Raw genomic sequence first — 57,671 nt, 5'->3', positions numbered from 1 at the left:
TAGCGCTCACCTGGAAGGCGGTACAACCCAAAGTGGTTACTATCATGGATTTGTTCAATTATTGGGTGGGACCTTATCCGTACAAGCAATATAGTGTTATTCAAGGCGGCGATGGTGGTATGGAATATGCCATGTGTACCTTGATTTTAGGCGAAGGCGAATTGAACGGCTTAACGGGTTTAATTGCACACGAAATGGGCCATTCTTGGTTTCAGCATATCTTGGCTACCAACGAAAGTAAACACCCTTGGATGGATGAAGGATTTACGTCGTATATCGAAGACCGTGCAATGAACACGTTATCACCGCAACCTGTGGCCAATCCGTATGCGGGAGCTTACAAAGCCTATATCAATTTGGCCAACAGCGGTAAAGAACAGCCCTTATCAACGCATGCCGACCGCTATGATGAGAACCGCAGTTACAGTATTGCTTCGTACAGCAAAGGAGAAGTGTTTTTGGCACAATTGGAATACCTTTTAGGGCGTGTGAACCTTGATAAAATCTTACGCCGTTATTACCAAGACTTCAAGTTCAAACACCCAACTCCGAACGACATTAAACGCACAGCCGAGCGGGTTTCGGGCGCGGTGTTGGATTGGTATTTGATCGATTTTACCCAAACCACCAACACGATTGACTACAGCATTGCCTCGGTGGAGGAAAAAGAGGGGGCCGCTGTCGTTAATCTAGAGCGTTTGGGCCGCATGCCGATGCCAATTGACTTGCAGGTGACCTACACCGACGGATCGAAAGAGAATTTCTATATTCCGTTGCGGATGTTGCATTATATCAAACCCAATCCCGACCCGGAATTACCGCGTAAAATTTTAACGGACTGGACTTGGGGCAATCCCCGTTATCAGTTCCGCATCGAAAAACCGTTGGCTACGATCAAAAGCATTGTCATTGACCCAATGGGATTGATGGCCGATGTGAAAGGAAATAATAACCAATACGAAAACTAATACATCGAGCGCCGCAAAGCGTTTTTATTGCCTTGCTAAATGTCATGAGACTTTAACTAGAACAATAGAACTATGGGTTATTTTAAAAAAAGAGGATCTTTATTATGGTTTTACTTGCTGTTCGAGTTTTTGTAGCCGAGTAGTTAACAACTGAATCTGTTGTTGTAATAAATCGTTTTGTTGCATTAGCAATTCATTTTTTTCATGAAGTTCTTGAACAGCTTTAACCAAGGGAACCGTAAACTCAGCATAGCGCAAACCCCACAATCCATTGGCGTCTTCGGGCTGGTCAACCCCGCTAAAATCATAACCCACTTCTCGAGCCGAATTTAGAACTTCTTGGGCTAAAAAACCACTAAATCGCATTTTTTCAATATTGTATTTCCCAGCCCAATCATCGGAAGAATTGACTTTTTGAATTTGATTGGATTGTTCAATACTATAATTATAAGTTACCGGTTTTAATTTTAAAATAAAATCCAACACCTTAACATCCTGCTGCACGTTTTGTTTCACCCGCTGATCAGAGATCGTTGTCCAGCTTACTTGACCACCTATTGACGTCATCGCGTTATTACCTATGCGTACACGATTATCTCCTCCAAAATTTAGATTCCCATTTCCCGCCAATGCAATACAATTTCTCCTTACTGAACTATCCGAACTTGCGGTATAACCCACAAGTGTATTAAAACTACCCGTTAGAATTGATGTTCCTGCAACACCTGTTTGAAAACCTATAGCCGTATTTCCAATTGCAGTGGTAGCATTTTGTAAACAAAACGTGCCAATTGCTACATTATTTGAACCTGTAGTCGTTTCGCGTAATGCATTTGATCCAAATGCGGTATTTCGACTCCCTGTAGTGTTTTTTTGTAAACTATACGATCCAAATGCTGAATGCTCGATTCCGGTCGTGTTTGAGAATAATGAATAATATCCATTAGATGTATTATTATTTCCGATGGTGTTGTTATGTAAACTATAACCTCCAGTGGCTGTATTGAAAATTCCAGTACTGTTAACAAACAACGAATAGCTCCCATTGGCTGTATTGCCATATCCGGTTGTGTTAAAATTCAAAGAATAACTTCCGGTTGCAGCATTATCATATCCGGTTGTATTCAAATTCAATGCAAAACTACCGATGGCCGTATTTTGAAAACCCGTGGTGTTGTTTTGTAAGGCAAAACTACCCGTAGCGGAATTTAAAGATCCCGTAGTATTTGAAAACAAAGAACGATAACCCGTAGCAGTGTTCCAATTTCCTGTACTATTTGCAAACAACGATTGATAACCTAATCCTGAATTATAAACTTCTGTATTGGCAAAACCTGCTTGATACCCAAAAAAAGTTTCGCCTGTAGAGGTTAAACGTCCCGATTTTTGGTCATTTATTCTAAAATTTAAAGGGACATTGTCGGTCGTTCCAATAAAATTGATATTATCATTTGTGCCAGAATTTCCAACTAAATCCCATCCAACTATTGCCGAACTTTCAGATAATAATTTTACCCAAAGAGTGCCATTCCAATAATAAAATCCGGGAGAAACTTGATTGGGGGCTATTCCACTAGTAGCCGTATTAAAAACCAGCTCCGATTGTGTAGGCGTTTCTACCACTGGAGTTACAGTATCTACTAAAGCAACTCTCGGTATCAACAAACCATCGGAGGTTGAGGTAACATCCAAGGCGCCTTGCGGTGTTGTTGTACCAATCCCTATTTGTGCATAATTGAATCCTATTCCCAAAAAAAATATTGCAATAAAATAAATTTTAGTCATTTAGTAGGTTTTAACTTTCAAAATTAAACATATCCATAAATTTATGGTTTATGAAATGGTTAATTTTATTCTATTCAGATCAGGTGGTAAACCTTTTTTAAATGTTTTATCTTTTTAAAATTGATAATACCTCGATAGTACGATTTAGGACCCGCTACCAAACGATTCCAATCGCTTAGTCTTCATCATAAAACCCGGTCATGCGCTATTTTTAAGCAGGCTTGATTCATTTTATTGGTTTAAAGTTTAAATTTTGAAGTTAACTCTGCTTCGCTTTATATAGTCACAGCGCGTCCTTTCACAGGGAAATGTAAAACCCCTTTACCATCATAAGTGTTCTTCAATATATTATGCTGAAGCAACAGTCTCCTGACTTTGGGAAAAAAAATAACAAAAACATTAAATATGAGAATTAAGTAACGAATAGAAGCAAAGATTTCTTTTTTTTAGAAACGAATGGTAATAATTATACTTTGAAAAGAGCGTTTTTAGAAAAATAAAACTATGGTCTTATCGTTTTAGTAAAGACATATTTTCTAAATTAGAATTTGTAGTTTTACACCGTATAATTTTTTCAGGATGAAATATTTACGACTTCTCTTGCTTTTAGGGCTTTTGTTGGCGGTAATGCAACCGGTTTCGGCACAGAAATACCGCTTTAAAGCCAGCAGTTTAAGTATTATGGATCGGGATAAAAAAGGGCAGTGGTCGGAATGGTCAGAATTTAAACCCGCCGATGTGGTTATTACCCTCGATGGTGATAAAGACCGGATTGTGGTGCATTCCAAAGACTTGCAATTGTACCGCATCACCGCTTATTATGATAAAATTGCCAACGATAAAGAAGAAACCCTTGGGTTTGAATGTTTAGATAATAATGGGGAAATGTGTGTGGTTTTGTTGGTAACCCGTAAAGACGAAGGGGGACGCATGCAATTTTACATCAATTACCGCGATTTAAAAATGGTGTATAACGTCTATAATTCGAAATAACTTTTGGAAACACAAAAGACGGCTAGTTATCCCAAATCGGAAAAACTCAAGCGGCAAAAACTAATTGAACGGCTTTTTACGGAGGGACAAAGCGTGGGACAATATCCGTTGCGCCTAGTGTTTCTCTCGGTGCCCGAGAATAAAGTGCCGTTGCAAATAGCCGTTTCGGTTTCTAAAAAATATTTCAAAAAAGCCGTCGATCGCAACTATTTCAAACGGGTATTGCGCGAATGTTATCGTAAACACCAACACCAAATCAAAGAACAGCTCGTGGAACCCCAAGTGATGTTGTTTTTTTACCAAACCCGCGACCGTTTGCCGTTTGCAGAAATTGAAGAAAAAACGCAACTTTTATTTGCCAAATGGGAGAAAGTCCAAAGCACCCAAAAAAATGAAAAAGATGTTTAAAAAGTATAAAAAAAGGTATGTCCTGCCCGTTGTTGCTGCCGGTATGTTGTTTGTGGGCAGCAGTTTTAAAGACGATTTTTTTGAAATTGCCAAACAGATTGAAATCTTTACTACACTGTTTAAAACGGTCAACCAAAACTATGTGGATGAGGTCAATCCCGCCGAGTTAATGGACAAAGCCATCAAAAGCATGTTGGCCGATTTGGATCCGTATACCAACTATTTCAACGAACAAGATGTGGTGAAGTTCAAAATCAACAATACCGGAGAATACACGGGTATTGGGGCAATGATTTCGCGCAAAGAAGATAAGTTAATCATCAAGGAGCCCTACAAAGGCTATCCCGCCGATAAAGCGGGACTCAAAGCGGGGGATGCTATTATTCAAATTGGCGATGTGTTGTTGGCCGACTTTAAAGACGATGCTTCGCAGTTGTTGAAAGGCGCCAAAAACACAAAAGTGGCTGTCAAATATCTGCGCCAAGGAAAAACCATGGAGACCACGATTGTATTGGATGAAGTCGAAATCAACGCCGTGCCCTACTTTGGGATGGTCGATGCCAAAACGGGTTATATCGTGTTATCGGCATTTAACCGCAAAACCACAACGGAAACCAAAGAAGCGCTGGAGAAATTGAAAGCCCAAGGCGCTGAGCGAATTATTCTAGACTTGCGCGGCAACCCCGGGGGATTGTTGAATGAAGCGGTCAATATTTGCAGTTTGTTTGTCCCCAAAGGCGAAACCATTGTGACCACCAAATCGAAAAACGAGAAATACAACGCGACCTACAAAACCACGCGGGAACCCGTAGATCTTTCCATTCCCTTGGCGATTATTGTCGATGGAAAAAGTGCCTCGGCTTCTGAAATTGTTTCGGGTGCCCTACAAGATTTGGACCGTGCGGTGGTTATTGGCAGTCGTAGTTTTGGAAAAGGATTGGTGCAACGTCCGTTGGATATGACCTATGGAACCCAAGTGAAAGTGACCATTTCACGCTATTACACGCCTTCGGGACGCTGTATTCAAGCGTTGGATTACGGTCGTAAAGACAAAGATGGGAAAGCACAAAAAGCCGAAAAATACAATGCGTTTAAAACCAAAAAGGGACGTACCGTGTATGATGGCGGGGGTATCCAACCCGATATTGAAATGGAGGAAACCAAAATGAGCACCATTGCCGAGGTTTTACAAAAAAATGATGCCATTTTCAACTATGCCACGGCGTATTATTACCGTAATCCCAACGTGGGAAATGCTATTCCTGCGCTCACAGATGCCGATTATGTCGACTTTAAAGCGTTTTTGAAAAAAGAGAAAATTAGCTTTGATACCGAAACCGAATTGGCCCTAAAAGCGACGTTGGAGAAAGCTAAAAAAGAGAAAATCGACGAATCAATCAAAGCCCAATACGATGTCTTATTTGCCGCTTTGCAAAAAAGTGAAGAAGCCTTGCTCGATAAACACCGAAAAGAAATCAAACGGTTGATTTTAGACGAATTGATTCGCCGTTACCAATACAAAGAAGGGTTGTACCAATACTATGTGAAAAACAACAGTGAAATTGCACGCGCTACCCAATTGCTCGCTAATCCTTCGGAATATCAAAAAATATTACAATGATGACTCGTTATTTAGTCTTATTGCTCTTTTTTTCTTGGGGAAAAGGATTGGCGCAAGAAGAAATTGTGCATTCGGTGTATTTTGATTTTGACAAAGCCGAGGTCAATGATAAGCAAGTAAAGGATATGGTGGCTTTTGTTAAAGGAACCGATTCGACACGCATTGAATCCATCCAAATTTTTGGGTATACCGACGATGTGGGAAAAGAAGATTACAATTTTAAACTCTCTAACAAACGTGCTGGAACGATTCAAACCAAATTGGTCGAAAACGGGATTACCAACAAGATTATTGTGACCATTGAAGGTAAAGGAAAGGTATTGATCGATGATGATATCGTAGCTAATTTACCTGAGAAACGTTCCAAAAACCGACGAGTGGACATCGTAATCAACCTACGAGAGTTGCCCAAACTCGTATTACCAGGGTATTACAATATTTTGCAAAAAAACCATGTGGTAGGCGATCACATCATTTTGGATAATATTTTGTTTGAAAAGGGAAGCAGCCGATTGACTTCGAAAGCCAAACAAGAATTGGATAAAGTGGCTTTGTTGACGTTGCGGTATAGCAATTTACAATTTGAAATTCAAGGCCATGTGTGCTGTACACCGCCCAATCAAAAAGAAGCCATTGACAAAGATACCCGCAAACGAAAACTCTCTGAAAATCGAGCCATGGCGGTATACAAATATTTGGTTTTTCGGCGCGTGCCTAAAAATCGTATGACCTTCAAAGGCTACGGAAACACCAAGCCGTTGGGCAAAGACCCTCAGTATGACCGTAGAGTGGAACTCGTGATTACCAAAATTTAGTTTTTGCGCATACGCACATGGGGAATATCGTCTTCGAGATACGGCTCGCTGATGCTTTCAAATCCGTGCGATTCATAAAATTTCTCGAGATAGCACTGGGCCGAAATCGTAATGGGTTGCGGCCCCATCAAATCATATAGCGCCGCCATAGCTGCTTTCATCAAAGCATGTCCCGCTTGAATACCCCGAAAGTCAGGATGCACCACTACACGACCAATCGAAGATTCGGTAAAATAATCGCCTGGCGCAAACAACCGCGCATAGGCCACCAACGTGTCGCCTTCGTAGCCTAAAACATGCCATGCTTTTTGATCTTTGCTGTCAATATCCAAATAGACGCAATTTTGCTCGACGACAAAGACAATAGAGCGGAGTTTTAGAGATTCATATAGTTCGTCTAAAGAAAGTTTGTTAAATCGCTTTATTTTAAATGCTAATGCCATACTACTTTTTTACAAATCGGGTGGAACGAATAATGGCCTCGAGTTCAAACATCAAGTCGCGTTTCTTTTTGGAGGGGGCATAACAAAATCCTTCGATAAACACCACGCGGTTGTTGGCCTTATCAATAAGTGCATAATTCAAAAACGGACCGCCCATAAATTCGCGCGACAACTCCCAACTTCCTCGGGTTTCAATCGCTTTTACCCCAGCTACTTCGGTTTCAAATTGGTAGGGCGTAAACGCTTTTTCGGTCATCATATACGTTCGCGGCACAGCCCCATGAATATAAATGCGGCCAATGGAATCGCGAATTTTGATGATACGACGGGTGCTGATTTTGGACGATTTGAATTTGGATAAAGGCAATTGGTAGACGATCAAACTTAAATTGCCGCTAGTAATCTCTTTTTTTAACCAAAAAAAACGTTTGCCACTCATCACCATTTTGTAGCGCGCGGGCACGTCCATGGTAATGCCAAAACGTTCTTGCAACGGCGTTAAATTTTGAAGGGTATCGTTTTTTAAGGCTTGTTGGTATACCCGAACTTCGGAGGTTTTGATGCGTTGAATGATTAGGGAATCATTTTTTTGAATGGAATCCAGCAGCTCTTGCACCGTTCGCCCGGAAATATGAACCACCATTTGCGGATTAACGTATTCATTTTCTTCTATCCGAAACTGACTCTTAGGCTCGCGTTTGATGATAATAATATTGCGGCTGTTGGAGGTAAACCCTTCCAATAATTTGACGGGATACTGATTCAACGTGAGTACCGGCTCCTCTTGGGGCAATCCCAAAAACGGAGTCGCGAGTTTGTTGCGTAGGGTGTCGCCCACTTCACCATTCCAAAGTTGGTCGTCAATTAAAACCGAAACTTGATTGGGCTTAGTGACTGTTGCAGCAACATTTTTGGATTGCTTTCCTGTACACGACACGCCTAACAAGGAAACCAAAAAACCAAAAAAAAGGGCTTTATTCATAGTGTGAAATAAAGCCCCAAAGGTAGTAAGATTTTAAATTTATCCGTTGATTTTTAACTTCATTCCGGGGCGTAAACTTTCGCCTTTGATGTTGTTCCAACGTTTGATATCGGCAATGGTTACGCCTGGGAATTTTTGAGAAATGCTGAATAACGAATCCCCTTTGCGTACATGATACAATTTCTCTTTTGATTTTGATTTTGACGATGCCACACGCGATTGCGTCTCTTCATTATTGATTTCTGTTTTCTGGACCACCAATTTCATTCCCACTTGAATACTATTATCCGCGATTCCGTTCCACGCTTTTAGCTGATCAACAGTGGTGCGGTGTTTTTTGGCAATTGCACCCAAATTATCCCCACGTGCTACAACGTACTCTTCTGTACGGAACTCTTTTTTGGGTGTTTCATCCACTGGAACTTCGGCTACTTCACCCGAAATAATGAGTTGGCTTCCCACTTTTACCGCGTTGTCTTTCAAATTATTCCACGCTTTTAAGTTATCGACAGATATATTGTTTTTCTTGGCAATACCAAAAAGATTATCGCCTTTGGCTACCACATAATAGTTCACCAATTGGGTAGAATCTTTGATCCCTGTGGTTCGCATTTTCTCGATTTTTGCCACTTTCTCTTGTACTGCAATATCTTCTGTGCGTTCGGTTACAGGAACTTTAACTTCCTTACGAACGGTAGTAACTACACGTTCATTTTTTACAATTTTCAACTGATCGCCAATGCCAATGTTGGTGCCGCGTAATTTATTCCATTTTTTAAGGTCGGCTACCGAAACGTCGTATTTGGAAGCAATTTCCCCCAAAACATCACCACTCTTCACTTTGTGGTATTTGATAACGTCTTTGTTGACTACCACTTTTTCGGTTTTGTAGGTGAGGGTATACTTAGGCTCAGCGGTGTTGTTTTGAACGGCAACGGCTTTTTGAGTGGAATCTTTCACCGCTTCGTTTTTCACATTCTTCACGATAATCTCCTCCGGCATCTTAATTTTTAAGTTTCGTCCCAAAGGTGCACGATTGCTTTTTAAATGGTTCCATCGTTTGATGTCGGTAACGGTTACGTCATATTTGGCTGCAATTTCGGTGAGATTATCGCCGCGACGCACTTTGTGGTATCGTGTTCGGGCAATAAAATCACGGTTTAAAGCAGCAATGGCGCTTGTGTCTTTGGCCCGCTGTGGTTGTAAACGTTCAAAAGGTTTCTCGCGTTTGCTTTCCTCATATTTCACATAGGCATACACTTTTTCTTCATTGGAAGTAAAGAGCGCTATTTTGTCTTTAGGCAAACGTAAGTAATGCGTTTCTCCAGTAATGGCAGGAACTTCTTTGCGTTTGTAGGAAGGATTGTAAAACGAAATTTCATTGACAGGAATATCCAACAAATCCGAAATTTGCTTAAACGTCATGTGGTGCTTAATCTGGATGGTGTCAGTAGCAAAGTGATTGGCAATTGCTTTACTTGGTGTGATGCCATGTTCTTTGTGGTATTCAAAAATATACATAGTGGCCAAAAATGCAGGAACATAGCCTTGCGTTTCTTTGGGTAAATGTTTACGAATGTTCCAATAATTTTGCTGCCCTCCCGAGCGACGGATTGCTTTAGCAACATTTCCTGGGCCTGAATTGTACGACGCCAGGACCAAATCCCAATCGCCAAAAATTTGATACATGTTTTTCATGTATTGCGATGCGGCTTTACTCGCTTTCATTGAATCACTTCGTTCGTCTACATAAGTAGTAATCGACAAGCCGTATTGCTTTCCGGTTTGGTACATAAACTGCCACAACCCTGTAGCCCCTACACGAGAAACCGCCAACGGATTTAACGCAGATTCTACAATAGCTAAGTATTTAATTTCGAGAGGAATATTGTTTTTCGCCAATTCTTCTTCAAAAATGGGGAAGTAAAATTGAGAAACGCCCATCAACCGTTCAAAGTGCTTTTTTCTGTTTTTCAAAAAAGACTTGATGATATTTTCAAGGCCAGGATTATACTCAATATTGAAGGGTGATTTTTCATCCAAACGACGAAGACGCTCTTTCAGCAACTCCGTTGGCAACTCATAATCCACCGGTTGGTCAATATCAACCGTTTTGATATCTTCCAACATGGTGTTGTATAAATCCAATGACGTTAATTCTTTCATCCACATGCTGTCGATGCAGGAAGCCATTTCGTCATGAACAAAGGTTGCTTTAATCGAATCGAGAAAGGAAACTTTAATTTCTTGTTTTACAACGCTATCTTGTTTGGCTTGAGGCGCCTGTGTTTCTTGCGCAAAAATACTGGCAGAAGCACAAAAGAAAAGCGTTGCTATTCGGTTTTTTAAAGTCATGAAATCAATTTTAATAGTGTATTTATCAACCTCTTAAGGTTTTGCAAAACTAAACCGTATAACGTTAATATTTACTTATTTATTGTTAAAATCAGGTATTTAGTCCAAAATCGCTTGAATTCCTGGAAGGGTTCTGCCCTCCAACATTTCCAACATAGCACCGCCACCAGTGGATACATAGCTCATTTTGGGTTCCAAACCAAACTGCTTCACGGCCGCCACAGAATCTCCGCCTCCCACGAGTGAGAAAGCGCCTTGAGCCGTCGATTCAGCAATAAATTCCCCCAAGGATATCGTTCCTTTTGCAAAGTTTTCCATTTCAAAAACGCCTAGGGGACCGTTCCACAATATTGTTTTGGATTGCATGATGATGGATTTAAAATTCTCCAACGACTTCGGTCCGGCGTCCAAACCTTGCCATCCTTCGGGAATTTGACGAACGTCTACAATTTGAGTTGCAGCATCATTGGCAAATGCATTGGCCGCTACCACATCAACGGGAAGATGAATGTGTACATTTTTGATTTTCGCTTGGTGTAAAATTTCGAGCGCTAAATCGAGTTTGTCCATTTCACAAATAGAATCGCCTACGTTTCCACCAAGCGCTTTGATAAAGGTGAAGGTCATCCCACCGCCTATGATCATGTGGTCGACTTTGTCTAAAATATTTTCAATAACTGTAATTTTAGAGGAAACTTTTGAACCTCCTAAGACGGCAGTTACGGGTTTTACGGATTGTTTTAATACGCGATTTAAACTCTCAATTTCTTTGGCCAACAAGCTACCGAAACATTTGGCCTCAGGAAAAAACTGCGCAATAATGGTTGTAGAAGCGTGGGCGCGGTGAGCCGTTCCGAAAGCGTCATTCACGAAAATATCGCCTAGAGAAGCCAATTCTTGAGCAAAAGCAACGTCGCCTGCTTCTTCTTCTGGGTAAAAACGTAAATTTTCCAACAATAACACTTGTCCGGGTTGAAGTTGAGCGGCCGCTTGTTGCGCAATAGCTCCACGACAATCGGAGGCAAATTGCACAGGAACACCTAATACTTTTGCTGTGGTCGCTACAATGTGTTCTAGAGAATATTTCGCTTCTTTTCCTTTAGGTCGTCCCAAATGCGACATTAAAATCACACTACCGCCATCGGCTAAAATTTTGGCAATGGTGGGTTGCGCCGCCTCGATACGATTGGTATCTGTTACGTTAAATTGTTTGTCCAAAGGAACATTAAAATCTACCCGGATTAAAGCTTTTTTTCCCTGAAAATTGAAGTCGTTAATTGTTTTCATCAGCTTATGCTACACTTAGAAATTTTGTGGCAAATATAACGAAATAAACGTGTTGGGGAAAGGACAAAAAGCATTGGTCGATTTTTTAACGCTTTTCATCGGATAAAAAGAAGGGTTACGATAGACTTAAAACCGTACTTTTTCCCGAACTTTTTTAAACATTTCGGGGAACATGTTACGGCGATTTTTAATCGAAAGCACCGAGCCGAAGAGAATAAAATTAATGATCATTATCGGTAATGGTTTCGTTACTATTATTGACAGAAAGCACCCAAAGCTTATCGTGGTATTGGCCATTCATTTGCGATTGCACCCAAATTTGAGCTTCTTGTTGGGAGGCAACTTTTTTAAGGTATACGTATTGAAACTTGTTTTGCGTATTCACCATTTTTTTGGGGTGGAATCCTTTCTTTTTAAGGGCGTTCATGAAATTATCGGTATTCTCTGAAATGGCAAATACATTGGCAATGATATAATATCCTTGGTCTTCATTGGGAATCTTGGCCCATTGAATCTTTACAGACTCCTCTTCTTGTTGTGTCACTCTCGAGGTTTCCAAGCGTTTGATATTCCAAGCGGCGTCAGCATACAGTTGGTTAATATTTTTGTTCACAGCCACAATTTGAATACACTCTTTATACGTTCCCTCCATTTTGTTGAGTAACTTAATCACTGCCTGTTCTTGACTTTGGGTTTTTAAAATTGCAATGTAACGGTATTGATTGAGCGGATTGGTAAACTCAACCGGTTCAAACTCCTTAGATTTTAAAAAACGATAGTATTCGTTGGCAGCGCCTTCCGTTTTGAAAATACCAGTAACCAAATAATACGCGGCTTCGGCGCCAGATATTTTAAGCATTTGAATGTCGGTTGATTTCTGACTTTCTACCGCTTGATCACGGCAAAAACGGTTAAACGATGAAGTTGTTTTGGCGTTGTTTTCGGATAATAAATCAATATTTGCGGGGATAAATTTTAAGGTCCTTTGCGTTCCTGTGAGTTTGTACTCGTTTTTATTCGGGATTTGCGTGAGTCCTTTTTTCTCGATTGCTTTCGGTTGATTGTCTGAATCGACGACCATTCCGGTAACATAAACAAAACTTTGATCGCCCGAAGACAACAATCGCAACGTAGCCTCTCGAGCATCGTTGGGCACCAATTGATTGTTGGAATTAAAAATGGAAAACAAACAGGTATCATATCCCAGTGTATTTTTACTGTCGGGAAATCGGTTCATCATGTACTGCCCGTCTAGGGTAATACTACTGTTGAAAAAATTATTGGGTTTCCGACGGGAATCGGTAATCGGTAAAAAGCTTCCTGTTTTGGCATTTCCAAGCAAAACTTGGTCACCAATTAAAGTGTTATCGCCTTCTAAATTGGCAAAGGCTAATTTCACCCGAACCTCTCCCGAAGCAGGCGTATGGAATCCCATGTAGGTGAAATCAATCGGTTGTTGATTCAGCGAAAGAAACCCATCATTGAGGGAAATAAACTTTTCAGACAACGAGGCATCTTCATACACCACAAACAATGACCATCCTGCCGCAGAACCTCCTGAAAGCGTTCCCAATGTTGCTCTGATATTGGCCACCGTATATACCCCAAACGGATTGGATAAAGATTGAACCAAACTTGTAACATCGGCAAATACGGCATAAGGAGCCATATCTTGGGTTGCTTTGGAATTGATTCCATCAAACAATAATTGCCCTTGAACCGAAGTATATTGTTTTGAACCAGGCAGTTTCAACAAGACGGATGTAAAAGCATTGCGTTGTGGATTGACGGGAATATACTTTTCTGAACCTTTTTGGGCTCCTTCTTCATATTTGTAGTTGGCTGCCCAATACAATCCCGCAAAAACAATTTTCTTCCCCGAAGGATTTTCTACATACAATTCGGCACTACTGGACGAAAACGTAGCTTCTTCTTTGTCAATATCAATGTAATCCATATAGAACTCATCGTTCAACAACGCTTGGTTGGTGTGGTTGTAGTACGCATCGTTGGCATGGTTGTTAAAATCACTACGGTTTACGATGTTGTTCGCAATGACCACTAAATCGCCCTTTAAATGTTTTTCAAAACGTGATTTAAACGGAACCATCAATTGCGCGTAGCCTAAAGTACCTGAGCACAAAAAGCCAAGTAGCATTATTTTTTTTAGGGATGTTGACAATTGATCCATGGTCACTTTTTTTGGGGTTGCTTTTTTGAACATGAAAAACAACAAGACAAAATTATATACAAATATCGATAAAGTGTATACTTTTGTCGTTATAAATTACTTTTTATTATTATATTACTGTAATTTCTTACACATACAAGGTGTTTTTATGTTTGTATATTGTATTTTTTTAGGCAACAAAAGGGAAGAAAACGAGATTTGAGTTATATTTGCTTATGTTGTTTTCAGAAATTTTAGGGCACGAACACCTTAAAAATCATTTACTTAAAAGTGCCGATTCGGGTCGTATTCCCCATGCGCAACTTTTTACTGGGCCTGAAGGATGTGGTATTTTACCTATGGCGATTGCGTATGCACGACACATTATTTGTCAGGCGCTATCCACTTCAAATGAATCCAGTCGAGCGGCTTGTCAGTTGAAATTTGAACAGTTGGGGCATCCTGATTTGCATTTTATCTACCCTACCGTAACTACCGATGATGTCAAATCAAAACCCAAAAGTTTAGATTTTTTGCGTGAATGGAGGCAGTTTGTAACTGAAAACCCCTACGGCACCTTATTTGATTGGTATGCTGTACTGGATGTAAAAAACAAGCAGGGATTTATTCGCGTAGAAGATGCGCATGAAATTGTTCGTTTATTATCCTTAAAAGCGCATGAAGGGGGCTATAAAGTGATGATTATTTGGAGTGCTGATAAAATGAATATTGAAGCGTCCAACAAACTCTTAAAATTGTTGGAAGAACCCACCGATAAAACGGTTTTTCTTTTAATTGCGGAGCATGAAGAAGATGTTTTACAAACCATTCGATCACGGTGTCAAGTATTACATTTTAACGCGCTGACCGATGCTGTGATTCAAGAAGCATTGATTTCACAGGAATCATGTGATGAATCAACGGCCAAAAAAATTGCCCATCAAGCCCAGGGTAATTATGCCAAAGCATTAAAATTAATGCGAAAAGAGGATGAAGATCTTCCCTTTGAACAATGGTTTGTACAATGGGTGAGAGCCGCTTTTCGAGCCAAAGGAAATGCTACAGCCATCCATGATTTGATTGCTTGGAGTGAAGAAATTGCCGGTTTGGGTCGTGAAACCCAGAAGCGGTTTTTACTATTTTGCCTAGAAATGTTTCGTCAAGCCTTGGTATTCAATTACCAAGCAAACGATTTAGTTTATATGGAACCTGAAGTTCAAGGGTTTGCTTTGGAAAAATTTGCGCCCTTTGTTACAGGCAACAATATTGTTGAAATAGCGCATGAACTTGAACAAGCGACCTATTTAATCGAACGAAATGGAAATGCCAAAATCGTGCTCACCGATTTGTCGATAAAACTTACGCGTCTCATTCACAAACATTCGTAACCATGACCAATCCCGCTTCATTTTTCGTTTTGTTGTTTTTGGCGATTACCTTTTTAATGTCGTCACATGAAAAAGTTTTTCATTGGAAAACCACTTTACAAGGGATGCAAAGTTATTTTGCCAACAGTCCTGTAAAAGATAAAGTAGCGTTATTAATGGGTGTTTTATTAGTCACCGAATTGATTGCGGGTATTCTTGCCGCGATTGGTTGTTTGCAATTGTATATCAATGGCGAACGCAACTTTGGCTTTTGGGGCGCTGTATTTAGTTGCATTGCCTTATTAGAAATGCTTATCGGCCAGCGTTTGGCCAAAGATTATGACGGGGCAAGAAATATTACCCTGTATTTTATTCCCGCGATTATTGGGGTGTATTGGCTTAGCTAACCCATGCCGCTCTGGCCCACTTCAATTCTTCCCAGCCGATTGTTTCGCCCACCAATTCCTTTAATTCAGATAAAGTGCTGTTGGGATGTTGTCGAAACAAGTCAATAATACCAAGAAATCGATCTTTCGGTAAGACTTCTTCTATTTGAATCTCCTTTTGTTCAATTAACTTCGCAATGTGCCCTTGAATGGTATTGAGGGTAAGTTTGCGTTCGGCCGCTATTTGTTCCATAGACAGGGATTGCTTCCAAAGTTCAAAAGTGATAAGATAGGTTGATTTTTTGGCAACTTTAGGCGATTTTTTTCGTGTATAAATCGGTTCATCCTCTTCTAATTCAGCTGGTTGAAAACCAGACGATTTGAAATCCTCCAACACTCTTTTGCGCAAGGTACGTTTAAACTCTTTTTGCCGTTCGGTCACCAAGTTTTCCTTCGTTACAGGTTGGTTTTGAAGGGTTAAAGTGACAAATTGTTGTACTTTGAACGCTTGTAGAATGGTTTGAAGAGAAACCGTTTCTAAATGAAGTAGTTCTTCATGAAATTCTTTGACTTTTTTAAGAGTTCTAACCTCCTCCATTTTCAAAAGAAGCCCATAAACCATGGATTCCCAGGTAGGATAAAAATAGTCAACTGCAGCATCGAGGCGCTCTTTGAGAAACGGATAATCCCATTGGCCATCGAAAATTCGCCGTAATTGAAGTTGGAATTTTTGGGCTTGAACTTTTATGGCCAATAAAGAACGTTCAAATTCTTGAGCCCACATTTTAAAAGCTACTTTGGGGGATTTATCGGTCAATTCTAAATACGATAATTGATGTGCTTTTACCACACGGTGCCATTCCTCCCAATCAAAGGCTTGCAGCACATAATTTTTGAGGTAAGATTGGCTTTCAAGGGATAAAGTAACTTCAAGTTGATCGGGTTCCGACTTTTGACTTACATAATCAAGCACATCAGGGTCATTATGAATGCCTTGCAACTGGATGGGCGCTTTTAAAACTAAACCTTGTAAACTGCGTAAACGCGAAAAAGCAACATAAGCTTGACCGGGTAAAAACACATCGGAGACATCTAAAACGGCTTTATCAAAAGTTAATCCTTGGCTTTTGTGTACGGTAATAGCCCAAGCTAATTTTAGGGGATAATGGGTAAATGTTCCCAATACTTCTTCTTCAATATCTTTGGTACTTTCATTGAGCGTGTAGCGGATGTTTTGCCATTCGTATTTTTCGACTTCAATGGTTCGTTTTTCCTCAGGAAATTCAACGATAATCTCATGAGTTGATAATGCTTTTACGACGCCCATTTTACCATTGAAAAAACGTTTCTCTTGAGACAAATCATTTTTGACAAACATTACTTGTGCGCCGACCTTTAAGATCAAGTTGGGGTCTAATGGATAGGCTTTTTCAGGAAAATCACCAATTATTTCGGCATGATACACGTTGGGTTCGATGGTAATTTTTGACAAAGCTTGGGTATTTATTCGATCGGCTTTGGCATTATGGGTGGTTAAGGTAATGTATCCTAAGTGGTTTTCAGGTTGAAAATTAGGTTGAATATATGGGGCTAAAACCGACAGATCGTCTTTAGTTATTGTGTTGTTCCTCAGTTGATTAAGCAAATTAATAAAGGTTGTATCGGTTTGTCTAAATATTTTAGGGAGTTCAATATACAGCGGTGGAAAATGCTTTAACACTTGGGCGTGAAAAAAGTATTTTCCGTGGTAATACTTTTTTAAATAGGTCCATTCTACTTCCTTAACTATAGGTGGTAGCTGCATTAAATCACCAATAAAGAGTACTTGAACACCACCAAATGGTTTATTGTTACGTCGAACCGATTGCAATACAAAATCGATAGCATCTAAAATATCGGGACGAAGCATACTAACTTCATCTATAATCAACAATTCGAGGTTACGAAGAAGTGCTATGCGTGTTCCATTCCATTTAAAATGACGCTTTAAGCTTGTTCGAGACTCTAATTTTAAAAAAGGCTGGGTCGTTGGGATCGAATAATCCGGAATAAAAGCGGAAAAAGGCAATTGAAAAAAAGAATGAATCGTAACACCTCCTGCGTTTAAAGCAGCAATTCCTGTAGGGGCAACGACGACGGTGTTTTTGTAGGTTTTGGTAATTATTTCACGCAACAACGTGGTCTTTCCTGTCCCTGCTTTTCCTGTTAAAAATACAGATCGATTGGTTTGGTTGATGAATTGGAGCGCGTAGTGTGCTTCGGTAGATAATGATTCCATGGCTTATAAACTAAAAGACAAAGATAGAAATCTTCTGAGGACAAACAAAAAAAGCCCTGAAAAATAGGGCTTTATCTTTAAAGTATTCATGGATTACTTTTTATCTGTTTTTTCTTTAGTCGCTGCTTTTTTATCTGACTTTGCTCCTGATTTATATTTATCATTGACAAGTTTTACTACTTCTTTGGTGATATCATAGGCGTCTTTGGCATATAAAACAGTAGCTGATTCGCCTGTTCCATAAATATAGTCGTACCCTTTTTCTTTACCGTAATCTTTGATGGATTTACGATAGGTGTTGACTAAAGAATCCATTTCAATCCCCATTTCTCCTTGCAACTGACGCGTCAACATTTGCTCGGCATATTGAATTTCTTGACCGCGTTGCTGAAGTTCACCATATTTTTGTTGTGCCCAAGCTTGTCCATTTTTTTGTGCATTGATAGAAAAGCTTTTTTGTTCGGCTTCTAAACGATCGATTTCGACTTTAATGCGCGAACCTTTTTCTTTGGCTATTCCTTCATATTTAGCTTTGATATCATTCGCTTCTGTTGATTCGTCTAATAATTTACTGGTATCAATGTACGCTGTTTTAAATTCTTTCGCTTCGGTTGCTTTTTCGCAAGAAATCATGGCGAATACCAAAATAACTCCTACAAACAATTTTTTCATAATCATGGTTTTTTTCATTTGGCCTCAAAAGTAAATATTTCGTTCGATATATTTAACATTATTCCCTTGAGATTGAAATATAAGTAATATTTATAGCTGCCGGCGTATTTATACGGTTACTTGATTAAAAACGGCCTCGTTTTAGCCGTTTTAAGCGCGTTTTAAAAATCGCGTGCCTTGTGCTTTGGAAACGATAATAAAAGTTGAAAATACGTTTTTATTTGACGTTTTTCATGTTTTTTAGGACATAAATGTGTGATGAATACTCTTTAGTTTGTTTCGCTCTCACATTCGAGCGCCATCCGATCCATACAGCCTTCACATAATTCATTTTTCCTGTTTTATACTTTTCAGAAAGTAAACTCACATAATAGGAATCAAATTTCATGGGGAGTACCTTTACGAGTTGCATCGTCTGTTGCGCAAATAATTTTTCGATAGCTGTTTTTGAAAAATGCCACAAATGGATGGGCACATCGTATGCAGCCCAATACGATTGGTAATGTTGGGCGTCGTAGGATTTAAAATTGGGCACTGCAACAATCACCGTGCCTTCGGGTTTGAGCAAACGCTTTAACGATTGTAGTTGTGCTTCCAAATCAGGTACATGTTCCAACACATGCCACATAGTAATCACATCAAAGGAACGATCGGGCAAATCGTTTTGTGATGCGGTCATGGTAATTCCTTTGGACTCTGCAATCGATTTTGCTTTAGCACTAGGTTCAATTCCAGTTGCCTGCCAACCGTCATTTTTACATGTTAATAAAAAATCACCGGTACCCGCACCAATGTCTAAAATGGTCCCTTTCGGGCTCATCGAATTAATCAATTGCAACTTGTTAGCCAAAGCAATGCCTTTGACGAATTGATATGCCTTTTCAAAAAGCGTTCGTTTCCCATCGGTATGAGAAATATAATCGGCACTTTCATAATAGGCAGGCAGTTGTTCTGGAGTGGGTTGAGGATGGGTCACTAAAAGCTCCCATTGCCTATCCATCCACAATTCAAATTCCTCTCCAGAAACAGAATGATCTTTAACTTTAAAAACAAATTTATCTTTAGAAAAACTCATGCAATACCAGTATTGATAAGGGTTAAAGCCTTTTGTTTCACGTGAAACATTAGCGCCCCATGTAAATTAATAAGATTGAAATATCAGCCGGTGAAACACCACTAATTCGCGAAGCTTGAGAAATTGTTACTGGACGAATGGCCGTTAATTTCTGTTTGGCTTCTATAGACAAGGAATGAACTTTATAAAAATCAAAATCGTCTGGGATTTTCATTTCTTCCAAACGGGTAAGTTTTTCAGCATTATTTCGTTCCTTTTCAATATAGCCCGAATATTTCAATTGTATTTCGGCTTGTTCTACAATTTCAGCATCCAACTGATGGGTTTCAATATACGTTTTCACTTTTTCAAAACGAACAATGTCACTCAAATCAATTTGAGGTCGTGAGAAAACTTTAAACATCCGGTCGGTTTGAATCATCGGCGAGCTTCCTTTTTCAATCAAAATTGGGTTAGCTTCTTCGGGTGTAACACTTGTTTCTTTAAAATAGTCTAATAACGCGTCACTCTTTGAATACTTTTCTTGCATTCGAACATAACGGCTCTCGTCGGCCAAACCGATAGCATAGGCTTTAGGGGTAAGACGGAAATCGGCATTGTCTTGACGAAGCAACGTACGATATTCAGCTCTCGAAGTAAACATACGATAGGGTTCCTCAGTTCCTTTGGTAATCAAATCATCAATTAACACCCCAATATACGCTTCATCGCGCTTGAGAATTAAGGGGTCTTGTTCATGAATTTTCAAATGGGCATTAATCCCAGCCATTATGCCTTGGGAGGCCGCTTCTTCGTAACCTGTGGTTCCATTGATTTGTCCCGCAAAATATAAATTCTCTACCAATTTGGTTTCTAAGGTGTGTTTTAATTGCGTTGGGGGGAAATAATCGTATTCAATCGCATAGCCTGGACGGAAGAATTTTACGTTTTCAAAACCTTCAACGGTTCGCAAAGCTTTAAATTGCACGTCTTCGGGTAGCGATGTAGAGAATCCATTCACATACACTTCAACGGTATTCCATCCCTCGGGTTCCACAAACAATTGATGTCGATCCTTATCAGCAAAACGGTTAATTTTATCTTCGATAGAAGGACAATAACGAGGTCCGATACTTTGAATACGTCCGTTGAACATCGGAGAACGGTCAAACCCTTCTCGTAAAATACTATGTACTTCAGGAGAAGTATAGGTCACATGACAGAGTTTTTGATGTGTTAACGGTCGTGTTATAGCGGCATATGAGAATTTATCTGGATGATCGTCTCCGGGTTCCTCACGCATTTTAGAATAATCCAACGAACGTCCGTCTACTCTTGGTGGCGTTCCTGTTTTCATGCGTCCCGCTTCAAACCCGAGTTGAACCAACTCTTCCGTAATTCCTGTAGCGGCGCTCTCCCCTGCTCTACCTCCACCGTATTGTTTTTCTCCAATATGAATCAATCCATTTAAAAAGGTTCCGTTGGTCAGTACAACCGCTTTGGCATGTATTTCTATACCTAAGGCTGTTCGTACGCCCATAACTTTACCATTCTTTACGATAAGTCCACGAATCATTTCTTGATAGAAGTCCAAATTAGGGGTGTTTTCAAGCATTAAGCGCCATTCTTCCGAAAAACGCATACGGTCAGATTGCACACGCGGAGACCACATGGCGGGACCTTTCGACTTATTCAACATTTTGAATTGAATTGCTGTTTTGTCTGAAACTATGCCCGAATACCCACCGAGCGCGTCTATTTCACGAACAATCTGTCCTTTAGCAATACCGCCCATCGCAGGATTGCAAGACATTTGCGCAATATTCTGAAGGCTCATGGTCACAAGGAGCGTCTTTGACCCGAGATTGGCTGCAGCCGCAGCTGCCTCACAGCCCGCATGACCCGCACCCACCACAATTACATCATACGTTGAAAACATAATTCACAATGTTCCACGTGGAACGTTATTTATTTTTTACTGTTCTTTAAATTCAATGTTCCACGTGGAACAAAGCTATTTTTTCATCCTCTTTATTGCGCATTAACTGCGATTCTACATCGGATTTGTCTTTATACCCACAATAATGAAGGATGCCATGCGCCATAACACGTAGCAATTCATGCTGAAAAGTAACGTTGTATGTTAAGGCATTTTCAGCTACTCTATCCGTAGAAATAAATATATCGCCGTGTAGTTCATTTGCTACAGAATAATCAAAGCTAATTATATCGGTATAATAGTCGTGATCAAGATATTTTTGGTTGATTCCCAACAAATATTCGTCATCACAGAAAATATAATTTATCTCACCTTCTGATTTTTGCTCAGAAAGAATTATTTGTTGAATCCAAGCCTCAAATTGCGACTCGTTTTCGAGAGAGAAGTCAGATTCATAATTGAAACTAATCATTGCTTTTCAAATATTCTTGCACCTTACGACTATAATTAGCGCGCAAAGGTAAGGTTTGACGATTTAAAACTTCTATACTATTTAAATATTCTTGAAGGCGCTTTGGCAAAGGAGTTGAAGGATTAGTATACTCCTTAGAATTAGTTTCAGATTGCCGTTTCTTTTCTTCACCTTGTTGTTGAATCGCTTTTTGAAGTTTAAGCATCTCGTATTTCACATTTAAAATGCGTTGCAAAACTTCATTGTCAAAACCTTTATTGAGCAACTGTTTTTCAATTGCTTTCATTTGATTTAAAGTGTTTTGACCTTGTGAACCTAACCCTTGTTTGTTCAGTTCTTTTTCCAGAGCGTCTCGTAACTGCTGTTGCTCCTTGTAGATTTCCATAATAGCACGCGCATTACCCTCACCATCTTCGCCTTCCTCGCCTTCGCCTTGACCGTTTTGACCCGATCCGTTTGGTTTTCCTGAGGAGCCTTGTTTGCCTTGTCCGGGTTTATTGCCTTGTTGACCCGACTTGGGCTGACCCTCTTTTCCGCCTTCTTTTTCTCCTTGACCACCTTCTTTTCCCTCGCCAGGCTTTTGCCCTTTCTTCATCCCTTGCTTCATTTTTTCGCCTAAGCCTTCTTGCTTTTGAATAATATCGGGCAGTTGCATCCCCGAACCTTGGCCTGGTTTGGGTTTTCCTTTTCCAGCACCCGCCATCGACATTGACATTTGCATGCCATTGAGAATACTCGCCAACATATCCGCCAATTTATTGGAAGATGAAACGGCAAATTGTTGATGAGATGCCCCTTTCATGACATTGGCATCTGCAAGTGTTGAGAGTGCTTTCTCTATGTTATATTGTACATTACCCACTTCTTTGGTGATGTCTTCTGCAATTTTTGGATTGCGTAAAGACAAGGCAAACAAGCTGTCGTCAACGTGTTTGAATTGAAGCTTCAAATCTTGTTGTTGTTTTAGGTATTTATTATACGATGGGGAACCACGCTTCATCCCTTTAAATTGCTTCATTACGTCCTCTTGTGAAAAAGAATACGCCACTAAATTATCAATGATTTGACGTAGCATCGCGACATCTTCATCCATTTGCTCCATTTCGCCTGATTCCATAGAAGCGCCCATATCCATACTCATTTGCTTCATTTTTTGAGCTGCACTTTTTTGTTTAGGTTTAGCACCCGCTTTGGAATTCTTGTCTAACTGTTCTTTAGCCTGTTGCAAATCCTTTTCAATATTCTTCTCACCCGCTTCGATGTTAGGCAATTCTAAAGGCGATTTTAGCTCTTTGTTCTCTTTTTGCAATTCGTCTAATTCTTTTTGAACCTCGTCAAATTCTTTGTTGATATCCTCTTGTTTATTCGCTGAATTTTCCTTCTCGTTTTCAGCTAATTTTTCTTGCTTATCACTGAGTTTGTCCAGTTTGTCTGCAATCTGTTCCGCCTTTTTTTCAACGTAATACTTCTTGGTTAATTCAACCAATTGCTGCAGGTTTTTGGATTGGTTTTTGGACTGTTGTTTTAGCTGGTCCATTTTTTCAAACAACTCCTCTTTTTGAATTTTTTCATTCAAACGTTCTAATTCTTCTAACAACTTTTTGTTCTTATCAAATTCCTTATCGGCCTTTTCTAAGCGGTCTTTCAAGAGTTCTTTGGTTTCGTCTTTCTTATCGGTCTTGACTTTTTCCAAATTTTCTTTCATTTTTTCAGCGAACGACTTCATCAACTCATCTTGCTTTTTTTGACGTTGAAGAAAATCATTTACTTTTTGCTGCTCCTTAAACTCTAGGCTCTCTTTTTCTTTGCCTAGTTTTTGCAATTTATCCATTTCGTTAAACTGTTTTTCTTGCGTTTTCAGAGACTTTTCTAACGAATTGATGGTACTGTTTTGCTCTTGCAATAATTGGTCTGCCTTCTCTGATTCAGTACTTTCACGATGACTGAAAACGGAGGATTTGGCTGATTTATAATTGTGTAGCGCATCATTATCGAAAACTTCAAAATAATACTCATAAGGTACACCGGCTTCAATACTTAAATTGCCTGGAAATGAAAAAATAAAGCGGTCATAAACATCCTTCTTCACGGGAAGCATTGCCTTTTTAACTGTTTCAGGTTTGTTTTTGGGGTAATAAACGACTTGTAACTTGGTAAGTCCGTAATCATCACTAACTTGACCTAACAAGAAGTTTTTTTCAACCTTTAAACTATCAGGGGCGTTTCCTACTGAAATTGTGGGATATTGATCGGATACTACTGCTATACGATACGTTAGTCGTTCGTAATTGGGTATTTTCGCATTTGAAGTTAGAATCTGATAATCGGTATTTTGAGTAATTGATTTAGCCCATGTAAAAGCATTATTATCTCGCATAAAATTGGCTTTCTGTTGACCATTGGTCCAAACCACTTGTTGCGTAGCCACCGTTTGCATTTGCCAAACAACGGTGGTTCCTTCAGGAACAATGGCGTTTCCAGTTCCTTTGATTGTGGTTGACGGTTTTTTTAAATACGAAGGAAACTTCAGCACCATTTGAAAATTAGCAATCGTAGGAACGGTGACAATGTCAAGCGTATACGTTTTGGAACGCACGGTATTCGCTTCTAGATGAAATTCGATGTTTTCTTTGGGTTTCGGGATAATAAATTGAAATTTCCCCGGGGCCGTGGCTTCCATAAAATAACTTTCATCATCCCAAAAAATCATCACATTTTCGGGAACGACCTTTCCTTTGGTTTCTACCTGAAGAATAAAATCTTTGTTTTGTTCTGTTTGCAAAGAGCTGTTGGTAATAAAAAATGCAAAGGGAGCAGGTGGTGTAAATTGTTCCTGATAATGCACTACACGGTTGAAGCTTTGTGTCAACACCTCACTTTTCCCACTTAACATAAAAAATAACACCAACAAAACAGGAATGGCGGCCAAAGGAATGTATTTTTTATTGGCCGAAAAATCAATAGCCTTGGAAAAAGGGATTGGCTGAAGATTGGCTGCTTTCTGTTCAATAGACGCCAAAAGTAACTCGGAAGTTTTTGAATCGTTGGCCAGCTGTAAAAAATTGGTTAGTTTATCGCCAACCTCTTGAAAATGGTTGCCAATAATTTGAGAAGCTTGTGTGTAATCGATTCCTTTTTGAAGCTTAAACAATTTAAATAAAGGAAAAAGAATGTAGCGTGAAAGCAGAAAAATTTCTACCCCAACAAACACCCAAAATAAAACAGTTCGAGCACCGGGTTGCAGCCATAAAAAGTACTCCACAAAAAGCGTGAATAAAAAATAAAGCAAACCAAGCCCTGTAAACAGCAACATACCACGTACTAATGCATTGGTGTAATACTTGCGAATAAAATCTTCCAGCTTCTGGTAAATAAGTGCCGATGCGTCGGTCATAGTGAATCTATGGTTAATAACCGCTAAAAATACAAAAAATGGGCTACATCAAAAGTTAAATAATTGCCAAGTCAAGAATTGAAAAACTGCGTTATCTTTGCCAAAAATTTTTACCATGGCTCGACCAGTACGCGTGCGCTTTGCCCCTAGCCCCACCGGACCACTACATATTGGCGGTGTTCGAACGGCTTTATTCAACTATTTATTTGCTAAAAAAAATCAAGGTACGTTTTACCTTCGTATTGAAGATACCGATCAAAATCGTTTCGTTCCTGGAGCGGAAGCTTACATTTTTGAGGCGCTAGAGTGGTTGGGTATTGCCCCTGATGAAACCGTAGGAAAAAATGAAAAATTTGGACCCTACCGTCAAAGTGAACGCAAAGCATTGTACAAGCAATATGCCGATCAATTGATTCTATCGGGATGGGCTTACTATGCCTTTGATACCGCCGAATCCTTGGACCAACATCGTAAAAACCACGAAGCACAAGGAAAAACGTTTATTTACAATTGGCATAATCGCGAAAAATTAGATACCTCCCTTGTGCTCACCCAAGAAGCTACTGAAAAACGCATTGCTTCGGGAGAAGCTTATGTTATTCGTTTTAAAACGCCTGTAGATCAAATTTTGGAATTACATGACATTATTCGGGGTGATTTAAAATTTGATGCCAACCTACTCGATGATAAAGTACTGTTTAAAAGTGACGGGATGCCAACGTACCATTTGGCCAATATCGTGGATGACCATTTGATGGAAACGTCACATGTGATTCGCGGAGAGGAGTGGCTGCCATCACTTCCTTTGCATCATTTATTGTACAAAGCTTTTGGTTGGGAAGCGCCAGAATTTGCTCATTTGCCTTTAATATTAAAACCTATTGGAAACGGTAAATTATCAAAACGCGATGGAGATAAAATGGGCTTCCCTGTTTTTCCATTGAATTGGACCGATCCATCAACGGGAGAAGTTTCTGCTAGCTATCGTGAAAAAGGGTTCTTTCCTGAAGCGGTGGTCAACTTTTTAGCTTTATTGGGTTGGAATGACGGCACGGAACAAGAATTGTTTTCTTTGGACGAATTATGTCAAAAATTTGATTTAAATCGCGTACACAAGTCAGGGGCTAAATTTGATCCTGAAAAAAATAAATGGTTTAACCATCAGTATCTTCAACATCAATCCAATACCGTTTTGGCCGATTTATTTGCAAAAGATTTGGCCTCTAGAAATGTTTCATATTCCTTCGATTTGGAACGAATAGTTGCGCTCATCAAGGAACGCGCACACTTTGTATCGGAGTTTTGGGAATTGGCCGATTATTTCTTTGAGGCACCCACGGCATATGATGAAAAGGCGTCCAAAAACTGGAAAGAAGATACGCCTTCCCTTTTGGAACAAGCGTTTTCGGTAATGAGCGCTGTCGAGCCTTTTGAATCGGTAACTATTGAAAACGCCTTAAAATCGTGGATGACCGCCCAAGAAATTGGTATGGGTAAAATTATGCAGCCTTTACGTTTGGCACTAGTGGGCGCTTTAAAAGGACCACACTTGTTTGATATCATCGAACTCTTGGGCAAAGAAGAAGTTCAAAAACGAATCCAAAAAGCAAACGCTACTTTATAAAAAAAGCCCCGACACATTATCGGGGCTTTATCTTATAAATTAAAGACAATTTGACCGTTGATAGTGCCTAAATTTCCTTTGAAATTTTCATTGGAATTTAAGGCGGTTAGATCAGTATTTTTATTGAGTTTATTGAAAAGATTGGTAAAACCATATTGGTAAAATACTTGGGCACGAACGGTTTTACTCCCGGCTGAAAAACCCAAATAAAAAGCACCGCCTATATTGGATACATCTAATATGTCTTCAGCACGAATCGCTTGTTTAGAAACTTCATCGTATTTGATCACATTCGTTTTGGAGGAAGCATTTACAGCCAATTTTCCATTGACTTGAAGAACGGGACCAAAATCTAGCGAAACATGATCTTGTACAATATTATAACTAAACAACAATCGAATTTGCACCCCTTGTAAACTAAATTCTGTTTCACGTGTATAAAGACTGCTTTTCCCTAATGAAAATTGGCTATTAAAAAACTGCATGCCATAAATCATGCTCCAATCGTTGTAATAATTACCACGAACAGACATTCCGCCTGCAAAACCTATTCCGGATTTGGCATCAAAACTTGAGGTAAAAATGGTACAATGAGAGACTCCAGCCGCAATACCAATGCGATTTCCATCGCGATACCCATACTGAGCAAAAGTTATAAAGCTACACATTACGGCTCCTAACACTATTAATTTTTTCATGAAAAAGGGAATTATGTAACAAACATACACTATTCCCGTATAACAAGTGTCTAATCCAAAAAATTTATTCATGGATCCTATTTTAATTATTGTGCTGGTCTTCGGACTGTTTTTATTCTTGGCTTGTTTTTTTACGGTGAAACAACAAACCTCTGTCGTAATCGAACGTTTTGGAAAATTCCAAAGCATTCGTAACTCGGGACTTCAATTGAAGATTCCGGTCATTGATCGTATTGCAGGTCGCGTAAATCTGCGTATTCAACAATTGGATGTTATTATTGAAACACAAACCAAAGACAATGTGTTTGTGAAAATGAAAGTTTCTGTTCAATTTAAAGTGATTCAGGAAAATGTGTACGAAGCTTTTTACAAACTCGAATATCCGCACGACCAAATTACGGCCTATGTTTTTGACGTTGTTCGTGCCGAAGTACCAAAACTTATTCTGGATGATGTATTTGTGCGAAAAGACGATATTGCCATTGCTGTAAAACGCGAATTAAACGAAGCGATGATGGCCTACGGATACGACATTATCAATACGTTGGTTACTGATATTGATCCCGATATTCAAGTGAAAAATGCGATGAACCGTATCAATGCCGCTGAACGCGAAAAGGTGGCTGCTGAATTTGAAAGTGAAGCACAACGTATTCGTATTGTTGCCAAAGCCAAAGCTGAAGCCGAAAGCAAGCGTTTGCAAGGACAAGGTATCGCCGACCAACGACGAGAAATTGCCAAAGGATTGGTCGAAAGTGTGGAAGTGTTGAACAATGTGGGCATTAACTCACAAGAAGCTTCTTCATTGATCGTGGTCACGCAACATTATGATACGCTGCAAGCCATTGGTGCCGATTCGAATTCTAATTTAATTCTATTACCCAATTCTCCACAAGCGGCAACCGATATGTTGAATAATATGGTAGCGAGTTTTGCCGCCAGCAATCAAATTGGTGAACAAATGAAAAGACAAAACAAACGGTTGAAAAATAGTGATGATAAAACCTCGTTGGACTATAATCCAAACGATACATCGCAACCGGAGTAAAATTTTGAACATAAGAAGAGGCTTTTACAGGCCTCTTTTTTTTGAAATAAAAAATCGCAGCAAAAAAAAGGTGATTTAAGTGAAAACTTTAATTTAAACGATTTAAAACACTTTCTCATCTCTAGTGAATAAAGTAGATTGGCTATTTTTAAAACAAGCGGAAATCGAACGTATTAAAGCTGTTTTTAATAATAATTACTGATATTGTTTCATAATAACATAAGTTTTAACAATAATAAAAAAACCCGATGTTGTATCGGGTTTTGTATTGCTTTTGAATATAAAAATTATTCTTTGCTTTCAATTTTTGCCCATGTGTCTCGAAGGCCCACCGTTTTGTTAAAAATTAATTTTTCAGGGGTTGAATCGGTATCCACACAAAAATACCCTAAGCGTTGAAATTGATACGACGTTCCCGGTTGGGCTTGTTGCAAACTCGGTTCCAAATATCCAGTGATAAATTGCAACGAATTGGGATTGATGTAAGTTTTAAAATCCACTTCCTTATCGCCATCTGGGTTTTCATGGGTAAAAAGACGATCGTAAATGCGAACTTCTGCCTGTAAAGCGTGTTGAATAGACACCCAATGAATGGTTCCTTTTACTTTACGCATACTCGCTTCTGTTCCACTTCCCGATTTACTATCGGCATCATACGTACAGTGAATTTCAGTTATTTCACCATTGGCATCTTTAATTACTTTTTCGCCTTTTATGATGAATGCGTTCTTTAAACGTACTTCTGTTCCTAGGGTAAGACGGAAAAACTTCTTATCGGCTTCCTCTTTAAAGTCCTCTCTTTCAATATATAACTCTCTTGTAAAAGGAACTTTACGATAGGTCATCGGGTCAGCTTCTGGATTGTTTTCAGCATCCAACCATTCTTCTTGACCTTCAGGATAATTGGTAATCACCAACTTTACTGGATTGAGGACAGCCATAACGCGATCGGAAGTTTTATTCAACTCTTCACGAACACAAAATTCTAATAAGGATACATCGATAAGATTGGTACGTTTGGCAATTCCAATGGTTTTGGCAAAGTTTCGAATAGCCATTGGAGGATAACCGCGACGACGCATTCCTGAAATGGTACTCATGCGAGGATCATCCCAGCCTGAAACGTGTTTTTCTTCAACCAATTGGAGTAACTTCCGTTTAGAAACCACAGTATGTGATAGATTTCTTCGGGCAAATTCACGTTGTTTTGGACGTACTTTTGATTCATCATAAATTTGATCCAAAAACCAATCGTATAATTCGCGATGCGGTAAAAATTCTAGGGTGCATAACGAATGGGAAATTTGCTCTAAATAGTCACTTTCCCCATGCGCCCAATCATACATAGGATAAATACACCAATCGTTACCTGTACGGTGGTGATGTTCATGCATAATGCGGTAAATAATCGGATCACGCATCAACATATTGGAGGAAGTCATATCGATTTTGGCACGAAGCACATGCGTTCCTTTCGGAAATACGCCTTGTTTCATTCGTGTAAATAAGTCCAAATTCTCTTCGATCGAACGATTTCGGAAAGGAGAATCTGTACCGGGTTGTGTGGGTGTACCTTTTTGTTTGGCCATTTCTTCCGAAGTTTGGCTATCGACATAGGCTTTCCCATTTTGTATTAAAGCTACCGCCCAATCATACAATTGTTGGAAATAATCAGAGGCGTAACACTCGCGATCCCATTGGAATCCAAGCCATTGCACATCGCGCTTGATGGCATCTACATATTCTTGTTCCTCTTTGGAAGGATTGGTATCATCAAAACGTAAATTAACCGGCGCATTATAGTCCAAACCTAAGCCAAAATTCAAACAAATCGCACTGGCATGCCCCACATGCAAATAGCCATTGGGTTCGGGTGGAAAACGAAAACGAAGTTTATCTTTTGATAAGCCGTTGTTTAAATCGTCTTCAATGATTTGCTCGATAAAATTGAGTGATTTTTCCTCGGTAGACATAGAAATTTCTTAATTTTAGCAAAGATATGTTTAATTCGTCAATTTGAAAATTGGCACCGAAATAAAAATGGGAACAATTAAATTACAAAACATCCGCACATTTTCTTTTCACGGTTGTTTACCGGAAGAAGCAAAAATTGGAAGTGATTATCGGGTAGATTTAGAAGTAAAAACCGATTTACGCAAATCAGCCCAAACCGATGAATTAACCGATACTGTTGATTATGTGTTGCTTAATCGCATCGTTGTTGAAGAAATGGCGATTCGTTCGAAATTATTGGAACATGTAGCGCAACGCATTATTGAGCGCATTTTTAGAGAAATTCCATCGGTTTCGCGTATCATTTTGGAAGTTTCCAAACGTAATCCTCCTATTGGTGGCGATGTTGAAGCAGTTACCATCGTCATGGAAGAGTACCGAAGTTAGTGGTAAATAAGTTTGTTTTTACACTATAAATTGAAGTCGGGAATTTGGATATTGATTTTTTTTTACTTTATCTTTGCTACCCTTACTAAAAAGGCGTCGTGGCCGAGTGGCTAGGCATCGGTCTGCAAAACCGCGTACCCCGGTTCGAATCCGGGCGATGCCTCTTACTTAAAACCTCTCAGAAATGGGAGGTTTTTTTTATTGAAAATAATAACTTCAAAACCGCACACTCGGTTCTCCCGAAGCTTCGGGACGGGCGACTCTTACTTAAAACGGCTCTGAAATGGGAGGTTTTTTTAAAAAATTATAGAATAGTAATTATTACCGGTGTAATTTTACAAATGGAAATTCTATTATTATGAATTCCTACTCTTGTTTTTATATCACAAATTGTGAGTTGATCTCCTTTCCTTGCATATCTATTGATTTGATCAAAAACGGAACTTGTTATGGTATTTCCTTGAACCACAATTGCTTTTTGACCAGGTATCCTTAAGGTAAATTCAAGAACATTGAACTTAAAATCCAAGTTTTTATCTTCAAAAAATATACGAACAACTGCACCTTTCAAATTGTTCTTACTCATCCGTAAAATAGGATCTTTATTATAGTTTAATGAAGTTAATGGAACAGCAATATTCCTAATTTTAAATACAAAAACTTCTTCTTTTTTGGTTTTATTTTTTAAAACTATTTGAACGGAAACATTGAGTTCTGTACCAGCACCTGGGTTAATTTCAAATGTGTTTTTTGAAATTGATTTTACTCCTAATCCAGAAACAGAAAATGACAACGAATTGGGAACTTCGATACTAAATGTATTAGGCATCCCGCGATAAACTACACGAATATCTTGGTTTACTATCCAGTCAGATTTGTGTTTAATAGTAGCTAACGTATCCTTTTGAGCAAGACTAAAAAAGGATATAAAAAGAAAAAAGCTATGGAGAATTCGTGGCATTTTCAAGCGTTTTACCAATTCCTAATTGTTGTTCGATCATCTTTTTTTCGTTGGGGAAAAACCCTTGAACGATTAAAAAACTACCGAATATCATTAGGATAACGCTAATTACCCGCTTTATCTTATAAATATTATTGGGGGTAAGTCTGGATTTCAATTGTTTGGCCACCATTATTTTTAAAATATCGACGGCAAAATAAGTTAGAATAATTACCGTAATAAATAAAATAATTCGATCGGTTTCCATATTTAATTTGGGACCAAATACGATGATAATTCCCATCCAGAAGGCCAAAACCCCAATATTGATAAAATTCAAAAAGAAGCCTTTGAAAAATAAACCTAAGTAATTGTTTTTGGGAATATTATCCTCTTCAACCTGCTCTTCATCTCGTTTTTTTAAGAAATTCTTTTTCTCTTTGATGAATGAAATAATACCATACGTAAGCATAATTACCCCACCAAAAATAAATAAACCAGGATCATCTTTGAGCCGTTCAAGGATTTGATTAGTACTAAAATAAGCGATTAAAATAAAAATAAAATCACCAAAAACCACTCCAGCATCAAACACCATAGCCGCACGAAAACCCTTGGTGATACTCGTTTCTAATAAAACAAAGAAAACAGGCCCAATGGTAAAGGCAAGTAAAAATCCCCAAGGTATGGCCGCTAAAATATCGTTGAGCATGGCATAATTAACTTAAAAAGTAAAGGTATTCTTTTTCCAAGAAAAAGCAAATTCCCCACCTATTTCGCTTGACGAATGCTCCCTCCAGCGATGGTTTTCTCGTTAATTTGCTTCGGATTGCCGTAAATTACAATATTCCCGCCAGCTCGAATTTTGGCATCTACCCACTCGGAAGCATAAATCTCAGCGTCTCCACCTGCATTTCCTGTAATGGTGGTTTGCTCTGTGCGTAAATCTTTAGCTTCGTATTGTCCGCCTGAATTAACAATCACCTCTTGGGTTTTGGCAAAACCTTGTAACTCTACTATCGAACCATTGGCTATGCGCGCAGTTAATTTGGAAACCTCTAACTTTAATTTTACTTGTGAACCTTCTTTGGCAATTACCTCAAAAAAAGTTGTTTTTATGACAGTATCACCGCCGATATGCGAACCCTCATTGGCTTCAACGGCTTCTAAATGGGTATAATAAACGGTCGCTGAGACCGATTCACCTGAGAGCATTTTAGTCAAAGGCATTCGTATTTTTAACTCGCCATTACGATTAACAACTTCCACTGAAGATGCTTCTTTGCCTGTAAGTACCACTTTATCCTCTTTTCCGGGAACTAATAAAACATCAATTTGATCAAAAGCGGTCAACTTGGTAAAATCCCCCACTTTCTTCTCAATTTGCGCACTCGCTAGCGACGTACATACGAAAGCGAAAAAAATCAACTTTTTCATCATAGTAAACATTTATTTAAAAACCAATCTTCGCAAGAATTATTCCTTTTTTCGCAAATACGTAAAATCCAATTGTTTTTTTACCAAATCGGCGTTTTTCACTTTCACAAAAACTTCATCGCCTAACTGCAACATGCCTTTGTATTGCTCGCCGATGTATGCATATTGTTTCTCATCAAATACATAATAATCCTCTTTGATATCGCGAATTCGAACCATTCCTTCACATTTGTTTTCAATAATTTCAACGTAAATTCCCCATTCAGTTACCCCTGAAATAACACCCAAAAACTCTTGATCCATATGGTCTTTCATGTATTTAACCTGCATATATTTCACCGAATCGCGTTCTGCATTGGCAGCTAAAATTTCCATATCGGTGGAATGTTCACATTTTTCTTCAAAAGCTTCTTCATCGGCACTTTTTCCACCGTCTAAATAATGTTGCAATAAACGATGCGCCATCACATCAGGATAGCGTCGAATAGGTGAAGTAAAATGACTGTAATTTTCAAACGCAAGTCCGTAATGACCAATATTTTCTGTAGAATAACGAGCCTTGCTCATCGCACGAATGGCCAAAGTATCGACTAAATTTTGTTCTTTTCTACCGTTGACTTCGGCCAATAAATCATTCAACGACTTGGAAATCGTTTGTTTGCTTTTGAAATTAATCGAATACCCAAACTTTGAAATCACCGATTGAAGTCCAATTAATTTATCTTCATTGGGTTCATCGTGAATCCGATAAATAAAAGTTTTCTTTTGTTTGCCAATAAATTCAGCCACTTTTCGATTGGCCAGTAACATGAATTCTTCAATCAAGAAATTGGCTTCTTTGGAAACTTTAAAATACACGCCTGTCGGTTCGTCATTTTCATCCAAATTAAACTTTACTTCTACTTTATCAAATGAAATCGCTCCAGCTGCCATCCGTTTTTGACGTAAAATTTTAGCCAATTCATGCATAGTTAAAACCGCATCAACAATGGGAGATGGCACTTGATAATCTTTTCCAGTTAACGATGTTTTCGCTGGAATTATATCTGATTTTGTTTCAATAATATGTTGGGCTTCTTCGTAGGCAAATCGCTGATCAGAATAAATCACCGTTCGACCAAACCATTGATGGACCAATTCGGCTTTGTTATTCAATTCAAAAACGGCTGAAAACGTAAATTTTTCTTCATGAGGACGCAACGAACAGGCAAAGTTGGATAAAACTTCGGGCAACATCGGAACCACACGATCGACCAAGTAGACTGAAGTCGCTCGTTTATAGGCTTCTTCATCTAAAATTGTTCCTTCTTTTACATAGTGCGAAACATCGGCGATATGAACACCAATTTCGTAATTTCCATTGTCTAAAACCTGAAACGACAATGCATCATCAAAGTCTTTCGCATCGCGTGGGTCAATAGTAAAGGTAAGTATACCGCGCATATCCCTGCGTTTTGCTATTTCATCAGCTGTAATCGAAGTATCAATTTTATTAGCAAAAGCTTCTACTTCAATCGGAAAATCGTAAGGTAGCCCGTATTCGGCTAAAATGGCATGAATTTCTGTATCGTGTTCTCCAGGTTTACCTAAAACTTTAATCACCGAACCAAAAGGAGAATCGGCTTTTTGAGGCCAATCTTCCAAGCGAACCAACACCACATCACCATGTTGCGCTTCATTTAATTTATTTTTTGGAATAAAAATATCGGTATACATTTTTGGATTGGCCGTCGTTACAAAACCAAAATTCTTTTGTACATCGACGACACCCACAAACTCCAATTTTGCACGCTCAAGAATCTCTACTACTTCTGCTTCCGGTTTTCGTGAAGCACGTTTGTTGTACACATACACTTTTACTCGATCTCCATGCAAAGCGTGATTTAAATTGATAAACGGAATAAAAACATCGTCTTCTAATTCATCACAAATAAAATACGCTGTTTTTCGCGTAGTCATATCGATAGTTCCTTCGTAATATTCCTGATGGTCGGAAGGAATGAGATATTTTCCAGGCTCAATTTCAGTGATAACTTTTTGCGAAGCAAGAATTTTCAAGTCCTTGATGATTTCATTACGGCTTTTGGTATCATCTAGCTCTAAAATAGCGGCAATCTGTTTGTAGTTAAACGGTTTATTCGGACTTTTAGATAGGATTTTAAAGATTTTCTCGGAAAAGGTTTTATTCTTTTTCCCAAGATTTTTTCGGTTTCTTGGCATACTTCATTTTTCTTTTACGGTTGAAAATTACGAAATCCAATTCAGTTGCTAGGAAAAAAGCCAACATTTAATAGGAAAATAACATATTACAGTTGAAAAAAACTACCTTTGAGTACGCAAAATCATTCGCTTATGAAAGATTTTATTACCGTTGCCATCTTTCATTTACCTCAAGAAACCTATATTTTAAAAACCCTCTTGGATCGAGAAAACATTCCTCATTTTTTCGAAAACGAAACGATTGTTTCCGTAGATCCTTTTGCTAGTATTGCCTTAGGCGGCATACGACTCAAAGTACATCCCAACGATCAAGAACGAACCCAACAATTAATTAACGATCTCAACAACCCGCTTCATATCGTTTAAAATTATTTTCAAAAGATTGAAGTTTTCAACACTTTTTAAAAACAACAAATTCATTTTTAAAATTTCTTAAAAATTATGATGGTTATAATAGGGTGTTGATAAAGGGTAAAACTTTTTCGCTTTTTATTTTTTCAAAAACTTATAGAAAATTATACCGTTTTATAAACAGCTTTTTAAAAACCTAATCCTTTTAAAATAAAGAAAATTACAGATTTTATTAACAACTGTCAATAATTAAATTTACTTCTTTTTTTCGCATAACTTTTTATACCAAAAACTGTTGAAAACCTATTTTTTGATGTCAATAATTTTCCAAAAAAAAAGCAAAACTTTCATTGGATTTCTCCTAGAAATTTTTGCTTATAAAAATTAGGTTTCCCTTTAAAAAAACTTCTGATTTTCTTTTCAAAATTATCAACAATAAATGTTAATTTAAAGTTAACTGAAAATCAGGCTATTGTAAAATGATATTAACATCGTTCAAAAAAAATCTTTTAAAATATTGATTATCAATTATTTATTATAAACTCATTTTTTCATTAAACGCTTTAATGTCCTGATTTAGAATTTGATAATCCAACTTCCCTTGCTGCCGTTTAAGATGCTCCAAAATCACAAAACTTCGCTGAATTTTAAGCTGTGAACTTTTAATTTTATTAATCACATGAAGTAGCGATCGTTGTTTTCCTGGCGTCAATTGATGAAACCAATCACTCCCCTCAGGATCGCTCGCTAAAACTTCCTGAAATTCTTCCGAAATAGGCATACCATAAGTTGATTCATCGGGCGCTAAATGGATCATTAATTAATCTCCTATATTCCAATTTTGCTTTTTCACCAAAGGCTGGTTGAGTAATATAAAATATAAGCCCGATTTTTGTAGCAGGGCCGAATGAAGCGTCACAGTATGATTAATTGTACAAATCACGCGTTTGTCTTTGCATTTTTTGAGCATCTTAAAATAAACTTCATTTGGAATTTGAAAGTGTGGTCCGTAGCCAATCGCGTGATCCTTAAACGTTTCCAAAAATGCTTCGAATTCCATGTCGTAAATTTTTTAACAAATATAGCCCGTAGCGCGCATTTATTCCCTAACTTTGTTCAACGATTTATAAGACCAAAATTCAATCCTTACCCAATGCGCATTTCAATAGGAAACGATCACGCCGGACCCGATTACAAAAAAGCTATTGTAAGTTGGTTACAGGCTCAAGGCTATGAAGTTATCAATCACGGAACCGATACCGATTCGAGTGTAGATTATCCCGATTTTGGCCATCCTGTAGCCTTAGATGTCGCTGAAGGGCGTGCTGATTTAGGCATCGTCATTTGTGGTTCAGGTAACGGAATCAATATGACGGTCAACAAACACCAAGCGATTCGCTCAGCCCTTTGTTGGACCAAAGAAATTGCTGCTTTAGCGCGTCAACATAACGATGCGAATATCATTAGTATTCCCGCTCGATTCACCGCTATTCCTCAAGCGATCGAAATGGTGGCTACGTTTCTCGAAACCCCATTTGAAGGCGGTCGACATCAAAACCGCGTTCAAAAAATAGCCTGTTCTTAAACCATGTTCAATTCGCTAAAAACCACTCCCGACATTATTCGAGCTACCCGATTTGTGGTAATACTCACTTTTTTTTTGGGAACCGGTTTGATGGTTTGGTATTATTATAACCCCTGCGGTGAGGTGATTTATCTAAGTTTATTTTACATCATTAGTATGCTGTTTTTAAACAGTTATTTTGGTATTCGATTGTTACAACTTATGTTTACCGAACCCGAATTCCGTCAAGCTGTAGCCGGCGCAATAGTACTTTTACTCACTAATATTCCCGTCGGATATTTTTACATTCAATTGGGATTACATATCTATCAAACGTCTTCTCCAGTATAATTTTTTGGGCGTTTCCCCGCAATGAAAGTTGCCTTACGTTATCATGCTTCCAACTTCGGGGCCGGGTGTTCGGGAGTCGCTTCCCAATAGCTATTTTTGTTTTTCTACAGTAACCCTACCTTTGGGAGAGCTCCAACAATCCCTCACCCCCTAACGCAGTCTACCTAAGATAAAGCTTCTTTTTATCCTTTGGATTTTCGTTTTTATACCTCGCTTTTTTATGTACATTTAGCCAATCAATTTGTATTTTTTTTCAAATGCAGAAAGGCGTTTATTCGTATTCATATGAACAGTATTTCTTTTATTCAAAGTCAATTACAACTTCCTGAAGTCGCGGCCAAAAACATTGAAGCAGCACTCCAATTGCTCTCAGAAGATTGTACAATTCCTTTTATTGCCCGCTATCGAAAAGACAAAACAGGCAACCTCGATGAGGTCGTGCTTGAAAAAATTGCCAAATTCAAAAAGCAGTTTGACGAACTTCTCAAACGCAAGGAAAGTATTTTGGCCAGTATAGCCGAACAAGGGCAATTGCATCCCGAACTTCAAGCAAAAATTGAAAAGAGTTTTGACGCAAGTGAAATCGAAGATTTGTATTTGCCGTATAAAAAGAAGAAGAAAACCAAAGCAGATATCGCACGAGAAAACGGTTTGGAGCCCTTGGCCAAAATAATCATGGCGCAAAACTCCGACGACATTGACTATTTGGCTTCCAAATATTTGAATAAAAATGTGGTCAACGAAGACGATGCTCTACAAGGCGCGCGCGATATTATCGCCGAATGGATCAACGAAAACCTGTTTGTTCGAAAACAACTTCGGCGTCAATTTCAACGACAATCGGTAATTACAACAAAAGTCGTTAAAGGAAAAGATACCGACGAGAACGCCCAAAAGTTTGCCCAGTATTTTGATTGGTCTGAACCCTTATTAAAAGCACCTTCCCATCGGTTATTGGCCATGTTGCGTGCTGAAGCCGAAGGGTGTATCAAGTTTTCAGTCACCCTCGACAAAGACGAAGCTATCGCCATGGTAGAAGAAGCCATTATCAAACGTAATAACGATACGACACCCCACTTAAAATTAGCCATAAAAGACAGTTACAAGCGCTTGTTGGAACCCGCCATTTCCAACGAAACTTTACAAGAAGCCAAGCAAAAAGCCGATGCTAAAGCGATTGCCGTTTTCTCCGAAAATTTACGGCAGTTGTTACTCGCTTCTCCCTTGGGAGAAAAACGCGTTTTGGCGATCGATCCAGGTTTCCGAACGGGTTGTAAAGTCGTTTGTTTGGATGAAAAAGGCGACTTGTTATACAACGAAACGATTTATCCGCATGCGCCCCAACATGAAACCGCCATGGCCATGAAAAAAATAAAATCCATGGTCAATGCGTACAACATTGAAGCGATTTCCATCGGTAACGGAACGGCGAGTCGGGAAACGGAGTTTTTTATCAAGAAAATTGCCTTCGATAAGTCTGTTCAGGTTTTTGTGGTTTCCGAAGCGGGGGCATCGGTGTATTCAGCGAGTAAAATAGCCCGCGAAGAGTTTCCAAATTACGACGTCACCGTGCGGGGTTCGGTTTCCATCGGGCGCCGTTTGTGCGATCCCTTGGCCGAGTTGGTTAAGATCGACCCTAAGTCCATTGGCGTGGGGCAATACCAACACGATGTAGATCAAATGAAGTTAAAGGAAGAACTCGACAACACCGTCATGCGATGTGTTAATGCGGTAGGAATCAATATTAATACGGCGAGCAAATCGTTGCTGAGTTATGTGAGCGGTATCGGTGAAAAAATGGCCGAAAATATTGTCAAATTCCGCTCCGAAAACGGACCCTTTCAAGATCGTAATCAATTAAAAAAAGTCCCTCGTTTGGGCGACAAAGCGTTTCAACAAGCCGCAGCCTTTATTCGCATCAAAGACGGGAAAAATCCCTTGGATAATTCGGCGGTGCATCCCGAATCGTATAAAGTGGTCGAGAAAATGGCTAAAGATTTAGGGATTCAAGTAGGCGAGTTGATTGCAAACAAAACCAAAATTGCCCAGATTAAGCCTGAGAATTACGTCAACGATACTGTTGGAATTCTTGGGGTTAAAGATATTTTAAAAGAATTAGAAAAACCCGGATTGGATCCGCGAAAAGCCGCAAAGGTTTTTGAATTTGATCCCCATGTTAAAACGCTACACGATTTGCGTTCTGGAATGATTTTACCCGGAATTGTAAACAACATTACTGCCTTTGGTTGTTTTGTCGATATTGGTATTAAAGAGAGTGGTTTAGTGCATATTTCCCAATTGAAAGACGGCTTTGTCTCCGATGTCAATGAAGTCGTCAAAATGCACCAACATGTTCAGGTAAAAGTCTTGGAGGTTGATGAGGTTCGAAAACGTATTCAACTGACCATGGTGTTATAAAAAAACCACTCTACAGTGGTTTTATATTTTATTTTTCTTATTTCTTCTCAGAAAAAGTATCGTCAGGATTACAATTACCGGTATTGCGACTATTAAAAATAATATTATTATTTCAGGAATACCTAATCTACCCATAACTAATAATTATTTTTTATCTTCTTCTTTTTTAGAATTTGCTGGTTGCTCTTCTCCTTTTGATGCTTTCTTAAATTCATTTATTCCCGAGCCCAATCCTTTCATTAATTCCGGAATTTTACGACCTCCGAATAATAACAAAACAATCACAAGGATGACAATAATTTCGGGCATTCCTAATCTTCCCATAACGTATTTAATTAATGCTTTCGCAGTTATTCATATTTGTTTACGGTACAAAGGTACGTAAAAAATAAAACGATGAATATTTTCTAACAAAGATTTCACGTTAAAGTATCCCCATTTCACCGCTGAATTTGGTTATATTTGTTGCATCAAACGCTCCGTATGTCAGCCAAAAAATTAAAAAAAGAACGGCTTAAAAAGCACCTGTTTACCAAAAACAGGCTCGTGATATTAAATGACGATACGTTTGAGGAGATTTTTTCACTTCGGCTTACGTTGATGAATGTGTTTGTGGTCGCTGGGGTGGGTGCTATTTTGATCATTTTTGTCACCACTTTTATCATTGCTTTTACCCCGCTTCGCGAGTATATTCCAGGGTATCCCTCCACCGAGTTAAAGCGCAATGCTACCGAATTGGCCTTGAAATCCGACTCGTTGGAATTTGCCATCAAAAAAAACGAAGCCTACTTACAGTCAATTCAGAAGGTGCTGAACGGGAATTTAGAATATGCCAAAGTCAATAAAGATTCGATTTTAGCTATCGCCGTTGATACCCTTCCTGATTTGGAATTGACGCCTTCTGAAAAGGAAATGGAGCTGCGCCGTGAAATTGAAAAGGAAGAACAAAAATCGCCGGCTAAACCGTTTCTAAAAGGAAAAAGATAATGTCGTTAAAATCATTTGCCGCCCGACTTTTGGCCTACAAAGTGCATCACGACACCCAAAAATGGGCCCAAAATCCGATAGAAACCCAGCAAAACGTTTTCCGTCAATTGATTGCTCAAGCACAACACACGGCTTTTGGAAAAGACCACCATTTTGACGCCATTCACTCCCATGCCGATTTTGTCAAGTACGTTCCCATTCGCGACTATGAACAATTAAAACCTTATGTTGATCGCGTTGTGCAAGGGGAGGAGCACGTCCTTTGGAAGGGGAAACCCCTTTATTTTGCCAAAACCTCTGGGACAACTTCGGGTGCCAAATATATTCCTTTAACCAAGGAATCTATGCCGTTTCATATTCAAGCGGCTCGAAATGCTATTTTGAGTTATATCCACGAAACGGGTATAGCCGATTTTGTCGATGGAAAAATGATTTTTCTGCAAGGAAGTCCAGAATTGGAGTCCAAAAACGGCATTCAATTGGGCCGACTTTCAGGGATTGTTGCCCATTATGTGCCCCAATATTTGCAACGTAACCGTTTGCCCAGCTGGGAAACCAACTGTATTGACGATTGGGAAACCAAAGTAGATGCGATTGTTCAGGAAACGATTACGCAAAACATGACCGTAATTTCGGGGATTCCGAGTTGGGTACAAATGTATTTTGAAAAACTGGTTCAAGTCTCAGGAAAGCCTGTCGGAACCCTGTTTCCCCATTTTAATTTGTTTATTTATGGTGGTGTCAATTATGAACCGTACCGGGCTAAATTTGAACAATTAATGGGGAGAAAAGTGGACTCCATCGAACTTTTTCCCGCTTCGGAAGGATTTTTTGCTTACCAAGATTCGCAAACCGAAAAAGGGATGTTGTTGCTTTTGAATTCAGGCATCTTTTATGAGTTTGTGAAGGCCGATGAATTTTTTACCCCAAATCCTAAGCGCTACACCATTGGTGAGGTCGAATTGGGTATAAATTATGTGCTTTTACTCTCCACCAATGCAGGGTTATGGGCTTACAATATTGGCGACACGGTTCAATTTACCTGTTTACAACCCTATCGCGTTATCGTCTCGGGTCGTTTGAAACATTTCATTTCAGCTTTTGGGGAACACGTTATTGGGAAAGAAGTAGAGGAGGCCCTGCGTCAAGCGGTGGAAGGCACTTCGATTCGTATCAATGAATTTACCGTAGCACCGCAAATAACACCTCAAGAAGGATTGCCGTATCACGAATGGTTGATAGAATTTGAACAAGCTCCCGACAATTTAACCGAATTTGCGTTAAAAATCGACAATGCCATGCGCCAACAAAATGTATATTATGACGATTTAATCGCTGGGAATGTTTTGCGAACGGTGGTTATCACGCTAGTAGCGCCCAACGGTTTTCAAGCCTATATGAAGTCGATTGGGAAATTGGGAGGTCAAAACAAACTTCCGCGTCTAAGTAACGATCGCACTATTGCCGATCAATTGCCTTTGTTATGAAAAAAATACTTTTATTACTCGTCATTCCAGTAGTTGCCATTGCCCAAATCAAAGGCGTGGTCAAAGACAGCCTTTCGGGGCAGCCTATTCCGTATGTAACCATTTGGGTTGAAGGGGAGCAAATGGCAGCGACCACTGAATTTGAAGGAACGTATGAATTACCGGCTCTCGATTCGGGAAAAACCATTGTGTTTTCTTCGGTCGGTTATACCAAAAAAAGAGTGACTGCCGATCAAGCCAAAACGGTTCTTTTGTCGCCCGAGGAATATATTTTGGAGGAAGTCGTTATTGCGGGCCAAAAAAACACGAAGCTTCTTGAAATAGGCATTCGAAAAAATTCTATTTATCAAGCTTTTGATAACGGACCCAAAATTGAAACCAAGTTTTTTCCGTATTTGCAAGCCTATACAAAAACAAAATATATTAAAAAAGTTCGCATCCAAACCGATTGCCGTTTGGAAGATGCGTTAGTTAAACTTCATTTTTTTGCCGTAGATGAAAAAGGAGCACCAGGCGCTGAGCTGCTCAAGAAAGACATCCTTGTTACAGTAAAAAAAGGGGTCATGCACACTACGGTCGATTTATCCGATTGGAATTTGGTGATGCCCAAAAACGGACTCTTTGTCGGGTTTGAAAAATTGTTGATCGAACGAAATAAAGAGGAAAAAACCATTGCCGATCCCAATTCAGGCACGACTCGAGTACAGCGAAAATATTATCCTTTTTTGTTGTATGCTTATGTTGAAGCCAATTTTCAATGGACCTACCAAGAAGGTGAGTGGCAGAAGAAGGCTTCCGCCGACACGAATGATCCGACAGCGACCCTTATGATTCTTGAACCATCCATTTCCCTAATTCTGTCCAACTAAATCCAAAATTATTACCTTTGCGGGTTAGTAAAACCTATTGAATGAATGAAATTAAAAACATTTCGCGCTCTAGAGCGCAAGAGTCCTCGGCAGCTATCGAGCGACTGTACATTACCATGCGTCACCTTTTTAACCGGGGTTTCTACAAACCGATGGGCGTATCGGGTGACACCTTACGCGAAGCATTGCTTCAACTTCGCCCCGAAATTTATGGCAGTATTGCCGAAGAAAAAGTAGAATTAAACGGATTATTGTATGTTATTGAGCGCTTGCCGATTGGAATTGAAGAGTGCCGGTACATCAATTTAACCTCCGATGAAGGGTATTCCAAATCGCATTTTAAAGTCATCATTCCTCCAAAAAGGCGTCGCAATTGTTACCGCATTGACGCCGAACAAATGAATGTGGAAATCACCCGAGGACGTTCTGATATTTATGATATTCTCACCCATTTGACCTTTATTTTTATCGAATCGCATAAAATCAAAGACCGCGTCTTGTTGGACGAGTTTGAAGTAGAGGTTACCCGCGATTGGAAGAAATTAGAACAAGCAGTACTTCAGGGAAAGAAATTAACTCAAATTGAAAAAGAAGTCGCCATTTCCCATGCGGCCAATATTTTAGGTCGCAGTTTTTCGGAGGTATTGGCCATTTATGATTCTTTTGCCATTCCCGAAAAACCCGATCGGTTTCTACATGTGATTTATTGGTTGGGAAAGTTAGCCATCGAAGAATCGGTAGACAATAACAAGCGTACGATTACGTTTAGTCCTATTTTGCGGGAACGTTTGGGGCACCACATTCACGGAGAGATTTGGGCCAATACCATCAAACAAACGTTGGATGACAACGGATTGATTCAGCGGCCTATCCATATTATCAGTGCCAACATGCACAGTGTAATGAATTCGATTTATGCACAAACGGTTATCGGAAGTAAGTACAAAGAGCAATCGGAATATGCTATTTATGAAGATTTGAGTGCTTCCGAAAACAAGGAACTGCGAAAAAAAGTAGAAGAATATGCCCTGAAAAACGGAATGATTTCGCTGCCCGATTCGTCAGGAACCAACATTGATGTGCAGGTATTTGATACGGCAAAAATAGACTGGAAAAAATCCAATTTCCCGAACGTGAATATTAAAGGCGAAGCGCCCGTGATTGTTGTTATGGATTATGCTTTTGGCGAGCAAGCTTTTGAAACCATTGACGAGTTGTTGAAGCCCTATAAATCCGCAAAAGAGAAGCTTTTTTTAAATGTAGAATCGGTTTCAATTATGGGAAAAGCCGGAATATTGGAAGGCGGCAAAGGCGACATTATGATTCCGAATGCCCACATCAACGAAGGTACGGCGGATAACTATCCTTTTGACAATGAATTGACTAAGGAATTGTTTGAAGGACACGGTATACCGGTGTATGCAGGTCCGATGATCACCGTTTTGGGAACTTCCTTGCAGAATAAAGATTTATTGAAGTTTTTCCACGAATCTACGTGGGGCGCTATCGGTTTAGAAATGGAGGGCGCCTATTACCAAAAAGCCGTTCAGTCGGCATCGCGCATTCGCAAAAGCATTAATCCCAATGTAAGAGTTCGATACGCGTATTACGCCTCCGATAATCCCTTAGAAACGGGAAGCACACTAGCTTCGGGCGGATTGGGGACCACAGGGGTGAAACCCACGTATTTGATTACCATTAAAATTTTAGAACAACTTTTTAATCAATAACCGCATGAGTACAACACCACAATTTACAGATGGACAAGAAATAGACCTAGGGAGTATTTCTAATTTTTTTAAGAAAATTGGACAAAGTTTTTTCAATGCAATTTTTAAAATGATTTCATTTATTAGACGTAAAATAGTAGTCTTTGTAATATTAACTCTAGTTGGTGTAGTGTTAGGATATTTTTATGAAAAGGAGAAAATATACCGTCATGATATTATTGTAATTCCAAATTTTACATCTGTTGATTATTTATATTCTAAAATTGAATTAATTAATTCTAGAATAAAAGATAATGATACTGCTTTCTTAAAAAACACTGTTGGAATCCAATCACCTAAAAAGATAGGCAAGATAACTATAAAACCAATTTCAGACGTTTACAAATTTATCGTTAGTAACCCACAGAATTTTGAGTTAATTAAATTGTTTTCTGAAGACAGTGATGCAAAAAAAATAGTGGAAGATGAGATAACAAGTAAAAACTACCCATTTCACGTAATTTCATTTAACACAAAAGGACTTACAGAAGATAAAAAAACAATTACACCGATATTGAATTATTTGAACAATTCTGATTTTTATAAGAAAATACAAGAGGAGAACCTCAAAAATGTTTACTTAAAAATGGCTCAAAATGATTCAATAATAAATCAAATAAATGGTATTTTGAATGGTTTTAAGAACACATCAAATGGGAATCAAAGAAATAGTAGTCTGGTTTATTACAATGAAAATACACAATTGAATGACATCATAAAGACAAAAGAAGCTTTAATAAAGGAAAATGGAAATTTTAAAGTAGAGCTGGTAAGTCTTGATAAAGTAATTAAAGAAAATTCTATAGTATCTAATATTAAAGATGATTCACTGATTTCTGCAAAAATAGCATTTCCCTTATTTTTTTATTTTTGTTTTATTTTATTTTACAGATATACAAGAATAAAAAAAGCAAAAAAACTGATTTAAAATGAAAGGTATAATTCTCGCCGGGGGATCTGGTACAAGACTACACCCTTTAACGTTGGCCGTTTCCAAACAGCTCATGCCCATTTATGATAAGCCGATGATTTATTATCCGCTTTCTACTTTGATGTGGTCGGGGATTCGCGAAATTTTAATCATTTCAACGCCACATGATTTACCATTATTTCGACAATTGTTAGGCGATGGATCGCGTTTGGGTTGTCGTTTTGAATATGCCGTTCAAGAACACCCTAATGGATTAGCAGAAGCGTTCATTATTGGTAAAGAATTTGTCGGAGATGATAAAGTAGCTTTGATATTGGGCGACAATATTTTTTACGGCACTGGATTAGCTGAATTATTGCAAGCCAATAACAATCCTGATGGCGGAATTATTTATGCCTATCATGTGCAAGATCCTGAGCGTTATGGTGTTGTTGATTTTGACAAAGAAGGGAACGTACTTTCAATTGAAGAAAAACCGGTACAACCCAAATCCAACTATGCTGTTCCGGGAATTTATTTTTATGACAATTCAGTCATAGAAATTGCCGCTAACATACAACCCAGTCTAAGGGGAGAATTAGAAATTACGGATATAAATAAAGAATACCTTAAACAAGGAAAATTAAAAGTCAGTATTTTAGACCGAGGAACTGCTTGGTTGGATACAGGGACATTTCCATCATTAATGCAGGCAGGACAGTTCGTTCAAGTAATTGAAGAACGCCAAGGATTAAAAATTGGTTCGATTGAAGAAGCGGCGCTCAAAATGGGTTATATCGATGCTAACCAATTGGAAACAATTGCACAACCGCTGTTAAAAAGCGGATATGGTGTGCATTTAATGTCTTTATTAGAGCGGTAGTATGAAGTGTTTTGAAACGGAGTTGAGCGGAGCTTTGGTAATCGAACCTAAAATCATACAAGATGAACGGGGCTATTTCATGGAGAGTTTCAACGCAAATGAGTTTAAAGAAAAAACAGGTCTTTCAGTTCAATTTGTACAAGACAATCAATCCTATTCATCTAAAGGAGTTTTACGCGGCTTACACTACCAATGCGGCGAACAGTCTCAAGCTAAATTAGTACGGGTTTTATATGGTGAAGTTTGGGATGTTGCGGTAGATATTCGTCCTAATTCTCCCACCTTTGGAAAACATGTGGGCGTATATTTAAGCGGTGAAAATCAAAGACAGTTTTTTATTCCTCGCGGATTTGCTCATGGTTTTTTAGTATTGAGTGATACTGCCACCTTTTTTTATAAATGCGACAATTTTTATCATAGAGAAAGCGAAGGCGGAATCGCCTATAACGATCCCGAATTAGGAATCGATTGGCCAATGGATAAAGAATCGTTACTTATTTCAGATAAAGACAAAACACTACCCAATTTAATTAATGCTCGAAAAGTATGGTAGTTTTAGTTACTGGAGCAGGAGGGCAGTTGGGGCAATCGTTGCAACATAGTGTACCTAAAAACACCTCAATTAAATGGATATTTTGCGACTCAACGCAACTTGATATTACCTCATTAGCGTCGATTACAGCGCTTTTTTCTAAAGTTAGACCCCATTATTGTATCAATGCTGCGGCTTATACGGCAGTAGATAAAGCTGAATCCGAACCAGAAAAAGCCTATTTAATTAATGCTACGGGCCCGGAGTATTTGGCTAACGTATGTTCCGAATTTGGGACCACTTTAGTCCACATATCCACGGATTTCGTTTTCGATGGCACCCAAAACACGCCCTATACGGAAACCGACACTACGGCTCCACTCGGCGTTTACGGTGCGAGCAAGTTGGCTGGAGAACAAGCCATTCAAAATTATTCGAGTGCATATTATATTATCCGAACGTCTTGGGTTTATTCTCCTTTCGGCAATAACTTTATGAAGACAATGTTGCGATTAGCGCATGAACGAGACCGATTGTCTGTAGTCAATGATCAAATTGGATCGCCAACCAATGCGTTGGATTTGTCGGTTTTATTGGTCGATTTGATCCAAAAAGACTGCGTAATGGATGTCCATCCCTATGGAATTTATCATTATAGCAATGAAGGACAATGCAGCTGGTATGAATTTGCAAAAGCCATTTTTAGAAAAAATTCAATTGCTATTCCTGTTCAACCGATTTCAACGGATCAATTTCCCACACCTGCACGCCGACCAGCCTATAGTGTTTTATCGAAAGGCAAAATAAAACAAGCATTTAATATTCAAATTTCAGATTGGAAAACAGCATTATTGAAAATTACAGAATAGGATTTTCAATTTTGTTATTTTTTGCTCCAAAGCGTAATAATATCAAATACCATAAAAGAAAAAAGAAAGCACCATTTTGACGGTAGAAATAATCTTCTATCAAACACATTGCAATTGTATTTACAGCAAATGCTTGAAAGGTTATGCTATGAAAACGAAATAGAAAAAAGGTTGTTTTGAAGATAAAAAATAGGAATAGAATAAGTCCAACTATTCCTGAACCTAAGAGCGTATAGATAAAAAAGTTATGACTCATATAATTGGCTCCTTCGAAAAAACTTGAATCATACTTTGATTGAAAACAGCGTTGTATATCGTTTACAATATTTGAATATCCAATCCCACTTAAATAGTTACTTTGAATTAATTCAAAATCACACGTGTAAATTGCCCTTCTTATGTTCGTAGAATCAAAGGCCAGACCGCTTGGGACAGTATTAAAACTTTTATAAATTTCTTCAATTCGCTTGAACATTCCTGGGGTAAATACTACAAAAAGGGACATTAAAATTCCAAATACAAATCCAGAAATTAACTTTGATTTTTTAGTTATTGTTTTAGTAGAATATAAGGCATAAATTAATAAAATATGCATTAAAAGTATGTTCAATTTTGACAATAGTAGAAAAGTAAATACATAAAAAACAACAATAAAACTAAGGTATTTTAATGAAAATGTGTGTTTTATTTTTTCAACACAAAATGCCATACCTAGAAATAAAACACTGCTAAAGTAGGCTGGGTGTATAGAGAATATTATTGTTTTTTCATAAACAAAGTCTCTAAATAATGAACTGTTATACTTTGTTCCGAAAAAATCATTTACAGGATTATGATAAAAAAATAAAAGTAAATAAGCGAGTATTAAAATAAGTGAAGAATATAGTAAGAAATTCAAATAACCCGAAATCTTTTTTTTATCAAAAAGATAATCTGGAGCCATTATGAAGGACAAAGGTAATGCGACGAATAAACCTGCATGATTTAGAGCATCTTTGTTTTCGTGAATTTCATTTCTTAAAAAACTAGAAAAAAGGACAATTAGAAAAGGGATAAATAGCACCCAGCCTTCAACTTTATGGATCCCAGTCACTTTTTTTGTTATGATAAATGACCGGATATTAAAAACGGAAAACAAAACAAAAAATAACATAGTAATGTTTTCTTTCCATAATGGAAATGCCAATAATGGATAAATTAAATACGAATGAATAGCATCTATTCTAATTTTATGCATTGCTAATTTCATTTATTTTTTCTTTAAATCGCGCTAATACCTTTGAATCTGAAAATTGATTAATTATTTTTTCTCGAGCTTTAATTCCCAATTTTGAACTATCAATTTCGTTTTGTGAAATACGGTTGATGATTTCATAGATGGTTTCGGTTGATGGATTCGCGATGTAGTATCCACAATCTTCAGTTAATACTTTTGCGACTTCAGATTTAGGGTTTCCAGTTACAAGGCAAGGGCGAGTACTGGCCATCATACCTAGTAATTTTGAAGGCATGAGGGTGTCTAGCACTTCGTTTTTTTGAAATAAAAAATGTAAAGAAGCACTACAAAGCAAATTATTTAATTCTTCGTAGGGAACTAAATCATGAAAAGTCACATTGTTTAACATTTTACAACGTTCCTTTAATGTGTTTAAATACCCTCCATTACCCACGATGATGATTTCAATGTTTGTATTGTTTTGTAATCGTTCAGCTACGGATAAAAACAAATTCCAATCTTGTTTTTCTCCAATATTACCGGAATACAAAAGAGAGAACTTGTTATCTTTAAAAAAAGCGTGCTTTTGCGCAACTTCAGGATTAATTTTTTCTTTAGAAATCCAATTAGGAAAGTAAAATACATCTTTATTATTCGATTTTTCAGAAACTTTCAGCATCATTTGATTACTGATAGTACTGATAACATTGGCTTTATTCAACAAAAATCTTTCAATGGTATAGACCGTTTTTTGAGTCATAAAACTAATGAGACTGCTTTTTTTAAAAATCCCGGATTCAAAGGCTAAATCAAATTCAAAGTCTTGAATGTGAATCCAAAGTTTAGCATTGGTCTGTTTAGCGAGTTTATAAGCTGTAAATATTGAAAATGTAAAAGGAACCAGGCAAATGACAACATCACATTCTTTTACTTTGTTTTTATTTTTCGAAATTCCCAAAACAAAAGAAAATATCATCTTCAATCGTTTGATAAGAGTTACTTTTGATGGGACATATTGTTTAGATCGAATAATTTTTATACCGTTGAGGTATTCAATTACAATATTCTCTTTTTGTTGATATTCCGTGTAAATTTTCCATTGGGGATAATAAGGGAATCCTGTTAAAACAGTAACTTGATTATCAACTGCTAAATATTCTGCGAATTGAGTAGTATATAAGCCAATTGCAGTATCTTCTGGATAAAAATTTGCAGTAATAATGGTAATATTTTTTTTCATTATGACTATTTGAGCAAATATAGGATTTACTATTCAAAAATTTTTTATCATTAAATAGCAATCCTAATTTATTTTGTAGATTTGTCTTCAAAAGAATCAAAAGATGAAAAAAATTTGCCTTATATTTATTGGATTAACATTATTTAGTTCTTGCGGAAAAGATAAGTCAGCAACTAGCGATGACACCTCTGGAGATTCAAATTCAAAACCAGTTGATCAATATTCATTGGTATTAGAAGGTGTTTACGAGAAAAATGACAGTATCAATGTAGTTTATCAAGAAAAAGGATTTTACCAATATGATAAATCTATAGGACAAAAGGTTCAAGGAAATCCTGTTAGTCAGCGAATAGAAGTAATTATTCCCTCTGGTGTAGCCTTGGAGAATATTAAATTAATTAGCAGTACAAACCCAGATCAACAGACATTGGTTTTAAATACAATTTCAGTAATTAAAAATAATAAAGTGGTTTTGGACGGAAGTTCAGGCAAACATTCACAATATTTTTTAACTGATGATGGTTTTAGTTGGGATGCTGTTAAATCAAGATATAATTTAGACCACACAAAAAAATACCCACCAACATTTGTAGGTAACGAAAAAGCTTTAGAACTATTAACTAAATAAGAACCAAAAAAAGAAGTTTATATAAACTTCTTTTTTTTTGAAATCATGAAGTTAATTCTTGATAATATCATTTTTGGAAAAAGTAATAATGGAGGTATCTCAAATTATTGGGGTGAAATTATTGCTTATTTTATCAATCATTCTGAATTTAACCTCACCATGATTGACTGTGAAAATGAGTATAATTATCATAGAAATAACTTATTAAAAAAAGAATATACGTCAAAAGTCATATCCTCTGTTAAACCGGGAATAATACAGCGCGTAAAACCAATTTTTTATTCTTCAACAGAACCATTTATTTATCATTCCAGTTTTTACAGAAATTTATTGGGTGCAAAGAATAAAATTGAAGTGACCACAATACATGATTTTACGCACGACTTTTTCTTTCCATATCATAAAAAAAAACTACATAATTATTTCAAATATTCTTCTATTCAACGATCTAAAGGAATTATTTGTGTATCCAAGAATACCTATAAAGATTTAAAAGAGAAATGCGGAACTAATTTTGCAAAAAAAATTGAAGTGATATACAATGGCGTAAATCCAGAATTTAGAAATGTAAATTTGGAGTTATCATCAGGGTATCAATTTATTGTCGAAAATAATTTAGAAACGCCATTTCTTTTGTTTGTAGGGAGTAGAGCTGGATATAAAAACTTTAATTTTGTTTTAGAGTTACTTAAAACTTTACCCAATTATAACCTATGTGTCGTTGGCTCTACATTAAGTAAACAAGAGAAGACGAACATTCCACAGGAAATTTTAAATCGAATAATTGAATTGAATAATGTTGATGATATTCAATTGAATTGGATTTATAATAAAGCAGTAGCCTTGTTATATCCTTCAAGTTACGAAGGGTTTGGCATACCTATCATTGAAGCTATGCGAGCGGGTTGTCCCGTAATTAGCATGAATAATTCTTCAATAGCTGAAATAGCTCCCTCAGGCGCAGTTTTATTGGAGAATTTGGACATTTCTGAATTTAATAAAGCTATTGAAAAGATAGAGAATACAGATTTTCGTCAAGAACTTATTTCCGAAGGGTTTTTACAATCTCAAAAATACAGTTGGGAGAAATGTTGCTCGGAAACAGAATTATTCTATAAAGAAGTTTTTAACACCTTTTCTTGATCTGGTTTTTGGGGATTCGACAAAATAAAAAGCCATACGAAAAAATACAATTCGGGAGGAAAATATGTGCCGTCTCTAAATAGTTTTAATAAAAAGTAAATAAATATTCCTTGCAGTAAAAAATCATTAGTTTTAAAAGATTTTTTATAAGCTTTTATCAATAAAAATACTACTAGTAAAATACCCAGAATTCCGAATTCAGAGACCATTCTATTCATGAGTGAATTAGCGTCATATGAGTTATCTTTATCATGATTAAGGAATTTTAAATATTCAGGAGCTCTCATGTTTTTATAATAATGGTTGATATACATATGGTGATGACTCCCCAATCCAGACCCTAGTGGGTGTTCAGAAAAATTTTGTTTTGTAATGTATAGATTGGATAAAAACACATAGGAACTTAAGTTGGTATATTCATCAAATTTCCCATTATTTACAGCATTTAAATTCTCCATTGTCTCATCAACACGAAGTTTAAAGGTGTCTACATTTTTATAAGTGTAATAAAAAATAATACCTAAAATAGGAGATATTGCAACTAGATAAAGTAGTTTACGAAAATTAATGTAAGGCAGTAAAAACATTAGTGCACACCCAATATAACCAAGACTTGATTCAGAAAGTACAATCGAAATGAAAACCACAAAAAAACGAAGATAGTTTTTTGTTTTAAAATAATAATAACATGCGGGTATTACGACAACGACATAATGGGCAGGCTCTTTAAAGATACTCATCAAACGAAATTCATTCTTAAAATGAGCAAGGGTGTCAATTTTTAAAAAGTAGAAAATATAACCAATTATTGCAGAATAGAAACATAAGTTTACATATACTTTTCTTATGTGTTCCATTGGAATCAAGGGAATGACATTATAAAAGTAAAGAGACGTAATTGTTATCCCTAAAATTTGCGATAAAAAGTAGTTAGGAGGTATTAATAAAGTGGTACAACAAATTATCGCATGCATCGAAATGGCACCTAATAGTAGAAAGAATCGTTTGGAATATCGCAATCCAAAATGTTTTGCGATTAATATGAAATTGGTGAGAATAATTAAGTAAAAGAGTTTCCAATCAATAATAAAATTGAAGAAAAATGCTTCCGTAAATATTGCAAATACAGAGCTGTAAAGTAAATATCTTTTTAAATTAACTTTCAACTATTTTTGTTTTAGATAGCACCAAATATACTTATTCTTTAACGTCAAATTGAAGATTATTTTATAATGTTAAATCCTTTATTTAGTTTAAAATTAGATGAATTGTTCTTTCTTAATTATAAGCTGGAATAATTATTGAAAGTTTTTGCATAGAAATTATTTAATATTTCTGACTAAATTTAAACTATAAAAAGGCAAAATTATACACCAAACCAGAACAAGTATTAATGAAGAAAATAACACACTATTGATCCCAGCTCCTAATTGGATAAACCAATACGATAAAGGGATTTTTACCAGAACACTTCCAACTAAAAGTACAAGATATATATTTAATTTACCTACGCCATTTAAGAAAAAAGTATAAAAGCTTACAAATATTTTTAATAAAGTCACCAAAACCGTTAATTCTATTAAATAGTTTGGGATATGGATTTGTTCTTTAATCCAAATTGAAATAACAAAGGGTGTAATTATATAAAGAAGGAGTAAACTCAAAACAATGCCTAAAAAATACCAATTAAATTTTTGAAAATCTTTATGGAGTTTGATTTTGTTTTTTTCCAAATAATCTTTTGCAAACATTGACCAAAGCGGGGAAAGCGCAGCAAATAATATCATATAAGGAAACTGATATAGTTTACTTACAATTTCATAAGCCACAACTTCTTTTGGATTAAAAGCATTAGAAATAATGTAGCCATCAGCGGAGAAAACAAATAAGAATCCTAACTGGATAATCATAAATTTTAGGCCCATTGGTAAAACATCTTTTATGTAACCGATGAATTTTGTCTGAAAAAAATTAAAACGTTGGGGTAAGCCTCTAAAAAAACAAATGGTGTATATTAAGTTGACAATGAGGGTAACACATCCATTTCCAATTGAGATAAAAAGCAACTTTTCAAATAAAGAAAGGTTATTTGACGGAAAATAGTAAAATAAAAGCACGAATGTCAAAAATAATATTTGATTTACGGCAATTGATTGTTCAGAATATTTACCTTTCAAAAAGGCAACATATAGTGATTTATGAATATTTGCTATAAAAGAGACACAAAAAAATCCAATATTTAATAAAAAGAGTATTTGTGTTTCAGATTTGTTTAGTCCATTTATGTTAAAAGCTGATTTTAAATCAACAATATAATTTATTACGAAGAAAATTATAAAAATAATTAAGGCAAGTAACCCCGTTGACTTATAAGTATTATTAATAAACTGTCCTATTTTTTCACTTTCATTATGATGAATAAAAACAGGAATTTTAGTTTTCAATGTACTTTGAATACCAAAATCCATTAGTAAAACCATTTGAAAAACAGTGAAAATTAAAACCCAAATTCCATATCCTTCATTGTTTAATAATAACATTAACAATCGAATTGAAACAAATAAAGACATTCCAGAAATGCCTTTATAAAGTCCACTCATTATGATATGGTTGTTGAAAAGTCTAGTCATTAAGTAAACATTTCAAAATTGTTTTCTTCAATCCAAGCAATGGTTTTTTTTATTCCCTCATTTAAACTGACTTGATGTCTCCAGCCCATTGCATTTAATTTTGATACATCCAATAATTTTCTAGGTGTACCATCAGGTTTTGTAGTATCAAAAATAATTTCACCAGAATATCCAACAGTTTCTTTGATTAGGTTAGCTAAACTGAGTATACTTATTTCTTCTCCAGTCCCAACATTCACCGTTTCATTTCCACTATAGTTTATCATCAAGAAAACGCAAGCTTCGGCTAAATCATCAACAAATAAGAACTCTCTTAAAGGGGAACCAGTACCCCAAATTTCTACTTTGCTTACATTATTTTGTTTTGCTTCAATAAACTTCCTAATAAGAGCTGGTAAAACATGAGAATTTTTTAAATTAAAATTATCATTTATACCATATAAATTAGTGGGCATTGCTGATATAAAATTTGTTTGGTGCTGTCTGTTAAAATACTCACACATTTTCAAACCGGCAATTTTAGCAATGGCATATGCTTCATTTGTAGGTTCAAGGGAACCCGTTAAAAGATATTCTTCTTTTAAAGGTTGAGACGCATGTTTTGGATAAATACAGGAACTGCCCAAAAACAGTAATTTTTCAACATTGTTTTCATATGCCGCTTGAATAACATTTGTTTGTATCATAATGTTATCAAAAATGAAATCAGCGGGATATGTATTATTTGCTAGAATACCGCCAACTTTTGCAGCTGCTAAAAAAACATAATTTGGTTTATTCTCATTGAAATAAGAGTTAACTGCATTCTGGTTTCGTAAATCTAAATCCTTAGAGCTTGGCGTAAGCAAATTGGTGTATCCATGACTCATTAAATTCCTAACTATAGCCGAACCAACCATTCCTCTTGAGCCTGCCACAAAAATTCTAGCATCTTTTAGCATAGCCTGGGATATTTAACATATTCTAAATCATGTTGAACCATTATTTTTACTAACGTTTCTATGGATGTTTTTCCAGGATCCCACCCCAATTCTGTTCGAGCTTTTGTAGGATCACCCAATAAAGTTTCAACCTCAGCCGGTCTGTAATAATTTGGATCTACTTCAATTAAAATTTTTCCTGTCTCTTTACAATACCCTTTTTTTTTTTTTTTTTTCCCTTTCCATTCAAGTTGTATCCCAATTTCTCGGAATGCTAATTCACAAAAATAACGAACGGAGTATTGTTTTCCAGTAGCAATGACATAGTCATTAGGCAAATCCTGTTGCAGCATTAACCACATACATTCTACATAATCTTTTGCATATCCCCAATCTCGTAGTGCATCCAAATTGCCTAAATATAGTTTTTCTTGAATACCATGCTTAATTCTGGCAGTAGCTAAAGTTATTTTTCGAGTCACAAAAGTTTCTCCTCTACGTTCAGATTCATGATTAAAAAGTATGCCATTAACTGCAAATATGTTGTAGGATTCACGGTAGTTTTTTGTTATCCAAAAAGCATATAACTTAGCTACGCCATAGGGTGACCTAGGATAAAATGGCGTTGTTTCTGATTGAGGTATCTCTACAACTTTTCCAAACAGTTCTGAGGTGGATGCTTGGTAAATTTTAGTCTTTTTTTCTAGGCCACAAATTCGAACCGCTTCAAGTAAACGTAGCGTACCTACTGCATCGGTTTCAGCAGTATATTCAGGCATGTCAAAAGAAACTTTTACATGGGATTGTGCGGCTAAATTGTAAATTTCCTCAGGTTGAATTTGTTGAACAAGACGGATCAAATTGGTTGAGTCCGTCATGTCACCATAATGTAATTTGATTTTTTTTTCTTTGTGTAAATCTTGTAATAAAGTCTCAATGTATAGATGTTCAATACGTTCAGTATTAAATGTTGAACTTCGCCGAATTATACCATGAACTTCATAACCTTTTTCTATTAAGAATTCTGCTAAATAGGATCCGTCTTGCCCATTAATTCCTGTAATTAATGCTTTTTTCATTATTGAATTGATTATTCTGCAAATATACTTAAGTTAATTATTCATCAGTTTTTTTTAAGCAATGTTTCT

The 57,671-nt window shown here is 37.4% G+C and carries 51 protein-coding genes and 1 tRNA gene (1 of these 52 only partly in view); 25 read left to right on the top strand and 27 right to left on the bottom strand.

The annotated features are described in order from the left end of the window. A protein-coding gene (locus Q0037_RS10530) for a M1 family metallopeptidase (protein WP_297518044.1) crosses the window boundary here: on the top strand, window positions 1-968 show its 3' portion. Its footprint begins 898 nt before the window's first position; only the last 968 of its 1,866 coding nucleotides appear in the window; its start codon lies beyond the left edge, outside the window; its stop codon occupies window positions 966-968. A gap of 102 nt (window positions 969-1,070) precedes the next feature. On the opposite strand, the gene Q0037_RS10525 is transcribed toward Q0037_RS10530, so the two are convergent. Beyond that, entirely contained in the window at window positions 1,071-2,753 is a 1,683-nt protein-coding gene (locus tag Q0037_RS10525) for a tail fiber domain-containing protein (RefSeq protein ID WP_297518041.1), read from the bottom strand. A gap of 579 nt (window positions 2,754-3,332) precedes the next feature. On the opposite strand from Q0037_RS10525, the gene Q0037_RS10520 reads away from it, so the two are divergent. The 4 genes from Q0037_RS10520 to Q0037_RS10505 are packed head-to-tail and all read left to right on the top strand — an operon-like array spanning window position 3,333 to window position 6,590. Next, window positions 3,333-3,746 (top strand): hypothetical protein, encoded by a 414-nt coding sequence (locus Q0037_RS10520; protein WP_297518038.1) that lies wholly within the window; start codon window positions 3,333-3,335, stop codon window positions 3,744-3,746. Window positions 3,747-3,749: 3 nt separating this feature from the next. Further along, window positions 3,750-4,154: a ribonuclease P protein component gene (gene rnpA, locus Q0037_RS10515; protein WP_297518035.1), complete on the top strand. Its 405-nt coding sequence runs from the start codon at window positions 3,750-3,752 to the stop codon at window positions 4,152-4,154. Further along, the gene (locus Q0037_RS10510) at window positions 4,147-5,775 is read left to right on the top strand and encodes a S41 family peptidase (protein WP_297518093.1); all 1,629 of its coding nucleotides are present in this window, start codon (window positions 4,147-4,149) and stop codon (window positions 5,773-5,775) included. The genes rnpA and Q0037_RS10510 overlap by 8 nt, the downstream gene beginning before the upstream one ends. Further along, window positions 5,772-6,590: an OmpA family protein gene (locus tag Q0037_RS10505; RefSeq protein ID WP_367274092.1), complete on the top strand. Its 819-nt coding sequence runs from the start codon at window positions 5,772-5,774 to the stop codon at window positions 6,588-6,590. Before Q0037_RS10510 ends, Q0037_RS10505 begins: the two co-directional genes overlap by 4 nt. On the opposite strand, the gene Q0037_RS10500 is transcribed toward Q0037_RS10505, so the two are convergent. The 5 genes from Q0037_RS10500 to Q0037_RS10480 all read right to left on the bottom strand — a co-directional run bounded on the left by Q0037_RS10500 (window position 6,587) and on the right by Q0037_RS10480 (window position 13,848). Continuing rightward, window positions 6,587-7,033 carry a GNAT family N-acetyltransferase gene (locus tag Q0037_RS10500; protein ID WP_297518033.1) on the bottom strand — a complete coding sequence of 149 codons (447 nt, stop codon included), beginning with the start codon at window positions 7,031-7,033 and terminating at the stop codon, window positions 6,587-6,589. The genes Q0037_RS10505 and Q0037_RS10500 overlap by 4 nt on opposite strands. Window position 7,034: 1 nt before the next feature. Further along, entirely contained in the window at window positions 7,035-8,015 is a 981-nt protein-coding gene (locus Q0037_RS10495) for a DUF4837 family protein (RefSeq protein WP_297518030.1), read from the bottom strand. A 39-nt stretch (window positions 8,016-8,054) separates the two neighbouring features. Next, window positions 8,055-10,370, bottom strand: a complete 2,316-nt coding sequence (locus Q0037_RS10490) for a LysM peptidoglycan-binding domain-containing protein (RefSeq protein ID WP_297518028.1) — start codon at window positions 10,368-10,370, stop codon at window positions 8,055-8,057. A gap of 99 nt (window positions 10,371-10,469) precedes the next feature. After that, window positions 10,470-11,657: a phosphoglycerate kinase gene (gene pgk / locus Q0037_RS10485; RefSeq protein ID WP_297518025.1), complete on the bottom strand. Its 1,188-nt coding sequence runs from the start codon at window positions 11,655-11,657 to the stop codon at window positions 10,470-10,472. A gap of 220 nt (window positions 11,658-11,877) precedes the next feature. Next, window positions 11,878-13,848: a hypothetical protein gene (locus Q0037_RS10480; protein WP_297518022.1), complete on the bottom strand. Its 1,971-nt coding sequence runs from the start codon at window positions 13,846-13,848 to the stop codon at window positions 11,878-11,880. A 215-nt stretch (window positions 13,849-14,063) separates the two neighbouring features. Here Q0037_RS10480 and Q0037_RS10475 point away from each other — a divergent pair, with 215 nt between their 5' ends. Together Q0037_RS10475 and Q0037_RS10470 are read left to right on the top strand one after the other, a co-directional pair. Next, entirely contained in the window at window positions 14,064-15,215 is a 1,152-nt protein-coding gene (locus Q0037_RS10475; RefSeq protein ID WP_297518020.1) for a DNA polymerase III subunit delta', read from the top strand. 2 nt (window positions 15,216-15,217) lie between these two features. After that, the gene (locus tag Q0037_RS10470) at window positions 15,218-15,601 is read left to right on the top strand and encodes a DoxX family protein (RefSeq protein ID WP_297518017.1); all 384 of its coding nucleotides are present in this window, start codon (window positions 15,218-15,220) and stop codon (window positions 15,599-15,601) included. On the opposite strand, the gene Q0037_RS10465 is transcribed toward Q0037_RS10470, so the two are convergent. The 6 genes from Q0037_RS10465 to Q0037_RS10440 form a co-directional block, all read right to left on the bottom strand. Next, entirely contained in the window at window positions 15,594-17,858 is a 2,265-nt protein-coding gene (locus Q0037_RS10465) for a helix-turn-helix domain-containing protein (protein ID WP_297518015.1), read from the bottom strand. The two genes, Q0037_RS10470 and Q0037_RS10465, sit on opposite strands and share 8 nt — an antisense overlap. A gap of 93 nt (window positions 17,859-17,951) precedes the next feature. Continuing rightward, window positions 17,952-18,530: an OmpH family outer membrane protein gene (locus tag Q0037_RS10460; protein WP_297518012.1), complete on the bottom strand. Its 579-nt coding sequence runs from the start codon at window positions 18,528-18,530 to the stop codon at window positions 17,952-17,954. A 217-nt stretch (window positions 18,531-18,747) separates the two neighbouring features. Beyond that, entirely contained in the window at window positions 18,748-19,605 is an 858-nt protein-coding gene (locus tag Q0037_RS10455; RefSeq protein ID WP_297518010.1) for a class I SAM-dependent methyltransferase, read from the bottom strand. Between the two features lie 49 nt (window positions 19,606-19,654). Beyond that, window positions 19,655-21,523, bottom strand: coding sequence for a tRNA uridine-5-carboxymethylaminomethyl(34) synthesis enzyme MnmG (gene mnmG, locus Q0037_RS10450; RefSeq protein WP_297518007.1), 1,869 nt, complete (start codon window positions 21,521-21,523; stop codon window positions 19,655-19,657). 52 nt (window positions 21,524-21,575) lie between these two features. Further along, on the bottom strand, window positions 21,576-21,995 hold the full coding sequence (gene ybeY / locus Q0037_RS10445) for an rRNA maturation RNase YbeY (RefSeq protein ID WP_297518004.1): 420 nt from the start codon (window positions 21,993-21,995) through the stop codon (window positions 21,576-21,578). Further along, entirely contained in the window at window positions 21,988-25,389 is a 3,402-nt protein-coding gene (locus Q0037_RS10440; RefSeq protein WP_297518001.1) for a DUF4175 family protein, read from the bottom strand. Before Q0037_RS10440 ends, ybeY begins: the two co-directional genes overlap by 8 nt. A 115-nt stretch (window positions 25,390-25,504) precedes the next feature. Between Q0037_RS10440 and gltX the strand changes: the two genes are divergently transcribed. Beyond that, window positions 25,505-27,013, top strand: a complete 1,509-nt coding sequence (gltX, locus tag Q0037_RS10435) for a glutamate--tRNA ligase (RefSeq protein ID WP_297517998.1) — start codon at window positions 25,505-25,507, stop codon at window positions 27,011-27,013. 32 nt (window positions 27,014-27,045) lie between these two features. Here gltX and Q0037_RS10430 read toward each other — a convergent pair whose 3' ends face one another. Next, on the bottom strand, window positions 27,046-27,711 hold the full coding sequence (locus tag Q0037_RS10430; RefSeq protein ID WP_297517996.1) for a hypothetical protein: 666 nt from the start codon (window positions 27,709-27,711) through the stop codon (window positions 27,046-27,048). A 70-nt stretch (window positions 27,712-27,781) separates the two neighbouring features. On the opposite strand from Q0037_RS10430, the gene Q0037_RS10425 reads away from it, so the two are divergent. Next, window positions 27,782-28,759, top strand: coding sequence for an SPFH domain-containing protein (locus Q0037_RS10425; RefSeq protein WP_297517993.1), 978 nt, complete (start codon window positions 27,782-27,784; stop codon window positions 28,757-28,759). 287 nt (window positions 28,760-29,046) lie between these two features. Here the strand turns inward: Q0037_RS10425 and Q0037_RS10420 are convergent, their stop codons facing one another. Next, on the bottom strand, window positions 29,047-30,732 hold the full coding sequence (locus Q0037_RS10420) for a glutamine--tRNA ligase/YqeY domain fusion protein (protein WP_297517990.1): 1,686 nt from the start codon (window positions 30,730-30,732) through the stop codon (window positions 29,047-29,049). A 67-nt stretch (window positions 30,733-30,799) separates the two neighbouring features. Here Q0037_RS10420 and folB point away from each other — a divergent pair, with 67 nt between their 5' ends. Both folB and Q0037_RS10410 read left to right on the top strand, forming a co-directional pair. Continuing rightward, window positions 30,800-31,159 (top strand): dihydroneopterin aldolase, encoded by a 360-nt coding sequence (gene folB, locus Q0037_RS10415; protein WP_297517987.1) that lies wholly within the window; start codon window positions 30,800-30,802, stop codon window positions 31,157-31,159. Window positions 31,160-31,251: 92 nt separating this feature from the next. Beyond that, a tRNA-Cys gene (locus Q0037_RS10410) sits at window positions 31,252-31,322 on the top strand. 141 nt (window positions 31,323-31,463) lie between these two features. Here the strand turns inward: Q0037_RS10410 and Q0037_RS10405 are convergent. Genes Q0037_RS10405 through rnr form a run of 4 tightly spaced genes read right to left on the bottom strand, consistent with a single transcriptional unit; the run spans window position 31,464 to window position 35,756 of the window. Then, the gene (locus tag Q0037_RS10405) at window positions 31,464-32,120 is read right to left on the bottom strand and encodes a GldM family protein (RefSeq protein ID WP_297517984.1); all 657 of its coding nucleotides are present in this window, start codon (window positions 32,118-32,120) and stop codon (window positions 31,464-31,466) included. Continuing rightward, window positions 32,101-32,811: a LysE family transporter gene (locus Q0037_RS10400; RefSeq protein WP_297517982.1), complete on the bottom strand. Its 711-nt coding sequence runs from the start codon at window positions 32,809-32,811 to the stop codon at window positions 32,101-32,103. The genes Q0037_RS10405 and Q0037_RS10400 overlap by 20 nt, the downstream gene beginning before the upstream one ends. 59 nt (window positions 32,812-32,870) lie before the next feature. Further along, the gene (locus tag Q0037_RS10395) at window positions 32,871-33,539 is read right to left on the bottom strand and encodes a head GIN domain-containing protein (protein WP_297517981.1); all 669 of its coding nucleotides are present in this window, start codon (window positions 33,537-33,539) and stop codon (window positions 32,871-32,873) included. 36 nt (window positions 33,540-33,575) lie between these two features. Next, on the bottom strand, window positions 33,576-35,756 hold the full coding sequence (gene rnr / locus Q0037_RS10390) for a ribonuclease R (RefSeq protein ID WP_297517978.1): 2,181 nt from the start codon (window positions 35,754-35,756) through the stop codon (window positions 33,576-33,578). Between the two features lie 132 nt (window positions 35,757-35,888). On the opposite strand from rnr, the gene Q0037_RS10385 reads away from it, so the two are divergent. Next, on the top strand, window positions 35,889-36,122 hold the full coding sequence (locus tag Q0037_RS10385; protein WP_297517976.1) for a DUF2007 domain-containing protein: 234 nt from the start codon (window positions 35,889-35,891) through the stop codon (window positions 36,120-36,122). Window positions 36,123-36,642: 520 nt separating this feature from the next. Here Q0037_RS10385 and Q0037_RS10380 read toward each other — a convergent pair. Both Q0037_RS10380 and Q0037_RS10375 read right to left on the bottom strand, forming a co-directional pair. Continuing rightward, a complete protein-coding gene (locus tag Q0037_RS10380) occupies window positions 36,643-36,924 on the bottom strand; it encodes a YdeI/OmpD-associated family protein (RefSeq protein ID WP_297517973.1) in 282 nt (93 codons plus the stop codon). A 3-nt stretch (window positions 36,925-36,927) separates the two neighbouring features. Beyond that, entirely contained in the window at window positions 36,928-37,167 is a 240-nt protein-coding gene (locus Q0037_RS10375) for a hypothetical protein (RefSeq protein ID WP_297517970.1), read from the bottom strand. A 93-nt stretch (window positions 37,168-37,260) separates the two neighbouring features. Between Q0037_RS10375 and rpiB the strand changes: the two genes are divergently transcribed. From rpiB to Q0037_RS10360, 3 genes are all read left to right on the top strand, one after another. Then, complete coding sequence (rpiB, locus tag Q0037_RS10370) at window positions 37,261-37,692, top strand: ribose 5-phosphate isomerase B (RefSeq protein ID WP_297517966.1); 432 nt, start codon at window positions 37,261-37,263, stop codon at window positions 37,690-37,692. A 3-nt stretch (window positions 37,693-37,695) separates the two neighbouring features. Continuing rightward, window positions 37,696-38,022 (top strand): hypothetical protein, encoded by a 327-nt coding sequence (locus Q0037_RS10365; RefSeq protein WP_297517963.1) that lies wholly within the window; start codon window positions 37,696-37,698, stop codon window positions 38,020-38,022. 285 nt (window positions 38,023-38,307) lie between these two features. Then, window positions 38,308-40,440, top strand: coding sequence for a Tex family protein (locus tag Q0037_RS10360; protein ID WP_297517960.1), 2,133 nt, complete (start codon window positions 38,308-38,310; stop codon window positions 40,438-40,440). Between the two features lie 144 nt (window positions 40,441-40,584). Here Q0037_RS10360 and tatA read toward each other — a convergent pair whose 3' ends face one another. After that, window positions 40,585-40,764, bottom strand: a complete 180-nt coding sequence (gene tatA, locus Q0037_RS10355) for a twin-arginine translocase TatA/TatE family subunit (RefSeq protein ID WP_297517958.1) — start codon at window positions 40,762-40,764, stop codon at window positions 40,585-40,587. A 159-nt stretch (window positions 40,765-40,923) separates the two neighbouring features. Between tatA and Q0037_RS10350 the strand changes: the two genes are divergently transcribed. From Q0037_RS10350 to rfbD, 8 genes are read left to right on the top strand one after another with little or no spacing between them, the layout of a single operon-like run. After that, window positions 40,924-41,427 carry a peptidase gene (locus Q0037_RS10350; protein WP_297517955.1) on the top strand — a complete coding sequence of 168 codons (504 nt, stop codon included), beginning with the start codon at window positions 40,924-40,926 and terminating at the stop codon, window positions 41,425-41,427. Then, window positions 41,427-42,914, top strand: a complete 1,488-nt coding sequence (locus tag Q0037_RS10345) for a GH3 auxin-responsive promoter family protein (RefSeq protein WP_297517952.1) — start codon at window positions 41,427-41,429, stop codon at window positions 42,912-42,914. The genes Q0037_RS10350 and Q0037_RS10345 overlap by 1 nt, the downstream gene beginning before the upstream one ends. Beyond that, the gene (locus Q0037_RS10340; RefSeq protein WP_297517949.1) at window positions 42,911-43,783 is read left to right on the top strand and encodes a carboxypeptidase-like regulatory domain-containing protein; all 873 of its coding nucleotides are present in this window, start codon (window positions 42,911-42,913) and stop codon (window positions 43,781-43,783) included. The genes Q0037_RS10345 and Q0037_RS10340 overlap by 4 nt, the downstream gene beginning before the upstream one ends. A gap of 41 nt (window positions 43,784-43,824) precedes the next feature. Further along, a complete protein-coding gene (locus tag Q0037_RS10335) occupies window positions 43,825-45,513 on the top strand; it encodes a hypothetical protein (RefSeq protein ID WP_297517946.1) in 1,689 nt (562 codons plus the stop codon). 4 nt (window positions 45,514-45,517) lie between these two features. Continuing rightward, a complete protein-coding gene (locus Q0037_RS10330; protein ID WP_297517944.1) occupies window positions 45,518-46,480 on the top strand; it encodes a hypothetical protein in 963 nt (320 codons plus the stop codon). A 1-nt stretch (window position 46,481) separates the two neighbouring features. Then, a complete protein-coding gene (gene rfbA, locus Q0037_RS10325; protein WP_297517942.1) occupies window positions 46,482-47,345 on the top strand; it encodes a glucose-1-phosphate thymidylyltransferase RfbA in 864 nt (287 codons plus the stop codon). A gap of 1 nt (window position 47,346) precedes the next feature. Beyond that, the gene (gene rfbC, locus Q0037_RS10320) at window positions 47,347-47,898 is read left to right on the top strand and encodes a dTDP-4-dehydrorhamnose 3,5-epimerase (RefSeq protein ID WP_297517939.1); all 552 of its coding nucleotides are present in this window, start codon (window positions 47,347-47,349) and stop codon (window positions 47,896-47,898) included. After that, a complete protein-coding gene (rfbD, locus tag Q0037_RS10315; protein WP_297517936.1) occupies window positions 47,892-48,746 on the top strand; it encodes a dTDP-4-dehydrorhamnose reductase in 855 nt (284 codons plus the stop codon). The genes rfbC and rfbD overlap by 7 nt, the downstream gene beginning before the upstream one ends. Here the strand turns inward: rfbD and Q0037_RS10310 are convergent. Continuing rightward, window positions 48,736-49,995 carry an O-antigen ligase gene (locus Q0037_RS10310; RefSeq protein WP_297517933.1) on the bottom strand — a complete coding sequence of 420 codons (1,260 nt, stop codon included), beginning with the start codon at window positions 49,993-49,995 and terminating at the stop codon, window positions 48,736-48,738. The genes rfbD and Q0037_RS10310 overlap by 11 nt on opposite strands. Beyond that, entirely contained in the window at window positions 49,976-51,202 is a 1,227-nt protein-coding gene (locus tag Q0037_RS10305; RefSeq protein ID WP_297517930.1) for a WcaI family glycosyltransferase, read from the bottom strand. The genes Q0037_RS10310 and Q0037_RS10305 overlap by 20 nt, the downstream gene beginning before the upstream one ends. Before the next feature lie 103 nt (window positions 51,203-51,305). Between Q0037_RS10305 and Q0037_RS10300 the strand changes: the two genes are divergently transcribed. Together Q0037_RS10300 and Q0037_RS10295 are read left to right on the top strand one after the other, a co-directional pair. Further along, window positions 51,306-51,830 (top strand): hypothetical protein, encoded by a 525-nt coding sequence (locus Q0037_RS10300; protein WP_297517928.1) that lies wholly within the window; start codon window positions 51,306-51,308, stop codon window positions 51,828-51,830. A gap of 45 nt (window positions 51,831-51,875) precedes the next feature. After that, window positions 51,876-52,973 (top strand): glycosyltransferase family 1 protein, encoded by a 1,098-nt coding sequence (locus Q0037_RS10295; protein ID WP_297517926.1) that lies wholly within the window; start codon window positions 51,876-51,878, stop codon window positions 52,971-52,973. Here the strand turns inward: Q0037_RS10295 and Q0037_RS10290 are convergent. From Q0037_RS10290 to gmd, 4 genes are all read right to left on the bottom strand, one after another. Next, window positions 52,943-54,139, bottom strand: coding sequence for a hypothetical protein (locus Q0037_RS10290; protein ID WP_297517924.1), 1,197 nt, complete (start codon window positions 54,137-54,139; stop codon window positions 52,943-52,945). The genes Q0037_RS10295 and Q0037_RS10290 overlap by 31 nt on opposite strands. 156 nt (window positions 54,140-54,295) lie before the next feature. After that, window positions 54,296-55,573, bottom strand: coding sequence for an oligosaccharide flippase family protein (locus Q0037_RS10285; protein ID WP_297517920.1), 1,278 nt, complete (start codon window positions 55,571-55,573; stop codon window positions 54,296-54,298). A 29-nt stretch (window positions 55,574-55,602) separates the two neighbouring features. Further along, entirely contained in the window at window positions 55,603-56,544 is a 942-nt protein-coding gene (locus tag Q0037_RS10280; protein ID WP_297517915.1) for a GDP-L-fucose synthase, read from the bottom strand. Next, window positions 56,538-57,602, bottom strand: a complete 1,065-nt coding sequence (gene gmd / locus Q0037_RS10275; protein WP_297517912.1) for a GDP-mannose 4,6-dehydratase — start codon at window positions 57,600-57,602, stop codon at window positions 56,538-56,540. The genes Q0037_RS10280 and gmd overlap by 7 nt, the downstream gene beginning before the upstream one ends. Window positions 57,603-57,671 lie beyond the last annotated feature (69 nt).

Origin of the sequence: Flavobacterium sp. (genome assembly GCF_027482425.1) — a bacterium.
In the GTDB taxonomy this organism is placed as follows: domain Bacteria; phylum Bacteroidota; class Bacteroidia; order Flavobacteriales; family Flavobacteriaceae; genus Flavobacterium.
This window is presented reverse-complemented; position numbering and strand designations above follow the sequence as displayed.

What these genes read in the sequence shown, in the direction of transcription:
- Q0037_RS10525 (WP_297518041.1), bottom strand. Translation starts at nt 2,753, where the DNA reads ATGACTAAAATTTATTTTATTGCAATATTTTTTTTGGGAATAGGATTC.
- Q0037_RS10520 (WP_297518038.1), top strand. Translation starts at nt 3,333, where the DNA reads ATGAAATATTTACGACTTCTCTTGCTTTTAGGGCTTTTGTTGGCGGTA.
- Q0037_RS10510 (WP_297518093.1), top strand. Translation starts at nt 4,147, where the DNA reads ATGTTTAAAAAGTATAAAAAAAGGTATGTCCTGCCCGTTGTTGCTGCC.
- Q0037_RS10505 (WP_367274092.1), top strand. Translation starts at nt 5,772, where the DNA reads ATGATGACTCGTTATTTAGTCTTATTGCTCTTTTTTTCTTGGGGAAAA.
- Q0037_RS10500 (WP_297518033.1), bottom strand. Translation starts at nt 7,033, where the DNA reads ATGGCATTAGCATTTAAAATAAAGCGATTTAACAAACTTTCTTTAGAC.
- Q0037_RS10495 (WP_297518030.1), bottom strand. Translation starts at nt 8,015, where the DNA reads ATGAATAAAGCCCTTTTTTTTGGTTTTTTGGTTTCCTTGTTAGGCGTG.
- Q0037_RS10490 (WP_297518028.1), bottom strand. Translation starts at nt 10,370, where the DNA reads ATGACTTTAAAAAACCGAATAGCAACGCTTTTCTTTTGTGCTTCTGCC.
- pgk (WP_297518025.1), bottom strand. Translation starts at nt 11,657, where the DNA reads ATGAAAACAATTAACGACTTCAATTTTCAGGGAAAAAAAGCTTTAATC.
- Q0037_RS10480 (WP_297518022.1), bottom strand. Translation starts at nt 13,848, where the DNA reads ATGGATCAATTGTCAACATCCCTAAAAAAAATAATGCTACTTGGCTTT.
- Q0037_RS10475 (WP_297518020.1), top strand. Translation starts at nt 14,064, where the DNA reads ATGTTGTTTTCAGAAATTTTAGGGCACGAACACCTTAAAAATCATTTA.
- Q0037_RS10470 (WP_297518017.1), top strand. Translation starts at nt 15,218, where the DNA reads ATGACCAATCCCGCTTCATTTTTCGTTTTGTTGTTTTTGGCGATTACC.
- Q0037_RS10465 (WP_297518015.1), bottom strand. Translation starts at nt 17,858, where the DNA reads ATGGAATCATTATCTACCGAAGCACACTACGCGCTCCAATTCATCAAC.
- Q0037_RS10460 (WP_297518012.1), bottom strand. Translation starts at nt 18,530, where the DNA reads ATGAAAAAATTGTTTGTAGGAGTTATTTTGGTATTCGCCATGATTTCT.
- Q0037_RS10455 (WP_297518010.1), bottom strand. Translation starts at nt 19,605, where the DNA reads ATGAGTTTTTCTAAAGATAAATTTGTTTTTAAAGTTAAAGATCATTCT.
- mnmG (WP_297518007.1), bottom strand. Translation starts at nt 21,523, where the DNA reads ATGTTTTCAACGTATGATGTAATTGTGGTGGGTGCGGGTCATGCGGGC.
- ybeY (WP_297518004.1), bottom strand. Translation starts at nt 21,995, where the DNA reads ATGATTAGTTTCAATTATGAATCTGACTTCTCTCTCGAAAACGAGTCG.
- Q0037_RS10440 (WP_297518001.1), bottom strand. Translation starts at nt 25,389, where the DNA reads ATGACCGACGCATCGGCACTTATTTACCAGAAGCTGGAAGATTTTATT.
- gltX (WP_297517998.1), top strand. Translation starts at nt 25,505, where the DNA reads ATGGCTCGACCAGTACGCGTGCGCTTTGCCCCTAGCCCCACCGGACCA.
- Q0037_RS10430 (WP_297517996.1), bottom strand. Translation starts at nt 27,711, where the DNA reads ATGAAAAAATTAATAGTGTTAGGAGCCGTAATGTGTAGCTTTATAACT.
- Q0037_RS10425 (WP_297517993.1), top strand. Translation starts at nt 27,782, where the DNA reads ATGGATCCTATTTTAATTATTGTGCTGGTCTTCGGACTGTTTTTATTC.
- Q0037_RS10420 (WP_297517990.1), bottom strand. Translation starts at nt 30,732, where the DNA reads ATGTCTACCGAGGAAAAATCACTCAATTTTATCGAGCAAATCATTGAA.
- folB (WP_297517987.1), top strand. Translation starts at nt 30,800, where the DNA reads ATGGGAACAATTAAATTACAAAACATCCGCACATTTTCTTTTCACGGT.
- Q0037_RS10405 (WP_297517984.1), bottom strand. Translation starts at nt 32,120, where the DNA reads ATGCCACGAATTCTCCATAGCTTTTTTCTTTTTATATCCTTTTTTAGT.
- Q0037_RS10400 (WP_297517982.1), bottom strand. Translation starts at nt 32,811, where the DNA reads ATGCTCAACGATATTTTAGCGGCCATACCTTGGGGATTTTTACTTGCC.
- Q0037_RS10395 (WP_297517981.1), bottom strand. Translation starts at nt 33,539, where the DNA reads ATGATGAAAAAGTTGATTTTTTTCGCTTTCGTATGTACGTCGCTAGCG.
- rnr (WP_297517978.1), bottom strand. Translation starts at nt 35,756, where the DNA reads ATGCCAAGAAACCGAAAAAATCTTGGGAAAAAGAATAAAACCTTTTCC.
- Q0037_RS10385 (WP_297517976.1), top strand. Translation starts at nt 35,889, where the DNA reads ATGAAAGATTTTATTACCGTTGCCATCTTTCATTTACCTCAAGAAACC.
- Q0037_RS10380 (WP_297517973.1), bottom strand. Translation starts at nt 36,924, where the DNA reads ATGATCCATTTAGCGCCCGATGAATCAACTTATGGTATGCCTATTTCG.
- Q0037_RS10375 (WP_297517970.1), bottom strand. Translation starts at nt 37,167, where the DNA reads ATGGAATTCGAAGCATTTTTGGAAACGTTTAAGGATCACGCGATTGGC.
- rpiB (WP_297517966.1), top strand. Translation starts at nt 37,261, where the DNA reads ATGCGCATTTCAATAGGAAACGATCACGCCGGACCCGATTACAAAAAA.
- Q0037_RS10365 (WP_297517963.1), top strand. Translation starts at nt 37,696, where the DNA reads ATGTTCAATTCGCTAAAAACCACTCCCGACATTATTCGAGCTACCCGA.
- Q0037_RS10360 (WP_297517960.1), top strand. Translation starts at nt 38,308, where the DNA reads ATGAACAGTATTTCTTTTATTCAAAGTCAATTACAACTTCCTGAAGTC.
- tatA (WP_297517958.1), bottom strand. Translation starts at nt 40,764, where the DNA reads ATGGGAAGATTAGGAATGCCCGAAATTATTGTCATCCTTGTGATTGTT.
- Q0037_RS10350 (WP_297517955.1), top strand. Translation starts at nt 40,924, where the DNA reads ATGTCAGCCAAAAAATTAAAAAAAGAACGGCTTAAAAAGCACCTGTTT.
- Q0037_RS10345 (WP_297517952.1), top strand. Translation starts at nt 41,427, where the DNA reads ATGTCGTTAAAATCATTTGCCGCCCGACTTTTGGCCTACAAAGTGCAT.
- Q0037_RS10340 (WP_297517949.1), top strand. Translation starts at nt 42,911, where the DNA reads ATGAAAAAAATACTTTTATTACTCGTCATTCCAGTAGTTGCCATTGCC.
- Q0037_RS10335 (WP_297517946.1), top strand. Translation starts at nt 43,825, where the DNA reads ATGAATGAAATTAAAAACATTTCGCGCTCTAGAGCGCAAGAGTCCTCG.
- Q0037_RS10330 (WP_297517944.1), top strand. Translation starts at nt 45,518, where the DNA reads ATGAGTACAACACCACAATTTACAGATGGACAAGAAATAGACCTAGGG.
- rfbA (WP_297517942.1), top strand. Translation starts at nt 46,482, where the DNA reads ATGAAAGGTATAATTCTCGCCGGGGGATCTGGTACAAGACTACACCCT.
- rfbC (WP_297517939.1), top strand. Translation starts at nt 47,347, where the DNA reads ATGAAGTGTTTTGAAACGGAGTTGAGCGGAGCTTTGGTAATCGAACCT.
- rfbD (WP_297517936.1), top strand. Translation starts at nt 47,892, where the DNA reads ATGGTAGTTTTAGTTACTGGAGCAGGAGGGCAGTTGGGGCAATCGTTG.
- Q0037_RS10310 (WP_297517933.1), bottom strand. Translation starts at nt 49,995, where the DNA reads ATGAAATTAGCAATGCATAAAATTAGAATAGATGCTATTCATTCGTAT.
- Q0037_RS10305 (WP_297517930.1), bottom strand. Translation starts at nt 51,202, where the DNA reads ATGAAAAAAAATATTACCATTATTACTGCAAATTTTTATCCAGAAGAT.
- Q0037_RS10300 (WP_297517928.1), top strand. Translation starts at nt 51,306, where the DNA reads ATGAAAAAAATTTGCCTTATATTTATTGGATTAACATTATTTAGTTCT.
- Q0037_RS10295 (WP_297517926.1), top strand. Translation starts at nt 51,876, where the DNA reads ATGAAGTTAATTCTTGATAATATCATTTTTGGAAAAAGTAATAATGGA.
- Q0037_RS10285 (WP_297517920.1), bottom strand. Translation starts at nt 55,573, where the DNA reads ATGAGTGGACTTTATAAAGGCATTTCTGGAATGTCTTTATTTGTTTCA.
- Q0037_RS10280 (WP_297517915.1), bottom strand. Translation starts at nt 56,544, where the DNA reads ATGCTAAAAGATGCTAGAATTTTTGTGGCAGGCTCAAGAGGAATGGTT.
- gmd (WP_297517912.1), bottom strand. Translation starts at nt 57,602, where the DNA reads ATGAAAAAAGCATTAATTACAGGAATTAATGGGCAAGACGGATCCTAT.